The organism is Streptomyces sp. NPDC036813 (genome assembly GCF_055609245.1).
Genome location: NZ_JBVJPV010000002.1, coordinates 678,439 through 733,039 on the forward strand (window position 1 = coordinate 678,439; position 54,601 = coordinate 733,039).

Annotated in this window: 56 protein-coding genes and 10 pseudogenes (1 of these 66 cut by a window edge); 37 read left to right on the forward strand and 29 right to left on the reverse strand. The window is 69.5% G+C overall.

From position 1 onward, the window contains the following. The first annotated feature begins 455 nt into the window (after positions 1-455). From ACZ67Q_RS07140 to ACZ67Q_RS07155, 4 genes and pseudogenes are all read left to right on the forward strand, one after another. Positions 456-842, forward strand: coding sequence for a hypothetical protein (locus tag ACZ67Q_RS07140; RefSeq protein WP_471177482.1), 387 nt, complete (start codon positions 456-458; stop codon positions 840-842). Between the two features lie 475 nt (positions 843-1,317). Continuing rightward, positions 1,318-1,542, forward strand: a pseudogene (locus ACZ67Q_RS07145) (IS256 family transposase); the annotation flags it as partial. A 338-nt stretch (positions 1,543-1,880) separates the two neighbouring features. Further along, the gene (locus ACZ67Q_RS07150; RefSeq protein ID WP_471177484.1) at positions 1,881-2,189 is read left to right on the forward strand and encodes a hypothetical protein; all 309 of its coding nucleotides are present in this window, start codon (positions 1,881-1,883) and stop codon (positions 2,187-2,189) included. 229 nt (positions 2,190-2,418) lie between these two features. Beyond that, a complete protein-coding gene (locus tag ACZ67Q_RS07155) occupies positions 2,419-2,607 on the forward strand; it encodes a helix-turn-helix domain-containing protein (protein ID WP_471177487.1) in 189 nt (62 codons plus the stop codon). Positions 2,608-2,806: 199 nt separating this feature from the next. On the opposite strand, the gene ACZ67Q_RS07160 is transcribed toward ACZ67Q_RS07155, so the two are convergent. From ACZ67Q_RS07160 to ACZ67Q_RS07170, 3 genes are all read right to left on the reverse strand, one after another. Next, entirely contained in the window at positions 2,807-3,865 is a 1,059-nt protein-coding gene (locus ACZ67Q_RS07160; protein ID WP_471177489.1) for a PucR family transcriptional regulator, read from the reverse strand. A 206-nt stretch (positions 3,866-4,071) separates the two neighbouring features. After that, a complete protein-coding gene (locus ACZ67Q_RS07165; protein ID WP_471177492.1) occupies positions 4,072-4,461 on the reverse strand; it encodes a condensation domain-containing protein in 390 nt (129 codons plus the stop codon). A 186-nt stretch (positions 4,462-4,647) separates the two neighbouring features. Next, complete coding sequence (locus tag ACZ67Q_RS07170) at positions 4,648-4,983, reverse strand: phosphopantetheine-binding protein (protein WP_471177494.1); 336 nt, start codon at positions 4,981-4,983, stop codon at positions 4,648-4,650. 42 nt (positions 4,984-5,025) lie between these two features. Here ACZ67Q_RS07170 and ACZ67Q_RS07175 point away from each other — a divergent pair, with 42 nt between their 5' ends. Then, positions 5,026-5,427 (forward strand): DUF4232 domain-containing protein, encoded by a 402-nt coding sequence (locus ACZ67Q_RS07175; RefSeq protein WP_471177497.1) that lies wholly within the window; start codon positions 5,026-5,028, stop codon positions 5,425-5,427. Positions 5,428-5,492: 65 nt separating this feature from the next. On the opposite strand, the gene ACZ67Q_RS07180 is transcribed toward ACZ67Q_RS07175, so the two are convergent. The 5 genes from ACZ67Q_RS07180 to ACZ67Q_RS07200 all read right to left on the reverse strand — a co-directional run bounded on the left by ACZ67Q_RS07180 (position 5,493) and on the right by ACZ67Q_RS07200 (position 12,438). Next, positions 5,493-6,332 carry an alpha/beta fold hydrolase gene (locus ACZ67Q_RS07180; protein WP_471177499.1) on the reverse strand — a complete coding sequence of 280 codons (840 nt, stop codon included), beginning with the start codon at positions 6,330-6,332 and terminating at the stop codon, positions 5,493-5,495. A 692-nt stretch (positions 6,333-7,024) separates the two neighbouring features. Then, complete coding sequence (locus ACZ67Q_RS07185; RefSeq protein ID WP_471177501.1) at positions 7,025-8,170, reverse strand: serine hydrolase domain-containing protein; 1,146 nt, start codon at positions 8,168-8,170, stop codon at positions 7,025-7,027. Between the two features lie 46 nt (positions 8,171-8,216). Further along, positions 8,217-8,690 carry a Dps family protein gene (locus ACZ67Q_RS07190; protein WP_471177503.1) on the reverse strand — a complete coding sequence of 158 codons (474 nt, stop codon included), beginning with the start codon at positions 8,688-8,690 and terminating at the stop codon, positions 8,217-8,219. A gap of 34 nt (positions 8,691-8,724) precedes the next feature. Next, positions 8,725-9,558 carry an alpha/beta fold hydrolase gene (locus ACZ67Q_RS07195; protein WP_142146804.1) on the reverse strand — a complete coding sequence of 278 codons (834 nt, stop codon included), beginning with the start codon at positions 9,556-9,558 and terminating at the stop codon, positions 8,725-8,727. 129 nt (positions 9,559-9,687) lie between these two features. Continuing rightward, positions 9,688-12,438 (reverse strand): AAA family ATPase, encoded by a 2,751-nt coding sequence (locus tag ACZ67Q_RS07200; RefSeq protein WP_471177506.1) that lies wholly within the window; start codon positions 12,436-12,438, stop codon positions 9,688-9,690. Between the two features lie 136 nt (positions 12,439-12,574). Here ACZ67Q_RS07200 and ACZ67Q_RS07205 point away from each other — a divergent pair, with 136 nt between their 5' ends. Then, a complete protein-coding gene (locus tag ACZ67Q_RS07205) occupies positions 12,575-12,823 on the forward strand; it encodes a hypothetical protein (RefSeq protein WP_471177773.1) in 249 nt (82 codons plus the stop codon). Further along, entirely contained in the window at positions 12,820-13,062 is a 243-nt protein-coding gene (locus tag ACZ67Q_RS07210; protein ID WP_471177508.1) for a hypothetical protein, read from the forward strand. Before ACZ67Q_RS07205 ends, ACZ67Q_RS07210 begins: the two co-directional genes overlap by 4 nt. Before the next feature lie 507 nt (positions 13,063-13,569). On the opposite strand, the gene ACZ67Q_RS07215 is transcribed toward ACZ67Q_RS07210, so the two are convergent. Continuing rightward, positions 13,570-14,496, reverse strand: coding sequence for a peptidoglycan-binding domain-containing protein (locus tag ACZ67Q_RS07215; RefSeq protein WP_471177510.1), 927 nt, complete (start codon positions 14,494-14,496; stop codon positions 13,570-13,572). Positions 14,497-14,565: 69 nt separating this feature from the next. After that, entirely contained in the window at positions 14,566-15,603 is a 1,038-nt protein-coding gene (locus ACZ67Q_RS07220; protein ID WP_471177512.1) for an NlpC/P60 family protein, read from the reverse strand. Between the two features lie 266 nt (positions 15,604-15,869). Between ACZ67Q_RS07220 and ACZ67Q_RS07225 the strand changes: the two genes are divergently transcribed. Continuing rightward, positions 15,870-16,766 (forward strand): DUF2690 domain-containing protein, encoded by an 897-nt coding sequence (locus ACZ67Q_RS07225; RefSeq protein WP_471177515.1) that lies wholly within the window; start codon positions 15,870-15,872, stop codon positions 16,764-16,766. Between the two features lie 189 nt (positions 16,767-16,955). Here ACZ67Q_RS07225 and ACZ67Q_RS07230 read toward each other — a convergent pair whose 3' ends face one another. Further along, positions 16,956-17,534, reverse strand: coding sequence for a TetR/AcrR family transcriptional regulator (locus tag ACZ67Q_RS07230; protein ID WP_471177517.1), 579 nt, complete (start codon positions 17,532-17,534; stop codon positions 16,956-16,958). Between the two features lie 91 nt (positions 17,535-17,625). Between ACZ67Q_RS07230 and ACZ67Q_RS07235 the strand changes: the two genes are divergently transcribed. From ACZ67Q_RS07235 to ACZ67Q_RS07245, 3 genes and pseudogenes are all read left to right on the forward strand, one after another. Further along, on the forward strand, positions 17,626-18,072 hold the full coding sequence (locus ACZ67Q_RS07235; RefSeq protein WP_471177519.1) for an anthrone oxygenase family protein: 447 nt from the start codon (positions 17,626-17,628) through the stop codon (positions 18,070-18,072). A 61-nt stretch (positions 18,073-18,133) separates the two neighbouring features. Then, on the forward strand, positions 18,134-18,562 hold the full coding sequence (locus tag ACZ67Q_RS07240; protein ID WP_471177522.1) for a DUF4267 domain-containing protein: 429 nt from the start codon (positions 18,134-18,136) through the stop codon (positions 18,560-18,562). A gap of 40 nt (positions 18,563-18,602) precedes the next feature. Further along, a pseudogene (locus ACZ67Q_RS07245) lies at positions 18,603-18,716 on the forward strand (VOC family protein); the annotation flags it as partial. A 449-nt stretch (positions 18,717-19,165) separates the two neighbouring features. Here the strand turns inward: ACZ67Q_RS07245 and ACZ67Q_RS07250 are convergent. Continuing rightward, entirely contained in the window at positions 19,166-19,564 is a 399-nt protein-coding gene (locus ACZ67Q_RS07250; RefSeq protein WP_471177775.1) for a hypothetical protein, read from the reverse strand. 625 nt (positions 19,565-20,189) lie between these two features. Here ACZ67Q_RS07250 and ACZ67Q_RS07255 point away from each other — a divergent pair. The 4 genes and pseudogenes from ACZ67Q_RS07255 to ACZ67Q_RS07270 all read left to right on the forward strand — a co-directional run bounded on the left by ACZ67Q_RS07255 (position 20,190) and on the right by ACZ67Q_RS07270 (position 24,677). Next, positions 20,190-20,618 carry a hypothetical protein gene (locus tag ACZ67Q_RS07255; protein WP_471177525.1) on the forward strand — a complete coding sequence of 143 codons (429 nt, stop codon included), beginning with the start codon at positions 20,190-20,192 and terminating at the stop codon, positions 20,616-20,618. A gap of 1,124 nt (positions 20,619-21,742) precedes the next feature. Then, positions 21,743-21,887, forward strand: a pseudogene (locus ACZ67Q_RS07260) (hypothetical protein); the annotation flags it as partial. Next, positions 21,846-23,069, forward strand: coding sequence for a transposase (locus ACZ67Q_RS07265; RefSeq protein WP_471177527.1), 1,224 nt, complete (start codon positions 21,846-21,848; stop codon positions 23,067-23,069). The pseudogene ACZ67Q_RS07260 and the gene ACZ67Q_RS07265, both read left to right, overlap by 42 nt. Before the next feature lie 699 nt (positions 23,070-23,768). Next, positions 23,769-24,677, forward strand: coding sequence for a transposase (locus ACZ67Q_RS07270; RefSeq protein ID WP_471177530.1), 909 nt, complete (start codon positions 23,769-23,771; stop codon positions 24,675-24,677). A gap of 579 nt (positions 24,678-25,256) precedes the next feature. On the opposite strand, the gene ACZ67Q_RS07275 is transcribed toward ACZ67Q_RS07270, so the two are convergent. Continuing rightward, entirely contained in the window at positions 25,257-26,267 is a 1,011-nt protein-coding gene (locus tag ACZ67Q_RS07275) for a hypothetical protein (protein WP_471177532.1), read from the reverse strand. Positions 26,268-26,810: 543 nt separating this feature from the next. Between ACZ67Q_RS07275 and ACZ67Q_RS07280 the strand changes: the two genes are divergently transcribed. Beyond that, a complete protein-coding gene (locus ACZ67Q_RS07280) occupies positions 26,811-27,251 on the forward strand; it encodes a transposase (RefSeq protein WP_471177535.1) in 441 nt (146 codons plus the stop codon). On the opposite strand, the gene ACZ67Q_RS07285 is transcribed toward ACZ67Q_RS07280, so the two are convergent. Genes ACZ67Q_RS07285 through ACZ67Q_RS07305 form a run of 5 tightly spaced genes read right to left on the reverse strand, consistent with a single transcriptional unit; the run spans position 27,235 to position 31,217 of the window. Continuing rightward, positions 27,235-28,494 carry an MFS transporter gene (locus ACZ67Q_RS07285; protein ID WP_471177538.1) on the reverse strand — a complete coding sequence of 420 codons (1,260 nt, stop codon included), beginning with the start codon at positions 28,492-28,494 and terminating at the stop codon, positions 27,235-27,237. The genes ACZ67Q_RS07280 and ACZ67Q_RS07285 overlap by 17 nt on opposite strands. 41 nt (positions 28,495-28,535) lie before the next feature. Next, positions 28,536-29,066, reverse strand: coding sequence for a cyclophilin-like fold protein (locus ACZ67Q_RS07290; RefSeq protein WP_471177541.1), 531 nt, complete (start codon positions 29,064-29,066; stop codon positions 28,536-28,538). Then, positions 29,063-29,746 (reverse strand): SDR family NAD(P)-dependent oxidoreductase, encoded by a 684-nt coding sequence (locus tag ACZ67Q_RS07295; RefSeq protein ID WP_471177544.1) that lies wholly within the window; start codon positions 29,744-29,746, stop codon positions 29,063-29,065. The genes ACZ67Q_RS07290 and ACZ67Q_RS07295 overlap by 4 nt, the downstream gene beginning before the upstream one ends. 18 nt (positions 29,747-29,764) lie before the next feature. Next, a complete protein-coding gene (locus tag ACZ67Q_RS07300; RefSeq protein WP_471177546.1) occupies positions 29,765-30,175 on the reverse strand; it encodes a (R)-mandelonitrile lyase in 411 nt (136 codons plus the stop codon). A 25-nt stretch (positions 30,176-30,200) separates the two neighbouring features. Beyond that, positions 30,201-31,217, reverse strand: a complete 1,017-nt coding sequence (locus ACZ67Q_RS07305; protein WP_471177549.1) for a zinc-dependent alcohol dehydrogenase family protein — start codon at positions 31,215-31,217, stop codon at positions 30,201-30,203. 222 nt (positions 31,218-31,439) lie between these two features. On the opposite strand from ACZ67Q_RS07305, the gene ACZ67Q_RS07310 reads away from it, so the two are divergent. Further along, on the forward strand, positions 31,440-32,333 hold the full coding sequence (locus tag ACZ67Q_RS07310; protein WP_471177551.1) for a helix-turn-helix transcriptional regulator: 894 nt from the start codon (positions 31,440-31,442) through the stop codon (positions 32,331-32,333). On the opposite strand, the gene ACZ67Q_RS07315 is transcribed toward ACZ67Q_RS07310, so the two are convergent. Both ACZ67Q_RS07315 and ACZ67Q_RS07320 read right to left on the reverse strand, forming a co-directional pair. Then, positions 32,225-32,680: a hypothetical protein gene (locus ACZ67Q_RS07315; protein ID WP_471177553.1), complete on the reverse strand. Its 456-nt coding sequence runs from the start codon at positions 32,678-32,680 to the stop codon at positions 32,225-32,227. The genes ACZ67Q_RS07310 and ACZ67Q_RS07315 overlap by 109 nt on opposite strands. Beyond that, positions 32,671-32,805 (reverse strand): hypothetical protein, encoded by a 135-nt coding sequence (locus ACZ67Q_RS07320; RefSeq protein WP_471177555.1) that lies wholly within the window; start codon positions 32,803-32,805, stop codon positions 32,671-32,673. The genes ACZ67Q_RS07315 and ACZ67Q_RS07320 overlap by 10 nt, the downstream gene beginning before the upstream one ends. Before the next feature lie 721 nt (positions 32,806-33,526). Here ACZ67Q_RS07320 and ACZ67Q_RS07325 point away from each other — a divergent pair. From ACZ67Q_RS07325 to ACZ67Q_RS07340, 4 genes and pseudogenes are all read left to right on the forward strand, one after another. Beyond that, the gene (locus tag ACZ67Q_RS07325) at positions 33,527-34,003 is read left to right on the forward strand and encodes an ATP-binding protein (RefSeq protein ID WP_471177558.1); all 477 of its coding nucleotides are present in this window, start codon (positions 33,527-33,529) and stop codon (positions 34,001-34,003) included. A 996-nt stretch (positions 34,004-34,999) separates the two neighbouring features. Beyond that, complete coding sequence (locus ACZ67Q_RS07330) at positions 35,000-37,234, forward strand: arylsulfatase (RefSeq protein WP_471177560.1); 2,235 nt, start codon at positions 35,000-35,002, stop codon at positions 37,232-37,234. A gap of 87 nt (positions 37,235-37,321) precedes the next feature. Then, positions 37,322-37,429, forward strand: a pseudogene (locus ACZ67Q_RS07335) (IS5/IS1182 family transposase); the annotation flags it as partial. A gap of 126 nt (positions 37,430-37,555) precedes the next feature. Beyond that, a complete protein-coding gene (locus ACZ67Q_RS07340) occupies positions 37,556-37,933 on the forward strand; it encodes a hypothetical protein (protein WP_471177562.1) in 378 nt (125 codons plus the stop codon). Positions 37,934-38,275: 342 nt separating this feature from the next. Here the strand turns inward: ACZ67Q_RS07340 and ACZ67Q_RS07345 are convergent, their stop codons facing one another. The 3 genes from ACZ67Q_RS07345 to ACZ67Q_RS07355 all read right to left on the reverse strand — a co-directional run bounded on the left by ACZ67Q_RS07345 (position 38,276) and on the right by ACZ67Q_RS07355 (position 40,043). Beyond that, positions 38,276-38,404: a hypothetical protein gene (locus ACZ67Q_RS07345; protein WP_471177565.1), complete on the reverse strand. Its 129-nt coding sequence runs from the start codon at positions 38,402-38,404 to the stop codon at positions 38,276-38,278. Positions 38,405-38,483: 79 nt separating this feature from the next. Beyond that, positions 38,484-39,212, reverse strand: coding sequence for a transposase (locus ACZ67Q_RS07350; RefSeq protein ID WP_471177568.1), 729 nt, complete (start codon positions 39,210-39,212; stop codon positions 38,484-38,486). A gap of 117 nt (positions 39,213-39,329) precedes the next feature. Further along, positions 39,330-40,043, reverse strand: coding sequence for a transposase family protein (locus ACZ67Q_RS07355; RefSeq protein WP_471177570.1), 714 nt, complete (start codon positions 40,041-40,043; stop codon positions 39,330-39,332). 248 nt (positions 40,044-40,291) lie between these two features. On the opposite strand from ACZ67Q_RS07355, the gene ACZ67Q_RS07360 reads away from it, so the two are divergent. The 5 genes and pseudogenes from ACZ67Q_RS07360 (at position 40,292) to ACZ67Q_RS07380 (ending at position 42,719) form a co-directional block, all read left to right on the forward strand. Next, positions 40,292-40,822 (forward strand): hypothetical protein, encoded by a 531-nt coding sequence (locus ACZ67Q_RS07360; RefSeq protein WP_471177572.1) that lies wholly within the window; start codon positions 40,292-40,294, stop codon positions 40,820-40,822. 138 nt (positions 40,823-40,960) lie between these two features. Beyond that, positions 40,961-41,164: pseudogene (locus ACZ67Q_RS07365) on the forward strand (IS5/IS1182 family transposase); the annotation flags it as partial. Between the two features lie 278 nt (positions 41,165-41,442). Further along, positions 41,443-41,886, forward strand: coding sequence for a hypothetical protein (locus tag ACZ67Q_RS07370; RefSeq protein ID WP_471177574.1), 444 nt, complete (start codon positions 41,443-41,445; stop codon positions 41,884-41,886). A gap of 32 nt (positions 41,887-41,918) precedes the next feature. Beyond that, on the forward strand, positions 41,919-42,479 hold the full coding sequence (locus tag ACZ67Q_RS07375) for a nucleotidyltransferase domain-containing protein (protein ID WP_471177577.1): 561 nt from the start codon (positions 41,919-41,921) through the stop codon (positions 42,477-42,479). An 18-nt stretch (positions 42,480-42,497) separates the two neighbouring features. Further along, on the forward strand, positions 42,498-42,719 hold the full coding sequence (locus ACZ67Q_RS07380; RefSeq protein WP_471177580.1) for a hypothetical protein: 222 nt from the start codon (positions 42,498-42,500) through the stop codon (positions 42,717-42,719). A gap of 123 nt (positions 42,720-42,842) precedes the next feature. Here the strand turns inward: ACZ67Q_RS07380 and ACZ67Q_RS07385 are convergent, their stop codons facing one another. After that, entirely contained in the window at positions 42,843-43,001 is a 159-nt protein-coding gene (locus ACZ67Q_RS07385; protein WP_471177582.1) for a hypothetical protein, read from the reverse strand. Between the two features lie 548 nt (positions 43,002-43,549). On the opposite strand from ACZ67Q_RS07385, the gene ACZ67Q_RS07390 reads away from it, so the two are divergent. Both ACZ67Q_RS07390 and ACZ67Q_RS07395 read left to right on the forward strand, forming a co-directional pair. Beyond that, positions 43,550-44,764 carry an alpha/beta hydrolase family protein gene (locus ACZ67Q_RS07390; protein WP_471177584.1) on the forward strand — a complete coding sequence of 405 codons (1,215 nt, stop codon included), beginning with the start codon at positions 43,550-43,552 and terminating at the stop codon, positions 44,762-44,764. 373 nt (positions 44,765-45,137) lie between these two features. Next, a pseudogene (locus ACZ67Q_RS07395) lies at positions 45,138-45,712 on the forward strand (TerD family protein). 119 nt (positions 45,713-45,831) lie between these two features. Here the strand turns inward: ACZ67Q_RS07395 and ACZ67Q_RS07400 are convergent. From ACZ67Q_RS07400 to ACZ67Q_RS07410, 3 genes and pseudogenes are all read right to left on the reverse strand, one after another. Continuing rightward, a pseudogene (locus tag ACZ67Q_RS07400) lies at positions 45,832-45,987 on the reverse strand (IS5/IS1182 family transposase); the annotation flags it as partial. Between the two features lie 48 nt (positions 45,988-46,035). Further along, a complete protein-coding gene (locus tag ACZ67Q_RS07405) occupies positions 46,036-46,380 on the reverse strand; it encodes a hypothetical protein (protein WP_471177760.1) in 345 nt (114 codons plus the stop codon). A 338-nt stretch (positions 46,381-46,718) separates the two neighbouring features. Further along, positions 46,719-47,408: pseudogene (locus ACZ67Q_RS07410) on the reverse strand (TerD family protein); the annotation flags it as partial. 37 nt (positions 47,409-47,445) lie between these two features. On the opposite strand from ACZ67Q_RS07410, the gene ACZ67Q_RS07415 reads away from it, so the two are divergent. Continuing rightward, positions 47,446-47,952, forward strand: a complete 507-nt coding sequence (locus ACZ67Q_RS07415; RefSeq protein ID WP_471177586.1) for an NUDIX domain-containing protein — start codon at positions 47,446-47,448, stop codon at positions 47,950-47,952. 20 nt (positions 47,953-47,972) lie between these two features. On the opposite strand, the pseudogene ACZ67Q_RS07420 reads toward ACZ67Q_RS07415, so the two are convergent. Further along, positions 47,973-48,666, reverse strand: a pseudogene (locus tag ACZ67Q_RS07420) (hypothetical protein). A gap of 169 nt (positions 48,667-48,835) precedes the next feature. Further along, entirely contained in the window at positions 48,836-49,834 is a 999-nt protein-coding gene (locus ACZ67Q_RS07425; RefSeq protein WP_471177589.1) for a YdcF family protein, read from the reverse strand. 329 nt (positions 49,835-50,163) lie between these two features. On the opposite strand from ACZ67Q_RS07425, the pseudogene ACZ67Q_RS07430 reads away from it, so the two are divergent. From ACZ67Q_RS07430 to ACZ67Q_RS07465, 8 genes and pseudogenes are all read left to right on the forward strand, one after another. Then, positions 50,164-50,382 (forward strand): annotated as a pseudogene (locus ACZ67Q_RS07430) (asparagine synthase-related protein); the annotation flags it as partial. Beyond that, positions 50,363-51,010 carry an asparagine synthase-related protein gene (locus ACZ67Q_RS07435; protein WP_471177591.1) on the forward strand — a complete coding sequence of 216 codons (648 nt, stop codon included), beginning with the start codon at positions 50,363-50,365 and terminating at the stop codon, positions 51,008-51,010. The pseudogene ACZ67Q_RS07430 and the gene ACZ67Q_RS07435, both read left to right, overlap by 20 nt. After that, a complete protein-coding gene (locus ACZ67Q_RS07440; RefSeq protein ID WP_471177594.1) occupies positions 50,959-51,129 on the forward strand; it encodes a hypothetical protein in 171 nt (56 codons plus the stop codon). Before ACZ67Q_RS07435 ends, ACZ67Q_RS07440 begins: the two co-directional genes overlap by 52 nt. Before the next feature lie 201 nt (positions 51,130-51,330). Continuing rightward, complete coding sequence (locus ACZ67Q_RS07445) at positions 51,331-52,545, forward strand: beta-ketoacyl-[acyl-carrier-protein] synthase family protein (RefSeq protein ID WP_471177597.1); 1,215 nt, start codon at positions 51,331-51,333, stop codon at positions 52,543-52,545. 222 nt (positions 52,546-52,767) lie between these two features. Then, complete coding sequence (locus ACZ67Q_RS07450) at positions 52,768-52,947, forward strand: hypothetical protein (protein WP_471177599.1); 180 nt, start codon at positions 52,768-52,770, stop codon at positions 52,945-52,947. Next, the gene (locus ACZ67Q_RS07455; protein WP_471177602.1) at positions 52,944-53,180 is read left to right on the forward strand and encodes a hypothetical protein; all 237 of its coding nucleotides are present in this window, start codon (positions 52,944-52,946) and stop codon (positions 53,178-53,180) included. Before ACZ67Q_RS07450 ends, ACZ67Q_RS07455 begins: the two co-directional genes overlap by 4 nt. Positions 53,181-53,587: 407 nt before the next feature. Next, entirely contained in the window at positions 53,588-54,325 is a 738-nt protein-coding gene (locus tag ACZ67Q_RS07460; protein WP_471177605.1) for a dienelactone hydrolase family protein, read from the forward strand. 179 nt (positions 54,326-54,504) lie between these two features. After that, a protein-coding gene (locus ACZ67Q_RS07465; protein ID WP_471177608.1) for a transposase crosses the window boundary here: on the forward strand, positions 54,505-54,601 show its 5' portion. 74 nt of this gene lie beyond the right edge of the window; the window shows 97 of its 171 coding nt (coding positions 1-97); it begins with the start codon at positions 54,505-54,507; its stop codon lies beyond the right edge, outside the window.

Here is a 54,601-nt window from a genome sequence, read left to right on the forward strand (position 1 = left end):
TCGGACATGAGCGATGACGAGTGGGCCCTGGTACGGGAACTGCTGCCGGTTCGACCTCGACGGTCGATGGAGTTGGGGAGGCCTGGCGCGTAGCGCGGGCAGATGGGCCTGGTGACACAAGTGGGCCATCGCATCCACGGTCGCGACGATCGCCGTACCCGAGTGGGGTGCGGCAGTATGGGCATACCGGGCGTACTCGGCGGCACGTGTTGTCACCGCGGCAGGCCGCTTCGGGTCATGGGCCTACCGTGCGCGAGGCATTGGTGCCACCAGCCGGCTGTTCGGTGACATACATGCCGGAGCCAGAGCAGCCGGATAGCTGAACCGCGGCAGGAGGTTCGCCATCGGTTGGTCGGCGCGCGGAACGCGTCACCTTGGGTTCAGGCGCGTGCCGGATTCCGCTTCAAGGTGTTCAGACGGCACTACTGGACGCACTTCGGACCGTGGAGGGGCCGATGACGAGTGAGTTCGCCAACGCACCCGCCCTCTTCAGGCACCTCAATGACCTCTACGGCGACCGTGTCCAGGTGCGAAAGCAGACGCTGAGCGACCGGAGTGTCGACGTTTCGGTCCGCGACGACCTGAGCGTCGCCGCCGACGTCGACCCGGAGGTACATCAGGTACGCGTATACCTGGGACGCTTCACGTTCGAAGGGCTCACTCCATCGCAGTGCGAAGATGTGCTGAACGCCCTGACGAGAGGCGATTTCTCTCTCCGTCGTCGGCGCCTGACGGGCACACTCGAGCTTCGCGTTCGAGCTGGCAGGGGCGAGCAAACCGCCTACGCGTCGGTTGGCGCAGAGGGCCTCGAAGCCTGGGAGCAGGCCGCTCTCAGCGCCTGACCCGGTCTTCAAGAGGACGGCTCCAGACGAGCGGCCTCGCAGTGCCGCGCCGGTCTACAGACCGGCGCGGCACTTTTCGTGCGTCCGCACAACCCGGAGACCTCCGCTGTCGCCGGTACCCTGCCCGCGACGCCATGAGGCCCCGCCCTGTGCTGCTGTGCCGCGCGCGCAGGACGACCTGGCCCGCTGGCGTGAGGTCGCAGAGGACCATCGAGCATTGTCTGGAACTGCTGGCACGGCATGTGAGACCGCCGGACGCACCCACTGAGCACGACAAGCTCACGCGGGACAGCCGCCTGGATCTTCAGCATGACCGCCCGGTGAGGATCGAGTCGGCCAGGAAAGACCACCGACAGGTGTAGATGCTCACCCGGCGAGGACACCGCGGGAAGCAGCAGCAGCAGCAGCTGGAGCCGAAGTGCAGACGGGTCTCGGTCCTGCGCAAGCAGGAGTACGACCCGGACACCGGGCAGGGACCACGAACCCGATTGAGTCGACGTTCTCCACGGTCAAGCTCCGCACGAAGGTCACCCGCGGGGCGGGCAGCCCTGCTGCAGCCCTGGCGATGGTGTTCAAGCTGGTCGAGTCCGCCCAGGCCCGCTGGCGCGCGATCACTGGAGCGCACCTCGTGCCCCTGATCCGCGCTGGTGCTGTGTTCGAGAATGGCCTCCTCGTCGAGCGCGAGGAGCGGGCAGCTTGATCACGTCAGAGAGCGCCCGGCCGGGCCGTGGCGGGGCCAGTCGAGCTGCACAGATCTTGATCTATCCTCGGTCCTTCACGACCGGGACGGGGTGATCAGACATGGCGTATCGGGTTGGCGACGAAGTGATCGTCTCTTGCGAGCCGGCAAGCGCTCGGGCCGTCTCGGTGAATGCGACCCACATCCGTCTCCAATGGCCATGGGGAGAGATCGACAACTCCGGGCAAGTTCGCTGGGACGGGACATTCCACCTCCCGTGGGCCGATCCAAGCGGTGAATGGTCCCCGTATCATTTCGAGCCGGCGCCTCCTGTCCTCTGAGCAGGAGATGTCTGCACGGTGTCGATCCCGCCCACTCGCCTCTGCGTGGGGCACTACGAGGAGTACGACCCTCCTCGTGACTTCGGCTGGCTTCCCGCCCCCACCGCCGGAATCTACGCCAACCGCACGTCATCTGGTCCACAGGTCTTGACTATTGCTCTGGTGCGGGCACCGGCGGCCGGAGTGCCCGAGTTTCTGCTGGAGATCGACCGCCGCGCCAAGGACGCGCACGACCTGGTCGCCAAGCTGCCCCGGTACTGGGCGCGAGGCCGGCTGCTCCCGAGAACGGCGCACAAGCACACCGCGTACCTGCTACGGCACGCCTGACTGCCCGCAGTGGACCATCATGCAGATTGGTCCCGGGGGGTCATCGGGGCGCCTGTTCAACAACGCTGCGCCGTATCGTCACGCAGTGTCCGGCTGGCAGGGTTTCGGGCACGGCACCTGGATTGCCCCGGCCGAGGCGGGCGACGGCGTCAAGCCTTGACTGGTTCAGCCTCCACCAGGTGATGATCGGGGCCTTGGGACAGCAGTTCAAGAGAAGGAGAGGGTAGGTATGGGCGAGAGGATAACCGGTGGTGTCCGAGCGGAGCTGGCGGCTGTGGTGCGCAAGGAGTACGAGCGGGGCGCGTCGATCCGCGCCATCGCAGCCGCGCACGGTCGGTCGTACGGGCTGGTCTACAGCCTGCTCACTGAGTGGGGTGTGGCACTTCGTGGCCGGGGCGGTGCCCGCAGGTGGACGTGAACCAGAAGAAGGGCGCAAGGGGTTTCTGATCAACCACGGTCGATCGCCGCACCGCGACCAGTCAAGCCCACCTCGGGCACCGCGCTCGTCCAGGACCAGGCGGTGCAGTTCGGCCCACACCCGACCCTCAGTCCGCTCAGTGAATCGCCGGAAGGCGATACCCCCGAAGGACCGAATCCAGGCGGCAGTTGTTTCCCGGTCAAAGGGCCTTGGCCGGCCAGTCGAGCAACCGGGCTCCGACGACCGCCGTCTGCAGCGTGTAGCGGTGCGCGGGGTCGGCGGGGTTGGCGCCGGTGAGCTTGAAGATGCGTTCCAGGCGGTAGGTCATGGCCCGCACGCTGAGGGAAAGGCGGCGCGCGGCCTCAGCGGCGACGCAACCGGAGTCGAAGTAGGCCGTGAGTGTGTCGAGGAGCGGCTCGGCACCGCCTCGGGCCGTGGTGAGCGGACCGAGGGTGCCGAGGACGAGGTCGGCCATGGCCTGCCGGTCGCGGGTCAGGACGGGGTAGACCAGCAGGTCGGCGGCGCGCAGGACCGGGTCGTCCAGGCCCAGCCGCTCAGCCAGTTCGAGAGCGTTCAGCGCTTCCTCGTACGACTGGACGACCCCGCCGGGGCCGGGCTGCGGGCGGCCGATGGCGACCGTGCCGCCGTCGGTGGCGGCGTGAGCCTGTTTGGCGAAGTAGGGGAGGACCTCCTCCTCGTGCCCGGGGGCGATGCACAGCAGTCGGCCGTCCTTCGTGGTGAGCAGGACGTTGCGGTTGCCGAAGCGGGCCAGCAGCGCCTGTTCCACCCGTCGGGCGACCTGGGTGCCCTCGTCGTAGGCCACCGGGCCTTCCGCGACGGCGACGGCGTGGGCGTGGGAGAGGCGCAGGCCGAAGCGTTCGGCGCGCTCGGCGAGGCGGCCCAGGTCGCTGCGACCGTAGAGCAGGTCGTCGATGAACTCCCGGCGTGCGGCCTCCTCCTGGCGCACGGCGAGGCGCTGGGCGCGTTCGTAGCCCTCGGCGAAGGCGTCCACCGCCTGTTCAACGGCGGCCAGGGCGCTGTCGAGTGAGCCGGGGTCCTGCGGGCGGACGGTGCGTGCCGCGGTCAGGTGAGCGCTGACGAGGGCTCGCAGGCCGTAACCGGCTTCCGCCGCCTGCTCGCCCAGGATCCGCCGGGACTCGATCTCCTCCCGGCTGAGGCGGCGGCCCGTTGCCGAGACCTCGGCCAGGAGGCAGACGTAGCCGTCCAGATACTGCTCGGGAATGCCCCGCCCCGTCACGCCGCCCCCCAGAATCTTGACGAGTCGATGACGTCTTCTTAGCGCGTCACCGGCATGCAGACCCTAATGAACACTGCCGGACAACGGCAATGCGCGGACGCACAGCGGTCGCTCATCATGACTCGCGGGGAGCACTGCGGAGGGTTCCGGTGCCGGACACCGGCAGGTGGCCCGGCACCGGAACCCGCACCGAAGCAGTGCACCCTTCACTGACGCGCGCCTGTCTCGTCGACCGCTTCTGCCTCAAGGAGATCGAACGGCGTGCGGGCCCGCCGCGCGATCTCACCGGCGTCCGGGGCGCTGGTCGGCAGCACCTCCAGCGCGACCGGGCCCGGTGGTCGCACGACCTGCACGGGGCGGCCGTCGCGCAGGTCGTAGGTGGTGCGCAGGACGGCGTGCCGGAGGGTGAGGGCCTCCAGGGCCCGGGCGAGCGCCGGGACGTCGATGGGCTCGTGCCAGCGGGTGAGCAGGTGCACGTTGTAGACGGGTGAGTCGGGGGCCGACTGGTGGATGAACCAGAGGCGTTGCTGCGCGGGCGACAGCGGGGCGAGGTCGGCGGCCCGGGGTACGGGTGTGACAGGGCGCGGTGGCGCCATGGGTGGATCTCCTTGCGGGTCCTGCGGGCAGGCGTACGCGTGCCGCGCACGGCGTACGGGGCCTGCGGCATGGTGTCGGGGCAGGGCTGGGGGCGGACCCGGGCCGCGGGGCGGCTGCCGGGCTCGCTGGACGGCGACGGGGCCTGCGCCCGGTCGGTCGCCGGTGAAGTGACGGCGGCTCGCCGGTCAGGCGCCGGTGGCGACGCCGCCCTCGCGGAGCCGTGCGGCGAGTTCGTCGAGATCGGCGGAGAGCAAGACGTCGACCGGCTCGACCGGGATGCCGAGCCGTTCGCCGATGCGGAAGGCCGCCTGTACGGGGAGGATCGAGTTGCCGCCCAGACCGGTGAAGTCGTCGGCACCCCGTACGGCCGACGGGTCGGGCAGGCCGAGGAGTTGGGCCCATACGGCGGCGATGGCGGCGGTGACGGCATCGGTACCGGTCGCTGGGACGACGGTGGCGGTGGGCGGTGGGCACAGTGGGCGCGGCGAAGGCGGTGGCAGGACGGACGAGGTCGAGGGCACCGGCACAACGGCCGGCGCGTCCAGCAGTGCCGCGGAGACGAGATGCTGGTCACAGCAGTGCACCGGTTCGTCGGCCAGCAGGGCGACCACCTGCTGGTCACCGCGTCGAACGAGGGCACCAAGCCATGCTGGGTCACCTCGTACCCGGCCGTGCAACTCGGCGGGGACGCCGACGGCGCCGTACTGCGGCACTCGAAGAGGAGCAACCCGGGCGGCGACCAGCACATCACGCTGCGGCCCGGAGGCACGGCATACAGCGCGGTGAACCTCTTCGACTACGGCTCGAAGAACCACACGGCGAACTCGTACGCCATCGCGCTGCGTGGCGCGGACGGTCACAACGGCCCCTTCTACTCCGTCGACGTCAAGGGACAGAAGCCGCAGTTCAGCTGGAACGGGGCCGACGTGCTGAACTGGAGCACCAAGAAGCCGTACGACTTCTGACGACCCGCCGGCCAGGTCGTCGCCTGCCCGTCGGCGTGCGATGAGCGACAGGGCGGGGCCCTCGGTCATCGGACCGTGCGGGCCGCCTGCTCGACGATGCGGGTGACGGCCTCGGGGTGGGATACTGATACCGCGTGTGACGCGTCGATGGTCGTCGTGCGGGCATGGGCGCGGGCTGACATGAAGCGCTGGGCAGCCACTGGGATGTTGCGGTCCTCCGTGGTCACCAGCGACCAGGAGGGGATCGTCTTCCAGGCGGCCTGGGTGGACTTCTCCTCCAGAGCGGCGGCAGCGATCGGACGCTGCCCTGCAGCCATGAGCCTGGCCTTGTCTTTCGGCACGTCTGCGGCGAACTGGCTGCGGAACTTCTCCGGCTTGATGTACACGTCCGCGCCCTGTTCACCGTCGGGCAGGACGTACTTGACGGACTCGACGGCTTGGCCGAGGGTGCTGCCGGGGAACTTGTCCGTCAGTCCGATCGAGCTCTCGCCCTCGTCCGGCAGGAACGCGGCGATGTAGACCAGTGCCTTCACTTTGCCCTCGAGGCCCGCGGCGGCCTGGCTGATGACGGTGCCGCCGTAGGAGTGACCGACCAGGACCACGGGCCCGTCGATGTGGTCGAGGACGCTGCGCAGGTAAGCGGCATCGGTCGCCGGACCACGCAGCGGGTTGGCTGCGGACACCACCGGGTAGCCCGCGCGCTGCAGCCGGGTGACGACACCGTCCCAGCTCGCGGCGTCGGCGAACGCTCCGTGTTCCAGCACGATCGTCGGACGTACGGGGTGGTGGGGCGTGGCGTCGGCCGCAGCGGGCAGGGTGACGGCGGCGACGGACAGTCCGACGGCCGCGGTGACACCGAGCAGCGCGGAACTGCTGCCCGGACGGACGAGGCGGGTGTTGCGCATGTGTGAAATCCCTCGTGTTCGATAGATGGTGCTCGACGGACCGAAAGGCGATGCAGCGGGGTACGTCGAGAAACGGGGCCCGGGTCGCTTCGCCGGTACCTGGTTGACGTGCGTCCGTCTGCGTCACGTGAGCAGTGCGGATCGGAGCGCTGGTGGGCGGCAGCCGACAGCGGCCCGGAGAGCGGCTGCCGGGCTGCGGTCCGAAGGTTGGTCCTGAGGCTTCGGCCTCGCCCGTCCACCGGGCGAGAGCGCCGTCGTCCTGCCCTACGAGGGGGCGACCGGGCGGGTTCGTCCGCCGGCGGACTGCTCGTTCGCGGACATGGATGGCGGTGCGGCGTGCCGCGGGCAGCGGCTTCCCGACGTGATCGAGCCTATGGCCGAGGTGGTGCCGTAGCCCTCACTCTTCGTGACGACTGCCGCGTCGCACCGTGGGTGCGCAAGCTGCAACCCGGATGGAGGAGCGAGCTCCCCTCCAGCCGGATGACGGCCGCTCACTCGCGTTCCTGGGCAAGGTTTTCCCGGAACACGGTCCATGGGCGGCGCCAGACCATGAGTGCTGCGAGTGCGACGGTGCCGAGGTGGATGGAGAGCGTTTCCCGGAGCGGGTGGCGACGGCGCGAAAGTTCTTGAGACGGTTGACGGCACGTTCGACGGTGTGCCACAGCGCCGCGCGCGGAGCCTGCGGCTACATCTCAGCCGGTACGCTCCAGGACTTCGTAGACATGCCTGAGGTAGATGTGCGTGCGCTCCGAGCCGAGGAGCCCGTCGCCCACCCGGTTCATCGTGTACGAGAACGTGACGCGCCGGTCGAGGTCCATCATGACGATCGAACCGCCCCGACCGACCCAGAAGCAGATCCTCCCGGTGGGCATGTGCGGCATCGTCCTCGGATCGGTGAGTGCGTAGCCCATGCCCCAGCGGACGGGAACGCCCAGGAACAGGTCGACTCCGTCGGCCTGTACGTCGAACACCTTGTCCACCGTCTCCTCGGAGAGAAGCCGGCGGCCGTTGACCTGGCCGCGCCGCGAGATGACGGAGAGCGCTCGGGCCAGGCCACGTGCGTTGCCGTGTCCGTTGACGGCTCCGAGTTCGGCGGAGCGCCACTGCGGGGTGTCGACGTGCTCGTCACGTGCGGGGCTTCCGAGCAGCGTCCTGGTGAAGATCCCCTCGGGATCAAGACCCGTGGGTATACCGCCTGGCTGCGTGGGGGCCACCAGATCGGCGATACGCGGCCAGTCGGTCTGTCGCGCGCCGATCTGGACATCAGCTTGCGTCGGTTCGGCGATCTCGGTGGCGACGAACTCCGTCAGGGTACGACCACTGGCGCGCCGGACAAGCTCTCCCACCAGTTGCCCTTGGGTCTGCACGTGGTAGCCCGAAGCGGAGCCCGGCTCCCACCAGGGTGCCTGCGCGGCCAGCCGGGCACTCGCGGTAGGCCAGTCGTAGAGATCCTCCATGCAGAAGGGCTGCTCCCAGCCGGAGAGTCCCGAGGTGTGAGCCAGGACGTGACGCACCTCGATGTGCTCCTTTCCCTGGGCGGCGAACTCGGGCCAGTAGTGCGCGACCGGGCGGTGCAGATCCAGCGCGCCCCGGTCGACGAGGATGAGAGCCGCGAGATTGGTGAGGGTTTTCGTGGTCGACCACATACTCACCAGCGTGTCCCGGTGCCACGGAACGGTCCGTGCTTCGTCCGCGTGGCCACCCCACAGATCGACTTCCATGACCCCGTCCACATCGACGGCGATCGACGCCCCCAACTCCTCGCCGGCTTCGAGGTGCGCCTCCAGCACCGCTCGTACCGGTTCGAATCGGTCTGTGCTCGTTCCCTCGACACTCATGCTCTTCTCCACTTCGGACGACAACTGTGCGGCTCTGGCGCCCTGATCAGGCCCGGTTCTCCGCCTGGAACATCCAGCTCTGCTTCTCGAGATCGGCCGTCAGTCCGATGAGGAGATCCTCGGTGACGACATCCACCGGGCCCATCGCGACGATGCGCTCACGCAGCCTTTCGGTCACGGCAGAGAGCGCGTACACCAAGGCCTCGACGGCGTCACTGTCCTTGGTCCAGCCCGGCGGAAAGGCGGGCACGCCACTGGCTCCCGCAACGGTCCCGGCCCGTCCGTCCGGACTGACGCCCAGGGCGGCCGCGCGCTCGGCCACCGTGTCGGCGTGGTTCCGGGCGACGGTGGCGGCCTCGTCGAGCTGGACGTGAACCGAGCGGAAGCGCGGGCCGTACACATTCCAATGTGCCTGCTTGGCCACCAGGGACAGGTCGAGAAGGTCGGCCAGGGTCGCCTGCAGCGCCGCACCCGCGGTCTCGCGGTCGCGCTCGGGCAGAGGGTTGTTGACAACCGGCACAGGAGTGCGGTCCTTTCGTGACAGGCGCCGGCTCTCAGGCGGCGAGGAAGTCGAGCAGGGCGGCGTTGACCTCGGCCGCGTGGGTGAGCAGCAGCCCGTGCGGGGCGCCGTCGATCTCGACGTACCGCGCGTCGGGCAGGCGGCGGCGGAACTCGCGGGCCGTGGCGTCGATCGGCAGGATGCGGTCGGCGGTCCCGTGCAGGATCAGCGATGGCACGTCGATGCGCTCCACGTCGGCCCGGAAGTCCGTCAGCCACGCCGGGACACACGCGTACGCCGCCATGGGCGCCGAGTCGATGGCGGTGGCCCAGTTCGCGCGCAGCGCGGCCTCGCTGAGCCGCGACCCGAGCGTCTCGTCGGTGTTGAAGAAGTCGACGAAGAAGCTCTCGTACCAGGCGTAGCGGTCGGCCTCCGCCTGCTCCGCGATGCCGTCGAAGACGCTCTGCGGCACACCGGTGGGGTTGTCCGGCGTCTGCAACAGGAACGGCTGGAGCGAACCGAGGAACGCCGCCTTCGCCACCCGCTCCGAGCCGTGGACGCCGAGGTAGCGGGCGACCTCGCCCGAGCCCATCGAGAACCCGACGAGAACCACGTCACGCAGGTCCAGCTGGGTCAGTACGGTGTCCAGGTCGGCGGCGAAGGTGTCGTAGTCGTAGCCCGTCATGGTCTTGCTCGACCGGCCGAAGCCACGGCGGTCGTAGGTGATGACGCGGTAGCCGGCCTTGACCAGCGCATCTGTCTGCTTCTCCCACGACTGCCCGTCCAGCGGGTAACCGTGGATCAGGACGACCGGCTGCCCCGACCCGTGGTCCTCGTAGTAGAGATCGATGCCGGTCGAGCCCTCGGAGCCGACGGTGATGGTTCCCATGGTGTGCCTTCCCGCCCGTCCGCCGTGTGCGCACCGGGCATGGCACAAACCTAGGAATCAAGCATGTCGGACCGCGTCCGTCGGACTACGGCTTCGACGTACGTCATGGTGCTGCGTCTTCCGCGTACGTCATGACGCTGAGCCTTCGGGGTACGTCGTCGTGCCGCCGAGCACCGCCGCGAGCTCGCCGCGGGACGTGACCCCCAGTTTGGGGAACATCCGCTGGAGATGGGTGCTCACCGTCCGGGGCGAGACGTACAACCGCTCGCCGATCTCCCGGTTCGTCAGACCCTGCGCGGCGAGCTGGGCGACATGCAGCTCGGTCGAGGTCAGCCGGTCGACGGCGGCCGGATCCTGGCGCGGGGACGACGCGCCCGCGGCGCGCAGCTCCTGCCGTGCCCGCTCCGCCCATGCCGACGCGCCGAGGGCGTCGAAGATCTCGCGTGCGGCCTGCAGTACGACGCGGGACTCCGCGGGCCGCCGGTGACGCCGCAGCCACTCGCCCAGGGCGAGGCGCGCCCGCGCCCCCTCGAACGGCCAGTCCGTGGGCACGGCGTCGAGGGCCGCCCTGTACAGCGGCTCGGCGGCATCCTGCGGGCTCAGCAGGGCCCGGCCCAGTCGCAACCCGCAGAGCAGGGCGGGCGACGACGTCGATTCCCCGAGCGGGGTCAGCTCCCGCACGACGTCGCGTGCCACCCCCGCGGATTCGCTGCGCACCGCCGCCTCGACCAGCTCCGCGACCGCGTAGAAGCGCAGCCAGGAGTGGAAGGCGGGGTCGGCCGGGTCGAAGACGCGGTGCAGGTGGCCGAACGCGTCGCCGTAGCGGCCCTGGCAGAGTGCCGCCTGCCCGCGGGCCATCTGCATGATGGCCAGCACCGGGCGCCCTCCGCTGGGAAGGGCCTTGCGTTCGGCTTCCGCCGCCCATGCCTCTGCCGCCGGGTCCCCGCTGACGGCGGCCAGCTGCGCGCGGATGGCATTCACCATCGCGTGCACAAGAGGCTGACCGGTCTCGCGGGCAAGCGACGCGGCCTCCTCCGCGGCGAGGGAACCAGCGCGCACGTCACCCAGCCGTGCGGCGCTCCCCGCCTGGACGCAGAGGGCGCGGGCCAGCATCGACAGCCTGCCCTGCGCTCGCAGGGCGTCCAGCGACCTCGCCGTGAACCGGCTCGCCAGGGCGGGAGCGCCCACCGTCACGGCGGCGGCCCCCAGGAGCTGGTCCCCCTCCGCGTTCTCCGACGAGCGCTCCAGCTGACCCGCCAGGCCCTCCATGATCCCTTCCCCACGCTCGACCGGCGCCGAGTACGCCCGCAGAGCGACCAGGTCGGCGTTGTCGGCAGGCACGGGCATCCGGTCGGCAGCGGCGGCGACCCGCTCGCGGGCGGCCGGGCCCGGCTCTCCCCAGAAGCACTGCAGGACCGCGCTCCACAGCATGCGCAGCCCCAGTGTCGACTCGCCGCCGGCGGCGATCTCGACCGCCAGCTCGGCCAGCTCGGCGGTCGCGGCGCCCTCGCCCCGCGTCCCCTCGGCCAGAGCGATGCTGACCCAGGCCGCGCGGCCTTGGTCCCGGACCGAAAGGTCCAGTGAGCGCGCCTGGGTCAGCAGATGCGTCGCGACGTCTCCTTGGCCCGACTCCAGTGCGAGCTCCGCCGCCCGGAGCAGCCGGTCCGCCCGCGCGGAGGGGTCCTTCGTCAGCTCCGCCGCCCGCCTCAGCGCGGCAAGAGCTGCGGCGACACCGCCTCGCCGCAGGGCTCTGCCGGCAGTGGAGTCCAGATCCCGTGCCACTCGTTCGTCGAGACCGGCGGTGGCGGCGGCACGGTGCCATGCCTGCCGATCGGGCTGCCCCTGGAGCGCGGCCGCCAGCGCGGCGTGCGCGGCCTGGCGTTCCGCGGCGGTGGCGGCGTGGTGCATCGCCGAGCGGATGAGGGGGTGCCTGAAGGCCGACCCCTGGGCCTCCACCAGGCCCGCGTCGATCGCTGCCTCGAAAGCACCGACGTCGACCGCCGTCCCGAGCATCCGGGTCGCCGCGGTGAGGCATTCGTCCATCGTCCCGTCACCGTTGAGGGCCGAGAGGAGCAGGACCGCACGGGTGTCGGCCGGCAGGCGGGAGACCCGTGCCGTGAACGTCCGCTCCAGCCGCGCGGTCAGCGGCAGCGGACCCGGGTTGAGCGCGTACGCCCCGCCGACCGACTGCAGCGCGACCGGCAGCTCGGTCAGCGCCAGCGGGTTCCCGGCGGCCTCCTCCAACAGCCGCCGTCTGACCTGCTGTCCCAGTCCGGGGGCCGCCGTGTCCAGCACCTCACCCGACACCTCGTCCGTCAGCGGGCCCAGGTGCAGCACAGGCAGGCCGGCACTGCTGAGGCGGTCGTCGAGGCGCCGGGTGACGGCGACCAGGACGAGGGGGTCGGACTCGATCCGCCGCGCCACGAACCCGAGCACATCGAGGCTGGCACGGTCCATCCAGTGGGCGTCCTCGACGACCACCAGCAGTGGCGCCTTCGCCGCCGCGTCCGTCAGCAGGGTCAGCGCGGCCAAGCCGACGAGGTACAGATCGGGTACGGGCTCGTCGACGAGCCCGACGGCCGCGAGCAGCGCGGTGCGCTGACGTCCCGGCAAGTCGTCGATTCCGTCCCGCAGTTGGTGAACCAGCTGGTGCAGGCCGGCACAGGGCAGGTCTTCCTCCGACTGGACCCCCACAGCGGTGATCACACGGGTCCCGCCGCGTGCTGCCGCGACCGCGGCCTCCGCGACCAGCGCCGACTTGCCGATCCCCGGCGCGCCGGTGATCACCGTCGCGCCGCCCGAACCGGCGGCCCCCTGCTCGACCAGGGCAGCCAGTGTGCGACGCTCCGTATCGCGACCCAGTAGCGCCCGCCGATGCATGCCGCACCCCCCGTTTCTCTGTACCTCCCCAGCACCCGACGGCTCCGCGTCCTCGCGGAACCAGGCGACCCGGCGGCATCTCCACTGGCGGGCGACCTGGAAGCCTGGCCCGGATGCCGTTCATGCAATGGTATGCATGTTGCCGAGCGGGAACGACCGCTGTCCGCATCCGCGAAACCGAGCCGCCGCCGGGATCACGGCGGGGCCGATCGGCGCGTGGGCATGCTCCGCGTCCGCGACGACGGCCCTGGTCCTGCACAAGACCGGCGACACCGTGCTCCAGCTCAGCGACATCCACGGGGACGTGGCACTCCAGCTGCCACTGGACGCCACCCAGGCGCTCACCGTGCTGGACACCGACGAGTACGGTGGAGGCTCTCGGTGAACGTGTACATCGAGCCTCTCGGCGTCGCGATCATGCTCGTGGGCATAGCGGTGGGCTGCACCGTCTACAAGCACACGCGCGCGTCCTCCGCTCCGACGAGCCGCGGCGACATCGTCGGCGCAATCGGCTCCGCCGTCGCGGTCATCACCGCCCTGGTCCTGTTGCTCGGAGGGGGTAACAAGCCCACGCCGGAGGGGGGCAGCCCCGCCCACGACACCAGCTCCAGCATGAGGCGGTAGATCACCTTGTCCGGCCGCGCCCGGGAAAGTGCCGGCGCTGTCCAGGGCCCGGCCCGCTCCTGACACTTGCGGGGACGGGCCGGTCAGGCGAGCGGCGGCCAGCCGCGGCAGGTCAGTACGCCCGTCGGGGGCGCGCCCCCGACGGCCGGAGAGCGGCCTGGAGCCGGCGCTGGCGACTCGCTCGGTCGGGAGATCCAGGTCGAGCACGGTGATGCCCGGCAGCGCGGCCAGGTGCTCCGCCGTGCCGGGCCGGGGCCGATCGGCTTCGACAAGCGCGCACGTGGGGGCGTCAGGCTGGACCAGGCAGACGGCGCGGCACTCTTTGTGCTCTTCGTGAAGGGCTTCATGCCGCTGACACCAGGCATTGACCCATGCACGAAGGTCAACCCTGTCGCGCCTCTCTCACGACACGATGCTCATGGTCGATCGAGCGTCCGGAAAAAGGGTCCGCCCCGGCGCCCTGCAAAGAGCCGGAGCGGATGGAAGAGAGCGGCCGGGGCCGGGAGGTCAGTTGGCGGTGAGGAGGCGCAGCCAGGTGGCGGGGCCGGCGATGCCGTCGGCCGTCAGGTGCCGACCGCGCTGGAAGGTGCGTACGGCGGTGGTCGTCGCACGGCCGTAGTGGCCGTCGACGGCGAAGCGGGCCCCATGGCGGCGCAGCTGGGCCTGCAGGGCCTTGACGGAGTCGCCGTGTGCGCCGGAGCGGAGCGTGGGGACGAGGCGCTGCCAGGTGGCGGGGCCGAGGACCCCGTCGGCGGCGAGGCGGTGCTCGCGCTGGAAGGTCTTCACCGCCCGGCCCGTGGCCGGCCCGTACCGCCCGTCGGCCTTGACGTGCAGCAGACGCTGGGCAGTGGCCACGGCGTGCCCCCGCGAGCCGACGCGGAGCGTGGGCCAGGCCCGGCCGGCCCACGGGATCGAGCCGGAGCCGGCGCCCTTGTACGTGATGTCCCAGTGGTTGCTTTCCCGGAGGTACACGACGCTGCCGGCCGCCCACGTGGCGGGGCCGGTCTTGCGGGCGTGCCGCGGGATGTAGCGGTTGACGCAGGGGTCGAGGGCGACGTCCACCTTGTAGCCCTTGCCGTGGGTGTAGGTGCCCGTGGTCTGGTGCGGCGGGATCTCCGCGGCACCGGTGATGGTGATCGCGCAGCGGCCGGCGCGCCTGAAGGCGACGACTCCGTCGACGGTCGTCCTGCGGATGCCCTGGAAGCTGGTGCAGCCGTTCTTGTTCTTGTTCTCGCAGTTGCCGCTGGACCGCCAGGTGATGCCGGCCGCACGGAGCTTGGCCTTGGCCTGTGCCGGGGTGTAGTAGACGGAGGCTGCGGGCGCCGCGGTCGCGGCCGTGGTCCCGGCTGCGGCGCCGAGCACGATGGTCGCGGCGGTCGCGGCGCCCACCGCGAGGCGGCCCCGGCGGGCGGAGGGGGAAGGCGTTCCGGTCATGGTGTGTGCTCCTTGGTTCGTTGTCGGTCGTGCCGGAGTTCGGCGGGTGCGGCGAATGCGGCGGCCGGGTCAGGCGCCGCGCGGGCTGACGTAGCCGGAGATGCGGTGCGAACGCGTCCTCGCCGTGCGGGGGTCGATGTTCTTGCGGAAGCTGACCTTGTTCCGGTAGTTGCCGTCGATCGTGTCGATGCGCCCGTCGGCGTGGACGGCGACGACGACGGCGACGTGGCCGCCGGTCTTCGCGGCGGGCTCCCCCCACACGACGATGTCGCCCGGCTTCGGGTGGGCGCGGTGGAAGAGCCCGTTGCGCTGACCCCACAGGCCGACCTCCCGCGCCACGAGGGTCGTGGGCACGGACGCTGACGGGACCCCGGCCTTGCGCCAGGTCCACGAGGCGAACGCCGCGCACCAGGCCGTACGCGCGCAGTCCTTGAGGTACGTGCGGCAGCCGGACGGCTCCGAGACGCCGATCTGGCCCCGGGCCGTGGCCACGATCCGCTTCCGCAGCGCGGAGACGTCACCGGAGGGGCGGCCGGACGCCGCGCCGGGGGCCGCCAGGAGCGCCGCCCAGGTACGCGGTCCTGCCACGCCGTCGGGGGACAGAGCGTGGGCCCGCTGGGCGGCCCGCACCGCCGAGCCCGTACCCGCGCCGAACACGCCGTCCAGGACGAGCCGGTGGCCTCCCTGGCCGAGCTGGCGCTGAAGCGCCCGGACCGCCCGGCCCTTGCTGCCCGACCGCAGGGTGACGGTGAGGGCCGTCCAGGTACGTGCGCCGACGACGCCGTCCGCAGCCAGCCGGCGGGACTTCTGGAAGTCCTTCACGGCACGAGCGGTCGCCGGCCCGAACACGCCGTCCGCGGGCACCGGATGACCGGCCGCGGCCAGCAGGTCCTGGGCGGTGGCGACGTCCACGCCCCGTGCCCCCTGCCGGAGGGCCGGCCACGAGGCGGCGACGGTGACGGTCCTGGAGGCGGTGACGCCGGGGGACGCCGCGTGGGAGGCGGGTGCAGCGTCCGCGAAGGAGGTGACGGCCGCCGCTGGGGCGAGCAACGCACCGGTGAGCGTGGCGGTCACGACGGCGCGGAAGAAGGCAGGGGGCAGGATCACGGGATTCTCCTCGGGTGTGTCGTCTCCACCGCACGGGACACGGAAAGGCACGTCGTGGCACGGCGAAGCAGCCCGTGAGGGCGGCGGAGGAAGGGATGTGCGGCGGCTCTGTCGGCGACCGCTGATCGAAGATTGCCCCGCTGGGCCGGTGAGCCTCTACTCTGCGCTGGGGGGCCGCCCCATACAGCGCTGATCCACCCTCAATACAGGCCCCTGACCTGCTGTTTCGTGGGCGTGCATGCATAGGGCGACCGAGGAAGGGAACGATGCGGCAACCCGATCAGGTGAATGAAGGTGCCCAGGTGTCCGCGCTGCTGCGGCAGTGGTGGCAGAGCGAGACGCCGGTGCGGAAGCAGGACTCGCTCGTTGCCCAGCTCAAGGCGCGCGGCATCGAGATCACCCAGGCGACCCTTTCGCGCTACCTGGACCCGGCCAAGCCGCAGATCGCCCGTGAGGACGTGGTCCGCGCGCTCCACTCGATCTTCGGGCGCCCGCATGAGGAGCTGGCGGTGGCCCTCGGCCTGTGGGAGACGGCCACCCGCGAGCGCACGGCACAGCAGCGGCTGCGGGCGACGACCCCCGAGCAGCCCGTACCCGCGCAGGACGCCGGCCCTGGAACCACGCCCGCCCGTTCGCCTCGTGGTCTGCTGTACGGCGTCGTGGCGGCCGTCCTCGTCCTCGCCGCAGCCGGCACTCTGTGGCTGGTCAACCCCTGGGAGCGGGAGCACGCCCCGGACTCGCGCAACGGCTCAACGGCCCAGGCCCAGGCCACCGGCGCCGCGGCCCCTCCGGCAGCCCCTCAGCACCCGACGGCCGAGCTCGCTCCCTGCGCGGGCGAGAAGTGCTTCGGCCTGGAGCCCAATCACACCGTGTGCCGCACGGACGCGGTCACCGCCTTCGTCGACACCGACCCCGTGATCGGCGTCGAACTCCGCTACAGCGCGAAGTGCCAGGCGGCCTGGACCAAAATCAGCAACACCACCCAGGGGGACATCGCCCGAATCGGCGACCGGGCGGGCCGCACACGCCAGTACACGCAGATCAGCGGACGAGACGCGCACACGACGATGCTGCCGGCCGCCCGCCCCGAGGACGTGACGGCCTGCGCGGTTCTGGCGACGCGGACGGTCTGCGCCACGATCCCCACCGAAGCCCGCGGCTGAGCCGTCCCCGGGAGCACGCCACTGCCCGCGTCAGCCCGCCGCGCCTCACCCGTACCGCCGCCCCGCGCGATCCGGGTCGGACGCTCACCGCTCCGCGTGACCTCGGCCCGGCCGATCGTCGCGGACGAGGACCGCACCAGTGCAGGTATCGGATCGTGATCCCGGCTGGATGCTCGCCGTGACGGTATGTCAGATGACGGCGAGCCGGTCCACCAGCAGCTCCACCCGCGGCTCGGCGTCCTCGGGCAGCAGGCGGCCCGCGCGCGTCAGGGTCGCGAGGCCGTGCAGGGCCGCCCAGAACACCTCGGTGAACAGCCCCGGTGGGATGCCGTCGCCGGCGACCTCGCCATGAGTCTCCAGTAGCGGGGCGAAGGCGTCCTTCAGTGGCTCGGGGGTGTCCTCCTGCGCGTACTCCAGGCCGCCGTCGAGCTGGAACGGGGCGTCGTAGACCGCCGGGTTGCGCACGGCGAAGTCGAGGTAGGCGCGGGCCAGGGCGGCGACCCGGGCGCGCGGGCCGTCCGCGGCGGAGGTCGCGGCCCGCACCGCGACGGCCAGTTCGGCGGCCCCCTGAAGGGCGACGGCGCCGATGAACTCGCGCTTGCCGCGGAAGTGGCTGTAGAGGACGGGCTGGCTGTATTCGATGCGCTCGGCGAGCCGGCGGGTGGTGACCGCGTCCCAGCCCTGCTGCTCGGCGAGTTCGCGGGCCGTCGCCACGATGAGGCGCTCGCGGTCCGCCCGTTCGCGCTGCTTGCGCTCCTGTACCGACATGCATCGATCCTAGCGTCGCTAGACAATCGAGCGGCAGCAGATCTAGCGTTGCCTCGTCCGCTAGCAACGCTAGATCAAGGGAGGGATCGTCATGCTCAACGCACTCGAGGTCGTCACCACGGTCGTCGTCGGCCTGATGGTGGGGGTGGAGTTCTCCGTCGCCTTCATCATGAACCGGATCCTGGACGCGCTCCCCGAGGACAGCGGCCAGCTCGGCCACGCCCACGGCGGCCGGATGCTCGGCGCCCTGATGCCGTTCTGGTACATCGGCTCGCTCGTCCTCAGCGCGATCTGGGCCGTCGCCGGATGGCACCACCACGGCGCCGGACTCGTCGTCACCGCCGCCGGCCTGCTGATCGTCAGCGTCGTCATGTCGATGCTGCTGCTCGTCCCGATCAACAACCGGAACAGGACCTGGACCCCCGAGAACCGGCCCGCCGACTGGAAGCAGCAGCTGCACCGCTGGGGCCGCTACCACGACGTCCGCGTCGCCGTCATCATCGCCGCCTTCACCCTGCTGGTCGCCGCCCTCGTCTGACACCACCGCCGGCCCGGGGTGGCTGACCGCCGAAACCCCTGGCCTTCACAAGGAGAAGACCATGTCGCTGAAGAAGATCAACACCGCACTGGCCGCCGCCTTCATCCTCTTCATCCTCTGGTTCGGCACGGAGTTCATCTTCAGCCCGGAGACGAGGGCGCCGGGCTTCGGCCTGCCGGGCTGGCCGCCCGGCGACGGCGACGGCTTCCTGATCATCAAGGGAATCCGCGACGTCGTCCTGGCCCTGGTCCTGGGCATCCTCCTGGTGACTGGCCACCGCCGGGCGCTGGGCTGGGCGCTGCTGGTGGAGGCCCTCGCCGCGTACGGCGACATGACCACCGTGCTGGCCCACCACGGCTCGGTGGCCACCGCGCTGGGCGTCCACTGCCTGACCGCGACCCTGATGGTGGTCAACGGCCTGCTGATACTGCGCGAGACCCGCAAGCCCGCAACCGCCCCGGCAGCACCCGCCGCCCAGGGCCTGTTGTGAAAGTGGATCGTCTGTCAGACCCGCCTGGGATGCTCCGAGGATGGGGATGACAGTGCAGCTGACGATCGACTGCTCCGATCCACAGAGAATGGTGACGTTCTGGGCTGAGGCTCTGGGCTACGTGCCTGAGCCTCCGCCGGGCGGGCACGCCACGTGCAGCTCTACGCCGCCGCCATGCAGGACCCCGAGGGCAACGAATTCGACGTCGTCTGAGGGTCGTTACGACGGTGCTGTCGCCAGAGGATTGTCGCGGGCAAGGGCTTGCTCGCCAGCTCTCACTTCTTCTTGCCCCGGTCTTGTCGGGGATCTTGGTGAGCTGGGTTTTGCTGGTCAGGAGCGGTGGGGCCGTGCGCCTGCTCGTCGTCGTTGGTCGTCTTTGGTTGCTGTCGAGCGGCCTCGGACGGCCCAGCCTCAGCGTACTCAACTGACGGCCGATACCTTCAATGCCCTGCCTGAACCTCAGCCGACGACAGTCAGCCACGACGGCGGGCGCACCGACCGACCACGCACGCGTATGCCTCGCTGTACCCCATTGCCCTCAGCCACGCTGCCAATGTCGTCGACCGGAGCAAGCCGCAAATTGCCAGAGCGATGCCAGGCGGCTCAGGCTCGGATATCTATACGTACGGTGTTGCTCCAGAGAAACCCGGTCTTGTCGTTGGGATTGGACCGCCCATCCGTTGCAGAGATCGCGATTGTCGCGAATCCAGCGGAATTGACGACGGCGCCCGTCAGGTCACCTGAGATGACATGATCGATTTCGCGCGTACGGGATGAACTAGTGAATTCACGTCGCGTCTCGATCACAGCATTCGCGTCGACGACCTTGATAGCAACGCCCTGGTTGATGGGCTTGTTGGGTGGTGGCAGGTCTGGCACGAAACCGCTTCCGGTCACGTGGAACCTTGCGTCGATAATCGATCCGTTGAAGGTCACTTCAATGTGTGGAGGCTGCGGTGCAGGCTGTTCCAGGGTATCCAGCTTCCTTATGAGTGCACTCACGTGAACAGGCGCTGGCAAGCCAAGCTTGCGCGTCAAGTCCCGGGTACTTCCGGGAGAATGCGTAGGCAGTGCTCCCCGCTGTCGGGCACTTTCGATGGCCGTCCGCAGTCTAGGCATGGCCTTCGCTCCTCCTTGTCGTTACAGGCGTCTCGTCGCCGTCCGGCGCGAGGGGGTTGGGAACGAACCCGCAGTTCGCCGAATAGGCGAAGTCGTGGACAGGGTGCCGCGAGCCGTAGGGCCGGTTGATGGTCGGCTCCACCGACCGGCCCACGAAGCCCCGGGCCAACCGCAGCGACGCGGAACCCGCGTTGGCTCGGGTGCTCGGTGGAATGGTCATTGTCTTTGGGACCGGATCCCCACAGAACACATTCCTATCGTCGCCCCGCAGCACTCGAGCGTGGCATTACCGCGGGCTTACAAGGACGCGAATAAGCCCGCGCCCCTTGTCGAGTGGCGTCAATGCCTTGCCGATGACGGTACCGAAGGCTCGATCGTGCTCGCTCACTCGCCGACTGTGCCCAACTGTCGACGACGTCGTCAGCAAGTCGCCTGGGTGGATAGGAGCCGGATCGGCGTCGGCGAGACACCACACCTTCCCCATGAGTGCTACGTTGACGCTGCCGACATGACGATCGAGGACGAGGGCTGGTTTCACGCCGCCGGCGCCCGAGACGATGCCAGCGACTGCGGTGTCGTATTCGCGGCTGCACCGTCGCACATCCCCGTCAGGACCGAGCACTACCACGCAGCCGGCAGCGATGTCGCCATCGTCCGCCGTGAGTGCTTCTGCGTAGTCGGCACCATCGAGAATCAGGTCGTCTCCGGCGGTGATCTCGATATCACCCTGGACTTGAACCTTTCCGACGAACTGAGCCGCGAATGCGCCGCCAATTCCGACGACCCCTGTGCCGTTGGTGCTGGTCCCCCGTACGCCGGCCTCGTGTTCGCTCTGCCCGACGACGCCCGGGCCGCTGCCGCTGCTTATGCCGAATATGCCGGCTGCTTGCGGGCCGTTGCTGTCATTGCTGCCGACGACGCCGCCGTGATTGGGTGAATGGCCCACACCTCGGACTCCCTCGCCCTGTGCACTCTCCCCGAAAACACCTTGCCCAGCGCTAAGGTTGCCACCGACGACGGCGCCGTGATTGGGCGAATGCCCCATACCTCGGACTCCCTCGCCCTGTATGCTCTCCCCGAAAACGCCTTGCCCAGCGCTCTCGTTGGTACCGACGACGCCGCCGTGATCGGACGAATGCGCCGTACCCCGGACTCCCTCGCCCTGTGCGCTATCCCCGAAAACTGCGGGACTTGAGTCTGAGGATGTCCCGATCAATGCAGTCACTTTCATTCCTCACTTTCGGGTGGTATAGGTGGACGCGCAGTCCAATGCTCTACCCGTGCCTACCTCCAGGCGCTTCCCATATTTCCACCGACTGTTGGGATCGCCTGATGGATCTGGAGGTACGCCATCTAGATCCTTTGAATTGGGCACAGTTCGGTCGGTCGGGGTTGGCGCAGGTACCAGCCTTAACCTTTCCAGAACCGGCGAAGATCACAACGATTCCGGCGGTTACGGGGAAGAGGTCGACGTCGCTGACCACGCTCTCGATGTCAGGTGTTGCCTGAACTTGACGTGCGGCGATGGAGTCTGGTCGACCTTCAATGTGGCCGGGAGTACTTCGAGCCCCGACGTAACAAGTCAACCGTAGTTTTCGGCACTTGAGCTCGCAACTGGGAGGCTTGTAGGAAGGCTCGACAATTGAACGGCGTTCCGGCTGCCTTGATCGTGGGGGGTAGCTCAAGGGCGAACAGTATTGACCTTGACGACGACACGAACGGCAGTCTGACGAAGATCGGAGGTCGGCGTAGCGACTTTGGCCTGGAGCTGCTTTGGCGCGGGTGATCAAGGCCCCGTAAGCTTCCGGCGCGTCGGGCAGTCTGTTGACCTGCCCGTTAAAGCACGACGTTGGGGCCATGATCTTCGAGGCTCGCGCCAAAGTGGCTGGCTGACCTTGTCATTTACGTCCAGCATCGAACGCGACTCGAACTTGATCAGCGTTTTCGCAGTCCAGCGGACATGAAGGCGGCCTCCGTCTGATCCTGTGCCCCGTCACAGAGGCAGAGGAACCAGCACGAAGGCCGTGGTCGTGAGTTTGGGGCATCAGGACGTCCTGCGGGATGCGTTCGCGGAAGTGTCACGCTTCCGGATGGAGTTGTACGGGGTGTCTGACCGCCCGGGGCGACGCGCTGTTCGAGCTGTGCGACGCGCTGCTGTGTACGGATGGGCCGGTGCGGACGCTGGTCGATCTGGCACTCGCGCCGGAGCACCGCCGCGGGCACGGGGCCCTGTACGGCGGTCTCAGCCAGGGCCGGATCGACGTGGCTCGGCTGCGTCGCGCGCTGGGCTCGATGCCGTTGCCGAGGGCGGCGGACGGTCGGATCGTGCTGGCTGCGGACGTCTCGCCATGGCTGCGGCCGGACGCAAACACTTGCCCTGACGGACGTCGCCGCGGTGACCACGGTCCGCCTCCGCGAGGTCGTCGAGCGGCTCGTCGCGGCCGGCCAGTGGAAGCCAGGCGACCCGGAGGTCCTGGTGGTTCTGGATGCCGGATATGACGCACCACGCATCGCTCACCTGCTGGGCGACTTGCCCGTCGAGATCCTCGGCCGGCTCCGTTCCGACCGCGTGATGCGTCGACCGACACCGCCGCGGGTCTACGACCCCAAGGGCGGCCGACCGCCCAAGCACGGCGGTGAGTTCGTCTTCGGCGATCCCACTACCTGGGGCACCGAGCAGGCCATGACGGTCACGGACACCCGTCTCTACGGGAAGGCGACCGCGCAGGCGTGGGACCGGCTGCACCCGACGCGGCGGGCGGCCTGGATCGAGTACGACGGACCGCTGCCCATCATCGAGGGCACCGTCATCCGCCTGGTCGTGGAGAAGCTGCCCTCCGGCGGGGTGAACAAGCCGGTCTGGCTGTGGTGGTCGGGCACCGGTGCCAGCACTGCGGACGTCGACCGCTGCTGGCAGTCCTTCCTCAGACGTTTCGACTTGGAACACACGTTTCGCCTGTTCAAGCAGACACTCGGGTGGACCAAGCCCCGGCTTCGCAGCTCGGAAGCGGCCGACCGGTGGACATGTGGTGATCGCCGCCTATGCCCAACTCCGGTCGCCCGACCGCTGGCCACCGACCTCCGGCGCCCCTGGGAGAAGCCGGCTCCGCCGAACAGACTCACTCCCGCCCGCGTCCGGCGCGGGTTCAGGAACCTGCGCACGAAGACCGGCTCCCCGGCCGGCGCACCAAAACCATGCCGACCCGGGCCCGGCCGTCCGCCAGGTTCGAAGAACCGTCTCACGGCCACCCGTCATGACGTGGGCAGAGTCCTCGCCACCGTCGAGGCATACAGCCGCCCCGCCCACCACAAGAAGGGCACCAAGCCCAGGCGAACCGTCACTGGACTGTCAGATCAAACACCTAAGGGCGCGTTGCTACAGCAGTGACGCCGGACTCTCTCAGCTTGCGGGCCACGCGTTCCATCTCCGGAAGCGTTCCTGAGTAATCACCGTTCACGACGCGGCGCAGCACGGCCTTGGCGCTTGTCAGGTCGATACCGAGCTCAGCCCGCAGCACCCGCATGATGGCGACACCTTTGGTCGCCGGACTGCTCACCTGCAGCCTCGCGGGACCATGCTCGGAGAGCATCTGATCCCGCCGTTCCGCCGGCACGTCGCCACCGCACACGGCTACTGCACATCCACAAGCAGAACACGTTGACTCAACGTCCCACCGCAAGCGGCCATCCACGAGGGCCTGAGTCCCCGAACGCTCCAGCCCTGCACCGCAGTCCTGACACACCGCGGAGTACCTGACAGATTCGGAAACAGCCTGCTCCATCCCCACCCCCAACGGGGACGAGGTTAAACGACAAGCTAACTGCCTGTTCTCTATCCGCTCGCGCGGTCGGACAGGTTCGAACGGGAACCTGGTTCGAGTGAGTTGTGCGGGGTGAGTGTATGAAGGAAGGGCCTCTTGGTAGCTCGCGGCTGTCGAGTCCAGCGAGAAGCAAGAGGCCCTGTTGTCGAAGTGTCGCGTGGTCGTGGTCGCCGAGTCCAGTTCGTTCTCGCGGGTGTGACTGCCTCGCCCACAGGTTCGGGAACGCGGTCGACCGGCCGCAGCGCCGCCCTCGATACGGCTCGGGCATGAGCCATGCCGAGCGGGCCGTGGTTAGGGACCTGCTGCCGGTTCCGGGCTGGCTTTCGGGCCGCGGCGGGCGTCCGGAGGGCTACTGCCACCGGCAGATGATCGACGCAGTGCGCTATCTCGTCGACAACGGCACCGAGTGGCGGGCGATGCCCGCGGACTTCCCGCCCTGGCCGCGCGTCTATGCCTTCTTCGCCCGCTGGCGGGACACGGGACTGGTCACGGAGCCGCACGACCGGCTGCGGGAAGCCGTCCGCGCCGGTGAAGGCCGCAGCGCCGAGCCGAGCGCGGGAGTCGTGAACTCGCAGTCGGTGAAGGCGGACGCCACCGTCACCTTCGGCTCGCGGGGCTTCGACGCGGGCAGGAAGATCAACGGCCGCAAGCGGCACCTGCTCACCGACACGCTCGGACGTCTCCTGGCCGTGCTGGTCACACCGGCGTCCGTGACCGACCGGGACGGCGCCCGGTCCCTTCTGCCAGCGGCGGTCGGCCGCTTCCGGTGGCTGGCGCGGGTCTGCGCCGCCGGCGGCTGCACCGGCCACCTGACCGACTGGACCAGCCAGCATTTGGGGCTCGTCCTCGACATCGTCCGCCGCAGCGAGGATGTCCGCGGGTTCCGCGCGCCCTTTCTCTGGGTCAGCCACCACCGGTTGACCGGCCGCCTCACCGCGGACGGCGAACCTGCACGCCCTCTCCTGGCCGTCCACGCGGCTACCTCTTTGCTGATGGACGCCGAGGCCTGGCAGCGGGACGCCGTGCGCGCGGCTCGCAAGGGCGGCTTCTCCTTGGGACGAGATCGCCGGTCCGCTCATGATGAGCAGGCAGAGCGCACACGAGAAGTTCGCCAAGCATGTGGAAGCGGACGCAGAGGAGACGCCGTCGTGAACGGCCACGGGCTCAGCTTCTGATCCGAGCAACCCCGCGCTGGATGCCCCGGCCCGCGACGGCGGGGCCGGGGCATCAGCAGTCCGGGAGAAGCCCCGTGCACTCAGCGAATGCGCGCAGTGGGTGGTCATGGTCGGCCCGACCATGACCCCAACCATGGGCCTACCCAGGCAGGCCATCGCGTCCGGCGCGGGCGGCCCGGACCGGCGGCCACCGTGCGATCACGTGCCGCCCGGCCACAGGGCCCGGACACACCAATGCGCAGACGGAAGTCGGCCGGGCCGCGACAGATGCCTGCAGCAGTGCGCGATACGGACCTGTGCAGGAGAAGATCAGGAACTCTCGGGCGGACTGCGCAGCCGTTCCAGCGCAACTCGACTGCGCAGGAACCCCAAGCCGGTTGCGCAGCCCGGTTGCGTAAGAGGCCGTTGTCGTACCGATCGCGGGGCTTGTCGATCGAATGGGAGTCTTGCTCGGTGATCGCGGTCGGTGCCGGGCGTGCGAAAGCCCAGTCGGCCTGACGGGCGGTCTTGCCCGTTTTGGCCGGGAACCGCGGCGCTGCTCATTGATCGCCAGCGGGAAGCTGACATGCCGGTACCCGGCTACTTGGGCCCTTCCGTTGCCGTGGCGCTGACGCAGAGGGGGCGGGTGCGGGCCGCGTAGGAGCGGGCGGCCACGATGAGGCCGATACCCAGACCGCCGAATGCCAGGCCACCGAACTCGACAAACCAGGTGATCCCCGAGCTGGTGGTGAACGGCAGGGACGGCTTGATCTTGGGCAGCACACCGGCAGCCATGAGCGGGGCCATGATGATGAGGGCGGCCCCGTACATCGTCAGTGGGATACCGGTCAGCCAGGCCGGGATCAACGGCAGCAGGCGCGGGACCCGTCGTCCGGACAAGAACAGCGTCCAGCGGGGGAACACCTGCCCCCACACGTACAGCAGCCCCAGCAGCAGGAAGATCCCGACCATCGCGGCCAGCACGGTCACATCGATCCCCGCCGACGCGGTTGCCTTCGCTGGCCCCGACGCGCCGACGCTCGTCGTCCTCTGCCAGTCATCACCCGCGACGCCGAGCGCGTGGCCACCCAGCGTCCAGATGGTCTTGGCTCCCGCCCACGGCAGGAGTCCGCACATGAGCAAGTACACCGCGACGCGGGTCCGCCTGGGGGCTCGGGAGGCGGCTGGGTGGACAAGCGGGCCGTCGCTGGCGCCGGAGTGTGGCCGCCCGCACCGCGGGCAGCCGCCGCGCAGCCGTCGGCGGTACGACAAACCTACGAGGAGCAGGAAGGCGGCACCGGCCGTGTTCAACAGCACCTGGGCCAGCCCGGTGGCGCTCTCGACCCCCGAGAGCGTCACAATCGTCACGAAATAGATCGGCAGCCCGTTCATTCCCACGACGAACACCGGGAGCGCCACGATCAGTGCCGTCGCCACCGCAACTCGGCCGAGCCTGGCGAGAGTTCGGGTGCTGGCCAGGCAGGCGCCGCCGGCCAGGAGTGCGAGGGCCGCCAGGAAAAGCTGGACCCCCGGCGCGTACGCCGAGTGCTCCTTCCATTGCACGGCGGTGCCCGTCGCCGCCCAGGTGACCTCGACAGCGGCGTACAACACGCCCCACAATGCAGCGACTATGGGCGCCCACACAGGCCAGCGCCGCCACCACAACATCCGCCCGGGGCTTGCGGTCGGCGGCTTAGGAACGCCACCTGCCTTCGAGTTCGCAGGAACAACCACCGTGACCCCCGTATATCCGGATTGCCGACGCTCCAAGATTCCGCGTCACCCGCACTGATCACATCCATCCCACGGATCATCCGGCTTCCCCCGCGCGGGGGAAGCCGGATCGTGAGTGTCAGCCCGGCCGGAGGATTACGGTGCGGTGCGCCGACCATTGTCGCAACGATCAGGTCGCTTGCCGATCGGGCGGGAGTCTCGATCGGGTGATGACGGGCAATGGGCGCATAGAGGCAGGGTCTCCTGCACAGTTCGGGGATTGTCGAAGTCCTACCGAGCAGCAGAGAGGCCCTGTTGTCCCAGTCTGTCGCGCTCGTGCCTGTTGCGTCCAACTGCCGCTTGTCGTCGTGTGATTGTCTCGCTCACGTATACGGGAATGCGGTCGACCATGGTGTGCGCGTTCGACGGTATCCGTCGGACATGACCGATGCCGAGTGGGTCCAGGTCCGCATCGCGCTGCCCACGCCTTGGTGGTTGGAGGGCAGGGGCGGGCAGCCGGAGGCGTATTGCCACCGGGCGATGTTGGACGCGGTCCGCTACCTGGTCGACAACGGAATCAAGTGGCGGGCGATGCCCGCGGACTTTCCGCCGTGGGACCGGGTATACGCGTTCTTCCGCCGCTGGCGCGACCTGGGCCTGGTCAAGGAGTTCCACGACCGGCTGCGCGTCAAGGTCCGCGCCCGGGCGGGCCGGGACGCCGAGCCCAGCGCGGGCGTGATCGACTCGCAGTCGGTCAAGGCGGACGCCGTCGTCGGCGCCGACAGCCGCGGCTTCGACGGTGGCAAGCTGATCAACGGGCGCAAGCGGCACGTCGTCGCCCAACAAGATGGCATGGGTGTGGAGTTCAGCGTGTGCTCGTGATGGTGGCGTCGGCTGCCTGTCGCGGTTCGTCAGTGTTCGCGGTGCGGTCGGCGACGATCCGGGAGGGCCCGGTGGCGCCGCGCAGCGCGAGGGCGACCAGCGGCAGCAGGGTGAGGGCGGCGAAGACGGCGCCGACCAGGGCCGGCCCGGTCAAACCGAGCGAGGAGTCCAGGGCGCGGCCCGCAGCGAGGGAGCCGGCGGCGATGCCGGTGTTGTAGCCGGAGGTGGTCAGCGCCGAGGTGAGGGTGGGGGCGTCGCCGGCGAAGCGGACGGCGAGGGAGGTGACGACCGGATTGACGGTGAACCCGGCCAGGGCCATGCCGAAGACCAGGATCACGGCGGCCACCGGACTGCTGGATGCGGGAATCAGTGCCAGCAGGATGAGGGAGGTGACTGCCGCAGCGGTGATCGTCGTGACCATCGGGCGGTGGTCCCCAAGCCGACCGCCGATCGCGGTGCCGCCCAGCGCGCCGATACCGAAGGCGATCAGCACGAGCGGTACGGCGCCGGCCGGGATGCCCGCCCGGTCGGTCAGCAGCGGCGCGATGTACGTGTACGTCGCCAGGACCCCACCCATGATCAGCACGGCCGCGCCGAGCGCCAGCCACAGCCGTCCCTGGCGAAGGGCCCGGACCTCGGCGCGCACGGAGACTTCGGCCCGCTGCTCGTTACGGGGGATGAACCGGCCGACGAATGCCGCGGCGAGCGCGGCGAGGATGGCGAGCGCCCAGAAGGGGCCGCGCCAGCCGGTGTAGTGGCCGACGAACGAGCCGATCGGCACGCCGACGACGTTGGCCAGGGTGAGGCCGCCCATCATGACGCCGACCGCCCGGGTGGACCGGGCCGGGCCCGCTGCGGTGGTGACGATGACGAAGCCGACGGCCCAGAACGCGCCGGTGGCCAGGGCGGTCACCACGCGGGCGATGAGCACGATGGCGAAGGAGGCGCTGAGTGCGGCGACCGCGTGGCCGAGGGCGAAGACGGCGAGGGCGCCGATGAGGGTGTGGCGCGGGGGCAGGCGCAGGGTGGCCATGGCCATCGTGGGCCCGCCGACGATCATCCCGAGGGCGAACGCGGTGATCAGCAGGCCGGCGTGGGACACGCTCACGTTCAGGTCGGCGGCCATCTCGGGCAGCAGTCCGGCGATGACGAACTCGGTGGTGCCCATCAGGAACGTGCCGACGGCGAGCACCCAGACGACGAAGGGCAGCTTGCCGGGGGCGGACCCGGTGGCGGAGGGCATGCGAAAACTTCTTCCCGTACGAGGAGAGCGGCTGGGGGAGGTCAGGAGGCGGCCTCAATGGTGATCCGGTCGGCCCCGGACAGCAGATCGGCGTCGGCGTCGATGTGGCCGAGGACTAGCAGGTCCTGGGAGGCGGAGGGGCCGTCCTTGTAGAAGATGGCGAGGTTGCCCCACGGGGCGTAATAGGTGAGGTCCCCGGTCTTCGGCGCCTGCGGTTCGGGCGCGTTCTCGGTGGTCAGCTTCCTGGGCGGGTCGGCGATCCGCTCGGTGCCGTGGAAGTCCTCCAGGTCCAGGGTGAGCGGGAGCAGGGAGGCGAGGTCACGGGCGGCGGGGCTGTCGTTCAGGGTCGCCTCGGCCTTCTGCCCGTCGATGGTGACGCGGATGTCCATCGGGGTGCTCCTGTCTGATCCGGTCGGGCTCGCCGAAGCCGGTGTGGAGGCCGGGGCGGACGACGAGACTGAGGTGGTGGGGGCCTGCTCGGCGGTCGAGTCGTCGGAGCAGGCGGTCGCGGCTAGCAACAGCACGCCGACGGTGGCGGTGGTGGTCAGGGCCCGGCGGAGGGTGAACGTCACGGGGTGCCGTCCTGCGGGTCGGGCATGGGCTCGGCGTAGTGCCTGAAGCCGTCACGGTCCGCGTGCAGGCCGTACAGCAGCTCGACCAGCTTCTCGGGGCTGGAGGTCGCGGAGTGGGGGCTGATCGCCCCGGGCACGATGAGCTGCGCGACGTGAATGTTCTCCGGCGCGAGGGCGGTGTGGAGCATCTGCGCGTACGCGCTCTCGCCGGCGAACGCGATGGAGGTGCCGGCCACGGTGCCCTTCGGGCGCACAGCGCTGCCGCCGTTGACGAACAGCAGGCTGCCCCGGCCCAACGCGCGCATGCCGGGCAGGACCGTGTTCACGCAGGTCACCGGGGCCTTCACGGAGAACGCCAGCGGGGCGTCCAGGTCGGCTGCGGTGGTCTGCAGGACCGGCTTCATGAAGTCGGCCCGCGGTGCGGGGCTGTACTGCAGGATCTCGATGGGCCCCAGGTCCTTGGCCGCCGCGTGCAGGGCGTCGGTCAGCGTGTCGGGGTCAAGGACGTCCGCGGTGTAGCCGCGGACCTGGATTCCGTCGCCGTCGAGCGCGGCCACCAGATCATCGAGATGCCCCCGGTCGCGGGCCAGGAGTGCGACGGCGTGGCCCGCCTTGCCGAAGCGGCGGGCGGCGGCCAGGCCCAGGCCGGGGCCGGCGCCGATGAGAGCGAAGGTGGTCACGGTGGTGGTCCTCCTCTTTCAGCCGGTGGCCGGGGTTGCGTGGTATTCCTCGTCAGTGACGGGGTTCAGCCAGTGCACGACGGCGTGGTCGTCGTCACCCTCGTTGATGGCCAGGTGGACCATCAGACGGTTGGGGGCGGCGCCGTGCCAGTGCTCCTCGTCCGCTTCGAACAGGACGCGGTCGCCGGGCCGGATGACCTCCACTGGTCCGCTGCGGCGCTGACACAGGCCGACACCTTCGGTGACGAAGACGGTCTGCCCGAGCGGGTGGCGGTGCCAGTGGGTGCGGGCACCGGGCATGAAGTGCACCAGGCTCGCGGTGACCCGGGACGGGGCGGGCGCGGCGGCGACGGCGTCGATGTAGACGTCGCCGGTGAACCAGTCAGCCGGCCCCTTGACGGTGTCGACCGAGCTGCGGGTGATCTGCATGATCGTTCCTTGTCCGAGGAGGGGGTCAGGGCTTGAGGAGGGTCTTGATCGCGCGGCGCTCATCCATGGCCCGGTAGCCCTCGGCGACCTCCTCCAGGGGCAGGGTGAGGTCGAAGACCTTGCCCGGGTCGAAGGCTCCGGAAAGGACGCGGTCGATGAGGTCGGGGAGGTAGCGGCGTACGGGGGCGGGGCCGCCGCGCAGGCCGACGTGGGAGAAGAACAGCTCCTGCCCGTCGATGGCGACCTTGTGCGGGACGCCGACGAAGCCGACGTTGCCGCCGGGGCGGGTGGAGTGCAGGGCCTGGCTCATGGACTGCTGCGTGCCGACGCACTCCAGGACGCTGTCCGCGCCGATCCCGCCCGTCAGCTCCTTGATCCGGGCGACGCCTTCCTCCCCGCGCTCGGCGACGATGTCGGTCGCCCCGAATTCGCGGGCCAGCTTCTTCCTCGGCTCATGGCGGGACATGGCGATGATCCGCTCCGCCCCCAGCTCCTTCGCGGCGATGACCGCGCACAGGCCGACCGCGCCGTCCCCGACGACCACGGCGGTGGAGCCGGGCTTGACCTCGGCAGCCTCAGCGGCCCACCAGCCGGTGCCCATGACGTCCGAGACAGCCAGCAGGCCCGGCCAGAACTTCGCGTCCGGGATGCCATCGGTGGCGACCAGGGTGCCCTGGGCATTGGGGATGCGGACGTAGTCGGCCTGGCAGGTGGACATGAACTCGCGGTTCAGGCAGTTCGACTGGTATCCGTTGCGGCAATTCGCGCAGGTGTTGTCCGAGGTGGCGAAGGAGCCGACGACGAACTGACCGGGCTTGACCGCGGTCACCTCGGAGCCGACTTCCTCCACGAAACCGACGTACTCGTGGCCCATCGGGTGCGCCGCGTCGGTGGGCTCCGCGCCGCGGTAGGGCCACAGGTCGGAGCCGCACACGCAGGTCACGGCCGTGCGGATGATCGCGTCGGTCGGCTTGAGGATCTTGGGGTCTTCCAGGTTCTCGAAGCGGATGTCGCCGGGGGCGTGGATCACTGCGCCGCGCATGAGAGGGATTCCTTCGCGTTGCCGGGTACAGAGTGCGAGTCCCGGAGCACGGGCGGCGAACCGCCCACGCTCCGGGCGCGGAGCCCCCGTCGGGCCCGGGGGAGGCCCAAGGAGCACCACGCTGTCCAGAAAACGCCCTCGTCACGCATCGAGCGAGTCACTGACAAGGGATGTACTGGCAGTACATCCCTATGGCCGCGTACGGCACGTACCGTCGAAGGCATGGACAACAGTGAGGAGGTCCGCGAGTTCCTCACCTCGCGGCGCGCGAAGATCACCCCCGACCAGGCCGGGCTCCCCGCAGGCTCCCGGCGCCGGGTGCCGGGCCTGCGCCGCAGCGAGGTCGCCGCGCTCGCCGACGTGAGCGTGGAGTACTACTCCAAACTGGAGCGCGGCAACCTGGCCGGGGTTTCCCCCTCCGTGCTGGAAGCCCTCGCCCGCGCCCTCCAGCTCGACGACGCCGAGCGCGCCCACCTGGTGAACCTGGCCCAGGCCGCCGACGGCTCCGACGCCCTCACCCGCCCCCGCCGCCGGCGCACGAAGGAGCAGTGGAAGCCGCACCGCAGCCTGCAATGGGCCCTGGACGCGATCACCGCCGGACCCGCGTTCGTCCGCAACGGCCGGATGGACGTCCTCGCCGCCAACACGCTCTTCCGTGCCTTCTACACCGACCTCTACGCCACACCGGGCAACCAGCAGAACCTGGCCCGCTTCACCTTCCTCGACCCCGCCGCCCGCCGCTTCTACCCCGACTGGGACTCCTTCGCCGACACCACCGTCGCCATCGTGCGCACGGAGGCCGGCCGCAACCCCCACGACAAAGACCTCCACGACCTGGTCGGGGAGCTGTCCACCCGCAGCGACGCCTTCCGCACCCGCTGGGGCGCGCACAACGTCCGCCACCACGGCACCGGCACCAAGCACTTCCACCACACGGCCGTCGGCGACCTCACCCTCGCCTTCGAGGGCCTGGAGATGGCCGCTGCCCCCGGTCTCACCCTCACCATCTACACCGCCGAACCCGGCTCCCCCTCCGAGGAAGGCCTGCGCCTCCTCGCCACCTGGGCCGCCACCAACGAAGCCAGCCCGGACACTGAACGGTCAGCCACCGGCTGACGGACGGCGGTGTTGCCGCCGTACAGCTCTTCTTCTCGTCGCCAGACCCGCTTCCCGCTTGCCGGCTTCTCCAGCACGTCGGGCTCGCAGGGGTACGACGGGGTGACGCCGGTGTGCGTGCGAAGGGCGTAGAGCAGTCGTCCTGCGCACGGGCGATACTCGCTGAGGATGCCGTTGTGCTTCTTGGCGGCGGAAGCCGGCGGGCACTGGCCCTTGGCGTTGATGTGGAAGTGCTGGGCGTGTGGCGCGTTGGCGAGCAGGCCGGTGGCTTTGATCGTGACGGTGGCCTGATTGCCGTGCAGCGTCACCATGGCCGTGCCCGATCCGGTGACCTTGCTCAGCGGCACGGCGAGAGGGTGGCCTGCAGGTGCGTGCTGCCGCTGCTGTCATCGGCTGCCGCCGAAGGCGCCAGGGCTATGACGGGGGCGAGCGCGGCCAAAGCCGCCAGCGAGGCAGCGGTCGTCTTGTTCATGTGGTCTCCATCGTGGAGGGAGCAACCGGCCGTCGTCCTGCGAACCCCGCTTCGCACCGGACGGCAGGTGGCTTGCTTGACGTCACGAATCTGTCCCGCACACGGGGCGCCTGCCACCGGAACCTGCGAGGACCATGAATACCGAAGGCGGCGATCGATCACTGGCCTGGCTGGTCAGAGCCCACCTGCTCCCGACAGCCGGGCACAGCAGAGGAGGTCCCCCGTCTGCACCCCGAATGGGTGCCCGTCGCCGACCACAACCGGGGAGGGATGGGATGGTCTTCAAGGCCAGCGCGGGCGGCTGGGATGGATGGATCACCCGTGGGATGAGGATGACCCCACATCCGAGCGCACGCCGATCGTCGTGCAGGGCCTCGAGGTGCAGTGTGCAGCGTGAGCCGGTGGACAAGCGCATCACGGCCCACCTCGCCCTGGCCGACCATCCCGGCGGCGCTGGCCGCTGCCCGCCCCGGTAAGAGGGGGCCACCGGCCGCCTACCAGCCAGGCGGCTCGGCGCCAGGGGTTGTCCAGGAAAGCCCTGAGCCTGTGCTCCACCGCACAGGTGCGCCGTCTGACTAACCACGCCCCCTGGCCAGACGTGCTGAGCAGATTGTTGTCACCTGACAAATACCAGAATTCTGTTTCATGTTTGCAGGAACCGGCGTTTACGGGGTACAGGTGGGCGGAACGTAGTCGACGCTTCGGAAGTGAGGCGGCCGGCATGACCTTGCCTGCCCACGACGGCGGCCGTGAGCCCCCCACGGACCGCCGGATACCCCTGTCCGCGTCCTTCGAGAGCGGAGGGGACATCGCCGCGGCCCGTCACCTGGCCCGCTCGTTCCTGGCGGACGGGCAGGAGGCGCACGGTGTGTCCGTGTCCGAGCGCGCGGTGGGCGCGGTGCAGCTGGTGGTGAGCGAGCTGGTGACCAACGCCCGCAAATACGCTCCCGGACCGTGCCTTGTGACCCTGGAGCTGCGGGAGGGTGCGGTGGAGGTGACGGTGTGGGACAGCGAGCCGTGCCTGCCCGTGGCCCAGACCACCGACCCGGGCCGGATCGGACAGCACGGCCTGGAGATCGTGATGGCCCTGTGCCGCAGTTTCGAGATGCACCGCGAGCCGGTGGGCAAGCGGATCGTGGCGGCCGTGGTCCTGGCCGACGATCCAGTCGGAGACGAAGCCGGTGATCAGCTCTGCTGAGCAACCACCCGGCGCCACACACGTCACCCACATGAGGTGATGGCACACGGCCGTCTCCGCCACCATCCTGCTCACCATGAGTGTTCAGCCGTCCGTGAGCGTTGCCCCGCCCCAACCGCTGCGGCGGTCGGCTGGTGCACGTTGAGGGCGTGCCGGTCGGCATCGCCTTCGACTTGTGGGACGTGGGTGTCTTCCTTCACCGAGCCGGGCTGACCGAGGGCCTGGCCGACGAAGACGAGGTCGCAGCATCCGAGCTGATCGACTGGCTCGACGCAGGTCCCCGACCAATGGGAGCCCTGACCACCGCAGCGCGACCGGACACATAAAAGGCCGGCACCCAATCCGCGCGAACACGGGTCGCAAGGGCACCGGCCAGCCGAAACCTCGAAAACGAGGAATCGCCGCCAGTCCACGGGGCGCAGCGCCCCCGGCCCCCTATGAGCGCAGGCCATCGCCGGGAGGAGCGCAGGCCTCTGCGAGCATGTGAGGCGCAGCGTGGCGCCCCCAGGGAGCAGCGGCGCCCCAAGAGCGCGCAGGGCGCAGCACAGCCCCTTTTGCGGGGCGGGCGGGGCCGGCCGCCGACCCCGGGGTTCCGCCCTGGAGTGCCAGCGCTCCGCACTGGCGGTGGCCAGTGGGCCGCCAAGCCCTACCGCGTTCAGAGGAGGAGCAGACAGCGGACTCCGATCGCGGTGGTGATGCTGGCGGCCTAACGTGAATAAGTCCGGTTCCTGGCCTGCCAGGGCCATGCCCTTCTGCCCAGCCGTCCGATTTGGATTCCGTGTTGGCGGCGGGCCACTGGGGTCGTGGAAGGTCGCACAAGCGCACGAGCATCACCGGCTCCTCAGCCGGTCGGTAGGACGGAGAACCGGAATGGCGCAGCCTTCGTGGAGAGAGTACCGGCCGGGACAGCGGTTCCCGGGGGTGATCGGCCGGACGACCGATGAGTCGAGTCCGGCGTGGCCGCAGCCGGTGCGGGCGGTGGCGGGTGCGCCGAACGTGTTGTTCATCGTGTTCGACGACACAGGGTTCGGGCAGTTGGGCTGCTATGGCAGTCCGATCGAGACGCCGAATCTGGACGCGCTGGCCGCGGGCGGGTTGCTCTACAGCAATATGCACACCACCGCGCTGTGCTCGCCATCGCGCTCGTGCATCATGACAGGCCGTAACCATCACGCCAATGGCATGGCGGCGATCACGGAGCTGGCCACCGGCTATCCGGGCTACGACGGTCGGATCCCGTTCGAGAACGGTTTTCTGTCGGAGATGCTGTTGCAGCACGGCTACAACACTTACATGGTCGGCAAGTGGCACCTGATGCCCTCGGAGCAGGAGTCCGCGGCGGGCCCGTATGATCGGTGGCCGCTGGGGCGGGGTTTCGAGCGGTTCTACGGGTTCCTGGGTGGTGACACGAGCCAGTGGCATCCGGACCTCGTCTACGACAATCACCAGATCGAGCCGCCGGCCACGCCCGAGGAGGGCTACCACCTGACGGAGGACCTGGTCGAGCGCGCGATGTCGTTCATCGCCGACGCCAAGCAGGTCGCCCCGGACAAGCCGTTCTTCCTGAACCTGTGCCCCGGTGCCACCCATGCCCCGCATCATGCGCCGAAGGAGTGGGCCGACCGCTACAGGGGCCGGTTCGACGACGGCTGGGACGTCTACCGCGAACGCAACTTCGCCCGGCAGAAGGAGCTCGGGGTGGTGTCCGCGAATGCGCAGCTGTCCCCGCGCGATCCGGACGTGCCCGCGTGGGAGTCGCTCACGCCGGACGCGCGGCGGCTGGCCGCACGGTTGATGGAGGTCTACGCCGGGTTCCTCTCCCACACCGACCACCACATCGGTCGGCTGGTGGACTTCCTGAAGGAGACCGGAGAGTTCGACAACACGCTGATCATGGTGGTCTCCGACAACGGTGCGAGCGCCGAGGGCGGGCTGACAGGTACCACCAACGAGCTGCAGTTCTTCAACAACGCGCCCGAGACGTTGGAGGAGAGCCTGGCCCGGATCGAGGAGATCGGCGGCCCTGCGACGTTCAACCACTATCCGTGGGGCTGGACGTGGGCGGGCAACACACCGTTTCGGCGGTGGAAGCGGGAGACCTATCGCGGCGGCGTCAGCGATCCCTTCCTCGTCCACTGGCCCGCCGGAATCAGGGCCCGCGGTGAGGTCCGCGACCAGTTCGCGCACATCATCGACATGGTCCCCACCGTCCTGGACGTGCTCGGCATCGAGGCGCCCGCGACCATCCGGGGTGTCACCCAGTCGCCGCTGCACGGCGTCAGCTTCGCGCACACCTTCGACGATGCCGCCGCGACGAGTCGCCACCGTACGCAGTACTACGAGATGTTCGGCCACCGCGCGATCGACCACGACGGCTGGAGGGCGGTCTGCCCCTGGCCCGGCCCCGACTTCGCCGAGGCCGGACGGCCGTTCGGCACGCCGATCACGACGGCAGACCTCGACGACCTCGACGCCCAGCACTGGGAGCTGTACCACGTCGACGAAGACCCCGCAGAGACCCGGAATCTCGCCCAGGAGCACCGCAGCAAGCTGATCGAGATGATCGCCCTGTGGTACGTGGAGGCCGGCAAGTACAACGTGCTGCCGATCGACGGCAGCGCCCTGCAGCGCATCATGACCGAGCGCCCGCAGATCACCCAGAACCGCACCAGCTACACCTTCCGCCCCGGCACCCAGGTCCTGCCGGCTGCGGTCGCGCCCCGGGTCCTCAACCGCCCGCACAGCATCATCGCCGACGTCGAGATCCCGCCCGGCGGCGCCGAGGGCGTCCTGCTCTGCCAGGGCACGAACTCCGGCGGCTGGTCCTTCTACGTCAAGGACGGCCACCTGCATTACGTCCACAACTACGTTCAGCGGGCCCTGCACCATGTGGTCTCCAGCGAGGCCCTTCCCGAGGGCCGGCACGCGCTGCGTTTCGAGTTCGAGCCCACCGGCGCCCCGGATCTGTCCCAGGGCCGGGGCGCTCCCGGCCTCGCCCAGCTGTATGTCGACGGCCGCCTCGTCGGACAGAGCGACATGCCGGTCACCACCCCGATCGCCTTCAATCCGGGCGGCATGCTCTGCGGCGCCAACCCCGGTTCTGCCATCACCCCCGACTACCAGGCGCCGTTCCGCTTCACCGGCACCCTGCACGGCGTCACCGTCGACCTGTCCGGCGACCTAATCGTCGACACCGAGAGCGAGATGCGCATGCACATGGCCCGCCAGTAAGAGCTCCTAATGGGAGCAGTTGATCATGTGACTGTCGCCTCGGTCGCTCGTTGGTCTGTCGTAGGGAAGAGGGAGTCGCGACCGTGGATCGTCTCGGACGAACTGTGGTCGCTCATTGAGCCGTTGCTGCCTGCGCCGGGTCCGAAACCGGTCGAAGGAAGACCGCGGGTTCCAGACCGGCAGGCGTTGTACGGGAACCACGAAGAACGCCACCCGCCCCTGACTCTCACAGCCTCATTGATCCGCTGCTGACGGCATGAAGAAGAGGCACCCTCGGAAGCGCCGCTTCCCGCGAACCTGAAGACGCGTCTCTTCTATGGCATGCCCACCGTGACACCGCTGTTGAACGCTTCTCCCGTCATCCGCGGACAGCTTCTGGTGACCATGGGTGGCGTTGAACTCAAACAGCCACACACGGTGAAGGTAGAAGTCATCACGCGGGGATTGAGGGACATCGACCTCAGGCGGCCACTCGTGCTGGACGTGGGAGCCTACATCTTCACGCTGGTCGAGCCCTTGCGTGTTGAGCCGGCGGACGCAGACCGTCCCGAGGTGACTTGGGCCGATACGGCTCTTTACATTGAGCCGTGCGTGATCAAAGGCCGTGAGCGGATCTCACTGACTCTGTTGGTTGACGGAGGGGCTCCTCGCCTGGCTCGTCCTACCCCTAATCTGAGCGACGTCGTCATGAGGGGATAAAGCGGACAGGAGCCGCCGTATGGACCATGGCCCCGAATCACCCATGTGTTGGTATTCGTTGCGATTGTGCTGACGATCGTCGCATCGCAACTGTATGCGCGTGACCGTGACCTCCTGAACGGGGAAGGATGGCACGTCCTCCACGTCATCAATGGCTGGGTCATCATCCTGGCGCTCGTCGCCGTGGTGACTGATGCAGTGGTGAGACGCCTTGCCAGACGCCGCTAGTAGGCATGAGTCGCGGGCCAGGCCGGGTGGCCGTGGTGGACCTACGTTCACACATCTAACGAGCTCGTGCATGGTTGGCAGGGAGACGTCGAGGATGGCGGCGGGGCTCGGTTTTCACATCTGCCGTGCCGGTGTCAGGTCCGCGGTCTGTTGATGGGACAGCAGACCGGCGACGGCTTGGACGATGTCGCTCATGTGCTCGCGGTGGCCGAGGTGGCGGGCCAGCACCCGCCAGTTCTTCAAGTGCGCGATGCCGTGCTAGACCCGGATGCGTCGCGAGGAGTGTGCCTTGCGCTGCCGCTCGTGCATTTCCTCGTACCAGTCAGGAGGGTTCTTCTTGAACTTGCGGTGCGGCGGTGTCACCACACGTCCGCCGCTCTGGGCACCCAGGCCCTGGTAGCCGGCATCGCCAAGAATCTCCACGGCGGGGGCCGTCGGCCAAGAGCTTCACTAGCCCTGACTGGCGAGCGTGGGTGATGTCCGCGCAGCTTCCCGGCTTGGTCGGGCTGCAGAACAGCACGCGGCCGTCGCCGTCCGTGACGACCATGGTCTTGACGGCGTTCTGCTTGCTCTTGCCGGAGATGAACTTGTCCCGGTCCTTGCGCCCGGCGGCCGGACGCCGGACCCGGATCTCGGTGCCGTCGATGATCCCGGTATTTCCGCTGGCGCCGAGGTGGTCGACGACCTCAGCCAGAGTCCGCAGCCGCACTCCTGGGCTGACGGTGCAGCCTCGCTCTGCGAGCAGTGGCCGCACCTCGCCGACGGCGCGGGTGATGGTGGAGCGGTCCACACCGAACCAGCAGGCCAGCACGTCATGAGTGATGGCATGGCGCAGATGCACGAGCGTGGCCAGGAGGCGGTCGACGAACACCAGCCGGTGCTTGGCCCCCGCGCCCACAGCCCGCTTCCGCGGCCTGGTCGCGAGCTTGGCGTGGTGTCGCTCGTGCCACAACGGTCCGACCTCAGCCACGAGTTCAGCGATCACGGCAGCCGACAGGCCGGTGATCCTCCGGTCGCTGATGATCGCTGCACGAAACGCGTTCCCCGCCACACGACCATGATCGACGATAGAGAACTCAACGCGCCATCGCCTACCGTGCACGAGCTCGTAAAGGGTGTTGCAGAAGGTCGGGCTCGGGCAGGCCGGAGTTGTACTTGACCTGTACTTTCACCCAGCCAGGGCGAGGTTGTGCATGGTGGCGACGGCCTGGACGGCGTGGTGGAGGCCGTCGCCTTTCTGGCGGCAGTCGCGGAGGATCTTCCAGTTCTTCATGCGGGCAAAGGTGTGCTCGACGCGGGCTAGGACCCGGCGGTGTTCGGCGTTGTCTTCCTCCTGACCGCGTAGGAGGGGGCGTCCGGCTCGTCGGCGGTGCGGGACGATCAGGCCAGTGCCAAGGTAGGCGCCGTCTGCGATCACCGTCGTCCCGGCCGCCGCGGCCGGCAGCTCCGACTCCCGCCAGACGTGGGCATCGGCCTTGTTTCCGGGTGCCGGCCTAGCCGAGGCGATGACCAGGCGGGTGTCAGCGTCGACGATGACCTGCACGTTTGCCGAGAAGCTGTAGTTGCGGGAGGAGGCGCCGACCTGCCGGTCGCGGACCGGGATGAGGGTGCCGTCCACGATCCACAAGCGCTCGACACCCGCCACCGGGCGGGGCGCCGGCTCCAGCGCGAGTAATGGCCGCAGGCGCTGGATGACCCGGCAGACCGTCGCCGAAGAGATCCCGAACAGCGGCGCGAGCTGCCGCATCGTGAGGTTCGTGCGGTAGGACACCGCCACCAGCAGCACCCGGTCCGCCAGGGGCAGGCACCACGGCCGGCCACCACCGGGCCCATTCTCACCCCGTTCCCGCACCACCTTCACCAGCCTCGCGAACCGGTCCATACGCAAGCCCGTGAATGTCTCGACCCACACCGGGTCAGCCCTCAACACCCCACCCGTACCGGCGAGATGCCCGGAACCGAGCCCTCTGCAACACCCTTTAAGGGCTGTCCCGTTACTGGCCTCATACATGGCTGCTCGGTTGTGGCAACGGTCAGCCGCCAGAATGATCGAGAGGTGGCTCTCATGGGGGATCGTGATCGTGCGTATGGCCGACGCACTGCCGTTGAGGTTCAGGCGATGGTGGGGCCATGCCGATCACACGCCTCGCCATTCCGCTCGGCGACACCGAGCGCCCCGTCCCTGCCTGGGCCCTCAGACTCGCCAAGGCCCTCCCGTTCATCGTGCTGCCGCACTGCTTGTGGCGGCTCCCGTTCGCCGTCGGCTTCACGATGGGACAGATTGACCCGCACCGCCCGCCTCTGCCCTGGTGGGGGTCGGCTTACGTAGTCGGGCTCAGCGTGCTCACCGAGGCGCTGTGCCTGCTGACCACCGGTCTGGTAGCCGGCTGGGGCGAGCGGTTCCCGTGCTGGATCCCGTTCATCGGTGGCCGTCGCGTGCCGCCGCTCGCCGCCGTGATCCCGGCGGTCCTGGGCGGCTTGGCGCTGGTGGCGATGTTCGACCTCTACCCGCTCGCCTGGGCGGGCATCTTGCCCGAGGTGGGATACAGCAACGGATGGTGGAGGGCTCTGGCCCGGGTCTGCGTCAGCCCGGCGATGCTGTGGGGGCCGATCGTGCTGGCCTTGGCCTGCGCCTACTACCGGCGGCGCCGACCTGCCTGACGGGTTCGCCGGTTCAGACCGGCCGAGCCCGGATGACTCCGTTCACGCGGCGAACACAGCGCCAGACAGGATGATTCGCCGAGGCACAGCGGCCGTGAGCGCCCAGCCCCTGGCAAAGGAGGGTGAGACGATCTCGCGGTGGCTGGTGTGATCACGGCGTCGGAGCCGTCCTGGCTAGTCCCGTTCACCGGGCTGAGCCCGCTCGACTTCCGCAAGTTGTTCACGATGCTGCGCTGCGAGGGCGCCGACACGGTGCGTCCGGGCCGGCCCTGGAGCCTTTCCTTGGAGGACCGGGTTCTGCTCGTCTCGGTCTACTGGCGACCGTCGCCGACCACGCGGAAGCCCTCCGGAAGATCGCCGCAGAGCAGACCATCACGTGTGAGTGCCCGTTCACGCACCCCACGTCCGTCCCCCATGATGGGCGTCGTGGTTTTTTCATGGTGCGGGCGTCGTCTGTTGTCACTGCTTTGGGGCGGGTTGTGGTGGGTGGTTGGTGGTGATGGTGTCGTCTGGTCGGTGAAGGCTGTTGTCGTTACCCGGGTGGGGTGGATGACGCTTGTGTAGGCGGGGAGTTGGTGGATTCGCGGGCCGGAGGAGTGGGGTGTGGCTACGCTCGGTGTGTGCCTTCGTTTGCTGGTGATCTGCGTTATGAGCGTCTTGCCGCTGTCTTTGTGCCATTGCTGCGCCGGTCGTGTCCTGCGGGCGGGGGTGGGTTCGGTGGTTCGTACGAGCTGCGGTTGGCCGTTGATGAGGCTGAGGCGCTGGGCGGCGTTGATGTGATCCGTGCGGCGATGCGTAAGGCGGCGCGGTCGTTGGGATGGTCGCGGCTTCAGACGTTCGGCGGGGTGTATCCGCAGGTAGCTGTCGCTGGTGTGGTGGACCGGCGGGAAGTCCCGGAAGAGTTCGCGGCGGCGGTCGAGGGCTACCGGCTGGATCGGATGGCGGCCACGGCCGAGGCGATCTCCCGGACGCTTGCAGAGGGTGGGCGCCCGGCGGTGCCTGGTTCTGTGTACGTGATGACGCAGGAGTTCCGTGCCGCCTTCGCGGAAAGCGTCTCGGAGTGAAGCGTGAGCGGGCGACTCGGCTGCTTCAAGACATGATCACTCGTCTTGAGCAGGGCGGTTGGCCGCTGGGCCTGGTGGACGAGGTGTATCTCTTCGGGTCGTACGTGCGTGGGGCGCTGGAGCCGAACGACGTCGACGTCGTGGTCGAGCACGGTACGGACAAGCGGTGGCTCGGTGAGTCGCTGCACGCGTCGATCAACGGGCGTGATCCGTACGCGGGGATGCGGCAGGCGCTGCCGGGTCGAACTCGCGGCATCTCCTTTCAGTTCCGCGGGCGTGACACTCTGCGGGAGGAGGGATTCGACCTGTTCCTGCTGTGGCGCACAGGCGAGCCCTTCCCATTGGCCAGGGAGCGTCTGGCCTCCTTGAAAGAGGACCCGTCGGCGGGCACCGCCCCCAGAGACCACATGCTGACGGCGTTCGAAGGCCTGGAGGGCCTTGTCCCGAGGCCGGCGAGGATCGAGTTGTTCAACCGCCACGCCGCAGGGTGCATCAGCGTGACACCGCTGACACTGGTCGAGGGATTCCCGGCAGACGAGGCAGTTGCCCGGCACATCAGGCGCCGTTGGGGAGAAACGAGTCCGCTGCGCTGAGCCGCGGCGTGCGCGCTGGTGACGCTTGAGCGTGAAGGCGTCGATGTCGGCGGTGTCGTGCTGCACGGCAAGCGGCTGTTCGGCCGGGACCAGAGCGAACGCTGCTTCGTGGATCTCGGTTGGAGCGGCTTCGGGCACATGGGGCGCCTTGTGGACGTTGGCCTGAGCTGGCTGGAGGTCATGCGTCCTCACGTGACCAAGCCCATGGACGCGCTCTTCATCCAGCCGATCCCAGGCTGACAGCCGTACAGGTCCTTTGTCAGGGCATGAACCGGGGCGGCGCGGCAACACCTCATCCGCTGTTTCCGCTCGATCGTGTATACAAGCCCGGCGTGTCGGGCTGGACAGGCCATGGTGCGGACATCACTCGGCGGTGACGGACGGTGCCGCCGCCGCGAGCGGCGTGGCGGTCAAGCCGAGCGCGAGCGCGGTGGCGAGCGCCACCGCCCCCCGCCCGGCAACACCCGTCGTACGGACGCGAGTCGGCCGGCTGATCCGGCGTCTCGCGGCTATGTCTGACATGCGGTTAGAGTGTCCCCTCGCACGGGCCCGCCGGTCTGACGGCGGGCATATCGTCGGGAACGATGCAGGGTCGGACAGGTGGGGTCAAGCCACCTCGGCGGTGTGGGCGGCCTTGTCCGGTTTGATCACCGGCGGAGCGCGTACGCAGCGCTCGGGCATGTGCGTTGAACTGCGCTTTTCCACTCTCCCGGGCGGTCGGGTGGAGCAGCTCGGCCGGCGGCCCGCCTGGCTGCTCCACCCGGCGCCGTTCCCGGCCCCGGTCCCGTCGACCGCCGGCCGACAGGCATGGACCCGGGCGCCGCACCCCTCACAACTGAGCCTGCGGACGGCCGTCTTGGGACGGTGACGCGATGAGGGGGAGCAGGCACCAGGAGGGCCCGGGGGCCTGCACCAGTGCGTCCGAGTACGGAACGCGTGAGGATGAACTCGCTTCCGATGAACCATGTTTGGAGGAACCTGTGGTCATCTCTCCCGTACCGTCCTCACGCAGTGGAACGTGGTACCGCCGCGGCCTCTGGGCAGTAGGGGCAGCCGTGTGTTGCGGCCTGGTGCTGAGCGGGCCGGCCGTCGCCACCGCCGCCGCTGCGCCCGCCACCCACGCCCAGGCGCGGCCGCAGCACGAGGAGCCTGGCCGGGGCACGCTGATCTCCGCCGAGAAGTTGTACACCCTCGCGACCCCGCAGGCCGTCGCCGCCGAGCTGAGAGCGGCCGGGTTCGACGACGACACCGTCCGGCACGGCGTGCTCGCGTACCGGCTGATCTACCGCACTGTCGATCCGCTCGGACGGCCCACCACGGCGAGCGGACTGTTCGTGCTGCCGCTCACCAGCACGAGCCGGTTGCAGACGGTCTCCTTCGCGCACGGCACCGGCAGTCACAAGGACGATTCCCCGTCCATGCAGCGGGGCACGTTCGTGTCCGCGCCAGTGGTCGCGCACGCGTCGGCGGGCGCAGCGGTGGTCGCGCCCGACTACCTCGGGATGGGCAAGGGACCCGGTCTGCACCCCTGGATGGACATCGGCTCCGAGACCACGGCGTCCCTGGACATGCTGCGGGCGGCCCGCGCCTTCGCGCCGCGCACCGGACATGTGCTGGCGCGGAGGGTCATGGTCACCGGCTTCTCGCAGGGCGCCTCGGCGGCACTTGGGCTCGGCCGGGCACTTCAGGCGGGTGAGGACCACTGGTTCAGGCTGGGCGCACTGGCACCGGTCAGCGGCGCATACGACTTCGGTGGCACGGAGTTGCCCGCTCTGCTCGAGGGCAGGCTGGAGCCCAAGTCCGGCGTGCTGTACGCCGCCTACACCCTGGTGGCGTTCCAACGGCTCCACCACATCTACGACAGCCCTGGCGAGGTCTTCCGCGCCCCGTACGACAGCACCGTCGAGGCACTCTTCGACGGCGCGCACACAGGGCAGCAGCTGATGCGGGGTACCCCGGGCACTCTGGACGAGCTGCTGACCGAGCACGGCCGCGAGCTGCTCGCGCATCCGACGGGGCCGCTGGCAGCGGCACTGCGCACAACCGATGCCGTATGCGCCGACTGGGCCCCCCGTGCCCCGGTCCGGCTCTACATGGCGACCGGCGACGAGCAGGCCGTCACCACCAACACGGACCACTGCCACGCGGATCTGCTCAGGAACGGCGTGGACGCCCCCGTAGTTGATCTCGGCGCCGCCGACTACCACGGGTCGCGTCACCTGGGCTCCAATGTCGCGGCCACGTCGGCGATCGTGCGCTGGTTCGGTGAGTCGTACCAGCAGTGACGCGAACACGGGAGCCGCAGGCGGTGACAACGCCGAGCTGCCGGCGAGGGGCCCCGGGCGCGATTCGTGTGGTGCCGCGGCCTGACCTGGAGCAGTTTCGTGGCGGCCTACTACTGCGGCCGGCAGGCGCCGGGACCGTACTTCCGGGACTTGTGCGCCGCCGCTGCGCCCGTACGCCCGAAAGTGCCTGGTGGCAGAGCGGTTCGGAGCCCTCGTGGGGGAGTAGGGTTGAAGGACCGGGAGCATTTCGAACACCAGCTTCCACGCAGGTGCCGTTCCCGGCGATCAACAAGCACCGGGCTGCCGACGGGCAGCCCGGGGGCAGGGTCCGTGCCATGACCACGACACGTCGGAGGGCAGCCCGGATGGCCCTGTGGACGTCCGATCCCCGTACCAGGGTAAGGAGGACGCCGAGGACTTCTCGAAGGGAGTAGGCAAGGTCGAAGTCACCATCAAGTGGGCCCCGAGTCCCGCAGGGCACCCCCCACCGATCTGGACCTCGTCGCGGCGGTCTATGCGGCGGGGGATCCGCACAATCCGGCGTTCGTGGTGGACGTCGGCAGCCGCTCCCCGGACGGCACGATCTACCTTAACCGGACCAGCAATGACGGTGCGGGCTTCGGATGGGACGAGGTGATGACCCTGGAACTCGACCGGCTCGCCGACCGATATGCGCGCGTGGTGGTCGGAGTCGTCATCCAGCAGCGTCCGGTGACCCGCACCTTCGCCGGTGTCCTCAACCCGGCCGTGCGCATCCGCGCCGGATACACGATCTTGGACGAGGACGACTTCAGCGGCGTCCTGGAGGAAACAGCGGCCACGGTCGCGACGTTCGAGCGCGATGAAGCGGGCTCGTGGATTTTTCACGCCGGCGTTCATGACATCGAGGCTTTCGACGAGGGCACGCCTTCCTACACGACGGAGCTGGGCAGGACGCACGAACGCTGACGCATCCGTTATCTGACCAAAACCGCTGGTAAGACGTTGCAGGAGGCGTTGACCTCGGTCGAGGGCTGTGGCGATCCTGGTGCCGCTCGGCCTGTGGGACGGCGGTGCGGACGCGTCCGGCGAGACTGCAGGGGCAGGCCCCATGGCCGACCCTTGCGGACCGCGTCCGCACCTTCGCGCCGCAGCATGGTCACAAGCTTCCCGAAGGCACGCGGGCTCAGCCCGGGGAACGGGGCTATCCAGGACTGCTCCGACACCGTGATCACACCAGCCACGCCGGGATCACCGCACCGCAGGGTGCCCAGCCGGCAGGCCTCCCCGCCTCAGCGGAACTCGTCGACCACCTGGATCTCGCCGACGATGTGGGCGTTGAAGTCGTCCAGCTCCTCGGCCGGAACCCAGAGCTCGAGGATCGTCTGCCCACCGGCCTGCTGGATGGGATACCGGCTCAAGAACTCCGACTCGACCTCAAAACGAGTGACGAAGCCGGCGCCATCGTGCTTCACGTTCCAGTCCCGCGCGATCCTGACCGCGTAGTCCTCGTTCCTGACCGCGTAGTCGTCGTTGAGGACCGGGTAGAAGATCGGCTGCTCGGGCAGCCGTGGCGGCCAGGCACGCCAGTTCAGCTCCCGAACCAGATCCAGCCGATACCCGGCTGCCGCGAGGATGACGAGCTCCGGAAGGCTTCATGCCCGGCACCTTGCTGAAGATCTTGCGGGATGCGGCGGCACGGCCAAGCCGCTGACGGCTCTGGGCGTGACTCCGGGCTACTCGACCTATCGACACGACGGTGCTGGGTCGCGGTCGGCTGGAGGTGCTGTACTTCTTTGCTGTGCCGCACAATGCCCAAGGAGGGAGGACCAAGAGATCGCGCGGAGCTTGCACAGCGTCCAGCGAGGCGACCTCCTCTTCCTGCCTGCCGGTTCCTCTGCCTGATTCCTCGCCACCACCGCGCCGCCGGCCCTGAGCCAGGGGCCCCACAGACCTTCGCATGTGGCGCCGTCGTTCAGTCGGCGATGTCGACCCCGTATCCGCGTGCGAGGGCGTCGAGGCCGTGGTCGTAGCCTTGGCCGACGGCACGTAGACGCCAGACCGCACCCCTGCGGTAGATCTCCGCGAGCAGCATCGTGCGTTCGGTGGTGGCGGCGTCCAGGGTGGCCCGGGCGAGAGGTGCCCCACTGCTGCCGGGGGCCGCACCGATCTGGATCGCGCCGACAGCCCCGAAGGTGGCGGCGCCGTCGATGGCTGCAGTGACGACGATCTTCCGCGTCGCGGGTGGCAGGGATGTCAGGTCGGGGGCGATGGTCTGTTCGGCAGGGCCTCCGGTCAACAGGCGCGCCGTCCCGGCGGGGCTCTCCGGGGCTCCGTAGAAGATGAAGTCCTCGTCGGAGGTGACCTGTTCGTCCTCGTCGAGGAGGAAGGCGACGACGTCGATCTCGCAGTCGGACTGCGGGGCCCAGCCGGCGGTGACGTACCACTCCGGCGCGGGTCTGCCTTGCGGCATGGGCAGGTCGATGACGCCGTCTCTCGGCATCACGTGTGGTTCTCGAGGCCGGAGAACCACCGCGTTCTGGTCCGTTGCGGTCGGAGGGGCGAGCCAGTGCAGGTCGTGCACGGGGAGTTCGAGGGCGGTGATGCGCCGCATGCGCCGGTCGTCCTCTCCTCCCGGTAGAAACACGACGTCGGGTTCGTCGGCCTGGGGTGGGTGGGTGAGTCATGGTGAAATCGGTCAGGTGATCTTGGACGATGCTGTTGCGGATGCCCGCCTCGCCGCATGGGAGTTCGACGGTGCACGGGCCTGGCTGGAGGAAGCCCGCCGGCATCCCATGGAGCCGCTGGCGGCCGAGGTGTGGGTCACCGACCCTGCTTTCGAGCACGTCGCGCTGGTCAAGCACCGCGTGCGCGGATGGGTGCCGCCGGGCGGCAAGGCGGAGCCGGGCGAGGCGCCGCGTGCGGCGGCGGCACGAGAGCTGCTGGAGGAGACTGGTCTGCGCGCCGAGTTGCTGCCCGAGCCGGCGGCTGTGGCGGTGCGTTCCTACCGGGCCGACTGGTCTCCGACGCTGGGCCTGTCCTACGCCGCGATCGTGGGACGCGACGTGCCGCTCGCCGGGGAGCAGAACCAGCCGGCGGCATGGTTCCGTCTGGATACAGGCTGGGACAGTGTCTTCCCCGAGGACCGCGAGCGCATCCGTGCGCACGCTCGCCGTCTGGCAGCCGGCCGGGCGGTCGGCTCCCGCTGAGGTGGGCCCCTGGCCGCCGTTCACAGGACGGCCTCGATCCGGTCGAGGTCGGCCCAGGCAGGGTGACGAGCTTGAGGTCGTGCAGGAAGCGGCACCACACTGGCTCTAGGTCGGGTTCGCGCTCGAACTCCGCATAGTCCAGGCACCGGTTGGCGTGCGCGGCGGTTCGCAGCGTGTGCTTCTGCGGCTGGGCCGGGTGGATCCACCGGGGGCGCGGACCTCCCGGGGCGAGGGGCACAGTGACCCGAAAGCCTCGGCCTGGAAGATCCACCAGTGGTGGCCGACCGGACCGCTGGGCGTGCGGTGGCACTGGTTGGGCCGCCACTGGTCCAGCAGTAGGTGCAGGCGGGTGACGGTGAGACCGACCTCTTCGGTGACTTCGTCGCGGGCGGCCTGCTCGGGGCCGCCATGCTCGTCGACGTCGGTGACGAACCGCGCGTGGCCGGGTGCCTCGTCACCGACGTCCACGTGGTGGGTGAGGACGAAGATGGGCACGCCGTCGTGATGGTCGCCCTGCCCGCCCCGGGCGAGCTCGAAGGTGCGCCGGCCGCAGATCAGCGCGCCGGTCGCCAGCGCCTCGCGGTAGACCTGGCCGCTCGGCCCGTCGGACTCCCGGTCGTCGAGCCAGTCGAAGAGCCGTCCGCCGCCCGCCCCAGCTCCTGACCTGGCCGGTCGTCCGGCCCGGCGATAGACCCCGTCGAGCGACATCGACATGTACAGCCGAATCGGCTGGGGCGTCGTGGACTCCCTCGCTCCGCCACGCCTCAGGCGCCGCGGCCCCTGCTCGGCCGACGGAGGTGCGTGTACAGGGGAGACTGCCGACGAGCGGCGAACTCATCGCACCGGCACACCGAGGAAGGTGTCGCCGAAGGGCAGGACTCGCTCAGCGCTCGAAAACCGCCGTCGCCACGGGCACCGCCAGCAGCAGACTGAGCCCGACCAGCGGGATCCGGTCCAGCCACAGGACGGCGGCGAACTCGCGCAGGGTCGCCGAGAGCCAGTACGCGGGGGAGGTCGGCGCGCCGATGACGTCGACGGGGACGCCGGCGCGGCCAGCCAGCAGGGTGGTGCGGTAGACGTGGAAGCCGCTGGTGACCACCGTGGCCCGGTGGCCGGGACCGGCGCGTTCCATGAGGGCCCTGCTGAAGCGGAGGTTCTGCCTGGTGTTGACGGAGCGGTCCTCCCGCACGATCCGGTCGGAGGACACTCCGCGGGCCCGCAGGTAGTCGGCCATGGCGTCCGCCTCGGAGACGACCTCGTCGTCGCCCTGCCCGCCCGAGACGACGAACGTCACAGGATCCGTGTCCGGTACGTCGGGCGCGTCGAACGCGAGGGCGCGCTCCAGCCTGCGCCGCAGCAACGGGCCGGGCCGGTCGCCGTCGAGCCCGGCGCCCAGGACGACGACATGCGTGGTCCCCGGAGGCGGGCTGCTGCGCCCCCGGACGATCACGTACCCGGTGAAGACGAGGAAGAGCAGCGAGAGGTATCCCGCGGCCGCGTTCACCGCGACCATGAGCCCACCCGCCACCTCGCCGCCGACCGCGTACAGGACGGCGTCGAGGCCGAGCACCGCCAGCACCGCGCAGCCGGCGGCGCCGGTGGCGAGCAACGGCGTCTGCGGGCCGTAGCGCCGGACCAGGAGGACGGCGTCGACCAGCAGGAGCAGGCCCAGCGCGAGCGCCCCGAGCAGGGCGAGGACGGCGAGCACGGTGGCGACGGTGTGGTGGGTCTGCGCGCTGCGGGCGGACACACCGAGTCCGGCAGACGTCACCGCGAGGCAGAACAGGACCGCGGTGGAGAACCGGTGCGGCGCCAGCACGGCATGTACGAGGCCGCCCGCGGCGAACACCGCCGCGGCAAGGTACTCCGGGTACTCCGGCACGTCCCGCACCACTCCGCTCTCCCACCCGCGGGGCCCCGGGGCCCGTCCCCGCCCGCCTGTCGCCGCCTGCGCGCTCCCGGGCTCGCGCAGCGCGGCGGACCTGGCGCGGACGGCCGCCCGACATCCTCGCAGACCGGCCGCGACGCGCCGTAGGCGGGCGTACGTTGCCGTCATCGACGGAGGCCGGCACACGCGGGATACGCCGTCGCCCGGGGCCGGCGACGGCGAAGGCGAGGGGTCGGCCCACAGTCGCAGGATAAGTGGATCTTGCTGATCAGAGCGCCTCTGGACCGGCCGAGCCCCCGGATGCGGAGGTCCGCAGCTTCGCCGTGGACTTCCCCGACCAGGAGGAGAACTTCAAGGCGATCGCCCCCGCCCCCACCAGGGACACCCCCTACGCGCACGCGATGGCCGAGCACATCGGCAGCGAGCACCGGGACATCGTGCTGCACGCGGGCGCGCTGGCCGACCCGGAGGTGCGGCGGGCGGCCGTCGGCGCACGGGACGTCCCCAACGGGATCGGCGACCGTGACAACTCGATGCATCTGCTCTTCAAGGCCGTTCGCGAAGAGTCGACGGTGGCGCTGTCCGGGGAAGCGGCGGACGAGTTGTTCGGGGGGCTATCCCTGGTTCCACGAGGACAGGCTGCGCTGTTCCGACACCTTCCTCTGGCTCGCGGGCAAGGGCTCTCTCTTCGAGGCGGGCGGCCTCCTGGACGACGACCTCTCCCGCAGGCTCGAGTTGCGCACCCACATCCAGGACCACTACCTCAGCGCCCTCAAGGAGGTCCCGCAGAAGGAGGGCGAGACTGGCCTGGAGAAGCGGATGAGGGAGGTCTGCCATCTGAACGTGACGCGCAAGATGCAGCCCCTGCTCGACCGCAAGGACCGCATGAGCATGGCGGCCGGGCTGGAGGTGCGTGTCCCGTTCTGCGACCACCGTCTTGTGGAGTACGAGTACAACACCCCGCGGTCGCTGAAGTCGTTCGACGGCAGGGAGAAGAGCCTTCTGCGTGCGGCGGCGCGTGATCTGCTGCCGGAGTCCGTCGCCGACCGCAAGAAGAGCGGCTACCCCAGCACCTTCGACCGCTGTATCTGGCGGCGATCAAGAGGCAGGTCGCCGACTTGCTCGCAGACGACCACGCAGCGCTCGCCCTGTGCAGCCGGGACCGCCTGACCGAGGCGATGAACGCGGACCAGAACGCCATCAGCCTTCAGCAACGGACCGTGCTGGAACGCTCGCTCGACCTCGCGACGTGGCTCGATCTGCGCAACCCGACGTTGAAACTCGACTGATCCGGCCGCCCACGGCCGGCTCAGGGCCCGCCGACCGGGCGGGTCCCGGCCTGCCACGCAGCACCCGCGCGTTGTGAGAAGAGCACAATGTCTCCGTGCCGAAGCGGTCGACTCTCCTCAAGCATTGCCTTCCCGGGACTGGCATGATCGTCAGGAGGCAATGCAAACGATCTGTAGTATCCGAACAATAGGGAGGCTCGTGTGACCCGTAACGGTCGTGTGCTGGTGACGGGTGTCGGTGCGATGACGCCCCTGGGGGCCGATGCGCCGTCGTCGTGGTCGGGGCTGCTGGACGGCATGTCGGGAGTGCGCCTCCTGGAGGAGGACTGGGCGGCAGATCTGCCCGTGCACGTCGCGGCCGGGCTGACCGTCGACCCCGCCTCCCTGCTCCCGAGGCCCCAGGCCAGGAAGCTGGACCGCGGTGAGCAGATCGCCCTCCTCAGCGCCCGCGAGGCCTGGCAGGACGCCGGTGCCCCACAGGTCGAACCGGAGCGGCTCGCCGTCGTCATCGGTACCGGGACCGGTGGCGTCCTCACCACCCTGGGACAGGACGACGTCTTCGAACAGGCAGGTGTCCGCCGGTTGTCGCCGTTCGCGGTCCCCATGCTGATGCCCAACGGACCGGCCGCCTGGGTCAGCATGGACCTGGGCGCGAAGGGAGGCGCCAGGACCCCTGTCAGTGCCTGTGCGTCCGGGGCGGAGGCACTCGCCCTCGGGCAGGACCTGATCCGCGCCGGACGGGCGGACGTGGTCGTCGCCGGCGGGACGGAAGCGTGCCTGCATCCCTTCACGCTCGCGGCGTTCGCCCAGATGAAGGCCTTGTCACCGCAGTCAGGGGATCCGGAGACGGTATCCCGCCCCTTCGACGTCAAGCGGTCCGGGTTCGTCATGGGCGAGGGCGCGGGGATGATGGTGCTCGAACGCGAAGAGTTCGCCCGGGCCCGTGGCGCACGAGCCCACGGCGTGCTGGCGGGCAGCGCCGTGAGTTCGAGCGCTGACCACATCACGGCCTCTGACGCCGACGGCCAGGTCTTCGCCATGGAATACGCCCTGCGCGACGCCGCAGTGTCCCCGGCGGACATCGGCCTCGTACACGCCCATGCCACCTCGACGGAGTCCGGCGACCTGGCGGAGGCCGAGGCGATCGGCCGCGTGGTGGGCGGGCACGCGGTGGTGACGGCGACGAAGTCCATGACGGGTCACATGCTGGGGGCTTCCGGGGCGGTCGGCGCTCTCGCCGCCCTCCTCGCGCTGCGGGACGGGACGGTGCCGGCCACGCGCAACCTCGATGAACTCGACCCCCGCGTCGAACTGGACGTCGTACGCGGCGAACGCCGCACCGGTCGGTGGTCCGCCGCCCTGGCCAACTCGTTCGGCTTCGGCGGACACAACGTCAGCCTCGTCTTCACCAGGTGACGCCGCCACACAAGTGCGTGCTCGCCAGTAGGGCATATGCGTCATGCCGCTACTTTCGCCCAATGTGATGTAGCCGACACGAGGTGTGTCTCATCGGTCGGTGAGGGGGAGATGTGCGCAAACAGAACCGGACTGTCGTAGTCGATACGGCGTGCGATATCGAAACGTCCTACCAGGGCACGTGTGACGCCCTGGGGAACATCCCGACCAGGTAGCGACACGGTGCAAGAAGATCACTGGTCCGGTCTGCAAGAGGTGCAGGTGTTGCGCCAACTCCCCGGCGGACGCAGCGGATCCGAAGTCATCGAACCGCAATTGCTGCTGGACAACGGCGACAGCCGGCTCCACGCCGCCAAACTCTCCTACCGCGCCCAGGCCGTGAAGGAGTACCGCGCCACATGAGCGGTGGCCGAGCCCGAACGATTTCCGATGCGTCTGAGAATCGTGGCGGCCGGCAGGGGCGTTCTGGACGACAGTGCGACGAACGCTATGGCCAAGGGCGGCAGGTGATCGTCTATCAGCACGTCGACGACCGGCACGGCTCTCGCGATCGTACCCAATCGCTGGTAGAGATAGACGACGACCCCGAAGGCCGCGCGGACCTGGAAGCGCAGTACGCGGACGCGGTCGCGTGACCGCGCCGTCGACGGTCCGCACCCCCACCCGCTCATCCCCGGCCGAACTCCCGGCCGGGGATAAGTGGTGGCAGGGCTGCCGCGCCTGCCACCCGTCGATCCAAGGCGGGGCCGCACGGCCTCGCCGCGCACCGGCGCACCGTCCACACCAGCGCCGGTGATCCCCGGCACCCGATCACGATCCACCTGAAGTTCTGACCCGCCTCACCGGCGTGGCGCTCCGGCCTCCTGTGCACCCCCCAGGACATCACCGTCTTGGACTACACGAAGGGCCCGGCCGACAAGCCCCGTTCCTTGACACGGTGCACGTGGTCAAGAGCGAGTGACCGCACCTCGCTCACGACGCTGTTCTGCCAGCGGCAGAGCACCGGCCGAACCGGGCTCAACGATCACTACAGTCCAGTCTCATGACGACGATCACGACGCGTACGGTCGAGTACCCGGCCGACGGTTTGACGATGATCGGGCACCTCGCGCTCCCGGCCGGTATCGACCGCCGGCCGGGGGTCCTGGTGGGCCCCGAGGGGATGGGGCTCAGCGACGTTGAACGCCGCCGGGCCGATGCTCTCGCCGAGCTGGGGTATGTAGCGCTGGCCTTCGACCTTCACGGCGGGCGCTATTTGGGCGACCCCGAGGAGATGCTGGCCCGTTGCCTGCCGCTGCTCGCTGATCCCGACCGGATGCGGGGCATCGGCCGTGCGGCGCTCGACGTGTTGCGCACCGAACCGCGGACCGACCCCGACCGGATCGCCACCATCGGTTACGGCACCGGGGGCGCCATCGGGCTGGAACTCGGGCGTGATGGCGTCAGCCTGCGCGTGATCGGGACAGTCAACGCACTGACCACGGGCCGACCGGGCGAGGCGGCGCGCATCCGCTGCCCGGTGTGGGCCGGGATCGGGTCGGAGGATCCAATCATGCCGCCCGCGCAGCGGAACGCGTTCACCGCTGAGATGCAGGCCGCGGATGTCGACTGGCGCCTCGTTGTCTACGGCGGCGCCTTGCACGCCTTCCACCACCCGCCGGTCGACCACCCCACAGTCCCGGGCGTCGGCTACCACCCACGGCACGCGCAGCGCGCCTGGCGCGACGTCGTCGACCTGCTCGCCGAGTGCTTGCCCGTGACGGAGGACCTGGAGGCATGACCCAGGTAAGCATGCCGGCGCCGGGCCTGGTCCGCGTCGGGCACTGACCGTCCCCTTCGCGTCGTTATCCGCGTACGGCCTCCCGGTGCCGGTGCTCTACGGACGCCCTGCACGGGGCGCCGGGAAGCGGCGTTTTCGGTGGGCTCTGCCAGTGTGTGCGTCGTGGATGAACTGGTGGAGTGACTGCCCCGTTTAGGGATCATCGATTCCCTCGGGGGCGGCGTGATCTGACAGACGACGAGTGGGCGCGGATCGCGCCGTATCTGCCGAAGTCCG

Excerpts from the sequence above, each read along its gene's own strand:
- ACZ67Q_RS07140 (WP_471177482.1), top strand. The coding sequence starts at position 456 with ATGACGAGTGAGTTCGCCAACGCACCCGCCCTCTTCAGGCACCTCAAT.
- ACZ67Q_RS07155 (WP_471177487.1), top strand. The coding sequence starts at position 2,419 with ATGGGCGAGAGGATAACCGGTGGTGTCCGAGCGGAGCTGGCGGCTGTG.
- ACZ67Q_RS07165 (WP_471177492.1), bottom strand. The coding sequence starts at position 4,461 with ATGGCGCCACCGCGCCCTGTCACACCCGTACCCCGGGCCGCCGACCTC.
- ACZ67Q_RS07175 (WP_471177497.1), top strand. The coding sequence starts at position 5,026 with ATGCTGGTCACAGCAGTGCACCGGTTCGTCGGCCAGCAGGGCGACCAC.
- ACZ67Q_RS07180 (WP_471177499.1), bottom strand. The coding sequence starts at position 6,332 with ATGCGCAACACCCGCCTCGTCCGTCCGGGCAGCAGTTCCGCGCTGCTC.
- ACZ67Q_RS07185 (WP_471177501.1), bottom strand. The coding sequence starts at position 8,170 with ATGAGTGTCGAGGGAACGAGCACAGACCGATTCGAACCGGTACGAGCG.
- ACZ67Q_RS07195 (WP_142146804.1), bottom strand. The coding sequence starts at position 9,558 with ATGGGAACCATCACCGTCGGCTCCGAGGGCTCGACCGGCATCGATCTC.
- ACZ67Q_RS07200 (WP_471177506.1), bottom strand. The coding sequence starts at position 12,438 with ATGCATCGGCGGGCGCTACTGGGTCGCGATACGGAGCGTCGCACACTG.
- ACZ67Q_RS07205 (WP_471177773.1), top strand. The coding sequence starts at position 12,575 with ATGTTGCCGAGCGGGAACGACCGCTGTCCGCATCCGCGAAACCGAGCC.
- ACZ67Q_RS07215 (WP_471177510.1), bottom strand. The coding sequence starts at position 14,496 with ATGACCGGAACGCCTTCCCCCTCCGCCCGCCGGGGCCGCCTCGCGGTG.
- ACZ67Q_RS07225 (WP_471177515.1), top strand. The coding sequence starts at position 15,870 with ATGCGGCAACCCGATCAGGTGAATGAAGGTGCCCAGGTGTCCGCGCTG.
- ACZ67Q_RS07230 (WP_471177517.1), bottom strand. The coding sequence starts at position 17,534 with ATGTCGGTACAGGAGCGCAAGCAGCGCGAACGGGCGGACCGCGAGCGC.
- ACZ67Q_RS07235 (WP_471177519.1), top strand. The coding sequence starts at position 17,626 with ATGCTCAACGCACTCGAGGTCGTCACCACGGTCGTCGTCGGCCTGATG.
- ACZ67Q_RS07240 (WP_471177522.1), top strand. The coding sequence starts at position 18,134 with ATGTCGCTGAAGAAGATCAACACCGCACTGGCCGCCGCCTTCATCCTC.
- ACZ67Q_RS07255 (WP_471177525.1), top strand. The coding sequence starts at position 20,190 with ATGACGATCGAGGACGAGGGCTGGTTTCACGCCGCCGGCGCCCGAGAC.
- ACZ67Q_RS07265 (WP_471177527.1), top strand. The coding sequence starts at position 21,846 with ATGGGCCGGTGCGGACGCTGGTCGATCTGGCACTCGCGCCGGAGCACC.
- ACZ67Q_RS07270 (WP_471177530.1), top strand. The coding sequence starts at position 23,769 with ATGAGCCATGCCGAGCGGGCCGTGGTTAGGGACCTGCTGCCGGTTCCG.
- ACZ67Q_RS07280 (WP_471177535.1), top strand. The coding sequence starts at position 26,811 with ATGACCGATGCCGAGTGGGTCCAGGTCCGCATCGCGCTGCCCACGCCT.
- ACZ67Q_RS07285 (WP_471177538.1), bottom strand. The coding sequence starts at position 28,494 with ATGCCCTCCGCCACCGGGTCCGCCCCCGGCAAGCTGCCCTTCGTCGTC.
- ACZ67Q_RS07300 (WP_471177546.1), bottom strand. The coding sequence starts at position 30,175 with ATGCAGATCACCCGCAGCTCGGTCGACACCGTCAAGGGGCCGGCTGAC.
- ACZ67Q_RS07305 (WP_471177549.1), bottom strand. The coding sequence starts at position 31,217 with ATGCGCGGCGCAGTGATCCACGCCCCCGGCGACATCCGCTTCGAGAAC.
- ACZ67Q_RS07310 (WP_471177551.1), top strand. The coding sequence starts at position 31,440 with ATGGACAACAGTGAGGAGGTCCGCGAGTTCCTCACCTCGCGGCGCGCG.
- ACZ67Q_RS07320 (WP_471177555.1), bottom strand. The coding sequence starts at position 32,805 with ATGAACAAGACGACCGCTGCCTCGCTGGCGGCTTTGGCCGCGCTCGCC.
- ACZ67Q_RS07325 (WP_471177558.1), top strand. The coding sequence starts at position 33,527 with ATGACCTTGCCTGCCCACGACGGCGGCCGTGAGCCCCCCACGGACCGC.
- ACZ67Q_RS07340 (WP_471177562.1), top strand. The coding sequence starts at position 37,556 with ATGCCCACCGTGACACCGCTGTTGAACGCTTCTCCCGTCATCCGCGGA.
- ACZ67Q_RS07355 (WP_471177570.1), bottom strand. The coding sequence starts at position 40,043 with ATGGACCGGTTCGCGAGGCTGGTGAAGGTGGTGCGGGAACGGGGTGAG.
- ACZ67Q_RS07360 (WP_471177572.1), top strand. The coding sequence starts at position 40,292 with ATGCCGATCACACGCCTCGCCATTCCGCTCGGCGACACCGAGCGCCCC.
- ACZ67Q_RS07375 (WP_471177577.1), top strand. The coding sequence starts at position 41,919 with ATGATCACTCGTCTTGAGCAGGGCGGTTGGCCGCTGGGCCTGGTGGAC.
- ACZ67Q_RS07385 (WP_471177582.1), bottom strand. The coding sequence starts at position 43,001 with ATGTCAGACATAGCCGCGAGACGCCGGATCAGCCGGCCGACTCGCGTC.
- ACZ67Q_RS07455 (WP_471177602.1), top strand. The coding sequence starts at position 52,944 with ATGAGCGGTGGCCGAGCCCGAACGATTTCCGATGCGTCTGAGAATCGT.
- ACZ67Q_RS07460 (WP_471177605.1), top strand. The coding sequence starts at position 53,588 with ATGACGACGATCACGACGCGTACGGTCGAGTACCCGGCCGACGGTTTG.